40 protein-coding genes are annotated in these 42,256 nt (G+C 49.7%); 14 read left to right on the forward strand and 26 right to left on the reverse strand.

Annotated elements, in window-relative coordinates:
* The first annotated feature begins 177 nt into the window (after nt 1-177).
* Together L0156_06220 and L0156_06225 are read left to right on the forward strand one after the other, a co-directional pair.
* On the forward strand, nt 178-1,077 hold the full coding sequence (locus L0156_06220; protein MCI0602591.1) for a GntR family transcriptional regulator: 900 nt from the start codon (nt 178-180) through the stop codon (nt 1,075-1,077).
* 107 nt (nt 1,078-1,184) lie between these two features.
* Complete coding sequence (locus L0156_06225; GenBank protein ID MCI0602592.1) at nt 1,185-2,030, forward strand: alpha/beta hydrolase; 846 nt, start codon at nt 1,185-1,187, stop codon at nt 2,028-2,030.
* A gap of 136 nt (nt 2,031-2,166) precedes the next feature.
* Here L0156_06225 and L0156_06230 read toward each other — a convergent pair whose 3' ends face one another.
* Nucleotides 2,167-2,682 (reverse strand): isoprenylcysteine carboxylmethyltransferase family protein, encoded by a 516-nt coding sequence (locus L0156_06230; protein ID MCI0602593.1) that lies wholly within the window; start codon nt 2,680-2,682, stop codon nt 2,167-2,169.
* Nucleotides 2,683-2,819: 137 nt separating this feature from the next.
* Between L0156_06230 and L0156_06235 the strand changes: the two genes are divergently transcribed.
* The gene (locus L0156_06235) at nt 2,820-3,878 is read left to right on the forward strand and encodes an NAD(P)-dependent alcohol dehydrogenase (GenBank protein ID MCI0602594.1); all 1,059 of its coding nucleotides are present in this window, start codon (nt 2,820-2,822) and stop codon (nt 3,876-3,878) included.
* A 14-nt stretch (nt 3,879-3,892) separates the two neighbouring features.
* The gene (locus L0156_06240; protein ID MCI0602595.1) at nt 3,893-4,933 is read left to right on the forward strand and encodes an AraC family transcriptional regulator; all 1,041 of its coding nucleotides are present in this window, start codon (nt 3,893-3,895) and stop codon (nt 4,931-4,933) included.
* On the opposite strand, the gene L0156_06245 is transcribed toward L0156_06240, so the two are convergent.
* Nucleotides 4,898-5,641: a class I SAM-dependent methyltransferase gene (locus tag L0156_06245; protein ID MCI0602596.1), complete on the reverse strand. Its 744-nt coding sequence runs from the start codon at nt 5,639-5,641 to the stop codon at nt 4,898-4,900. The two genes, L0156_06240 and L0156_06245, sit on opposite strands and share 36 nt — an antisense overlap.
* Nucleotides 5,642-5,781: 140 nt before the next feature.
* Here L0156_06245 and L0156_06250 point away from each other — a divergent pair, with 140 nt between their 5' ends.
* Nucleotides 5,782-6,156: a DUF2255 family protein gene (locus tag L0156_06250; protein ID MCI0602597.1), complete on the forward strand. Its 375-nt coding sequence runs from the start codon at nt 5,782-5,784 to the stop codon at nt 6,154-6,156.
* 23 nt (nt 6,157-6,179) lie between these two features.
* Here the strand turns inward: L0156_06250 and L0156_06255 are convergent, their stop codons facing one another.
* From L0156_06255 to L0156_06280, 6 genes are all read right to left on the reverse strand, one after another.
* A complete protein-coding gene (locus L0156_06255) occupies nt 6,180-6,596 on the reverse strand; it encodes a VOC family protein (GenBank protein ID MCI0602598.1) in 417 nt (138 codons plus the stop codon).
* 48 nt (nt 6,597-6,644) lie between these two features.
* Nucleotides 6,645-10,697 (reverse strand): S8 family serine peptidase, encoded by a 4,053-nt coding sequence (locus L0156_06260; protein MCI0602599.1) that lies wholly within the window; start codon nt 10,695-10,697, stop codon nt 6,645-6,647.
* An 81-nt stretch (nt 10,698-10,778) separates the two neighbouring features.
* Complete coding sequence (locus L0156_06265; protein MCI0602600.1) at nt 10,779-12,566, reverse strand: beta-lactamase family protein; 1,788 nt, start codon at nt 12,564-12,566, stop codon at nt 10,779-10,781.
* Nucleotide 12,567: 1 nt separating this feature from the next.
* The gene (locus L0156_06270; protein ID MCI0602601.1) at nt 12,568-13,404 is read right to left on the reverse strand and encodes a hypothetical protein; all 837 of its coding nucleotides are present in this window, start codon (nt 13,402-13,404) and stop codon (nt 12,568-12,570) included.
* A 274-nt stretch (nt 13,405-13,678) separates the two neighbouring features.
* Nucleotides 13,679-13,864, reverse strand: a complete 186-nt coding sequence (locus L0156_06275) for a hypothetical protein (protein ID MCI0602602.1) — start codon at nt 13,862-13,864, stop codon at nt 13,679-13,681.
* A gap of 13 nt (nt 13,865-13,877) precedes the next feature.
* Nucleotides 13,878-14,444, reverse strand: coding sequence for a hypothetical protein (locus L0156_06280; GenBank protein MCI0602603.1), 567 nt, complete (start codon nt 14,442-14,444; stop codon nt 13,878-13,880).
* An 83-nt stretch (nt 14,445-14,527) separates the two neighbouring features.
* On the opposite strand from L0156_06280, the gene L0156_06285 reads away from it, so the two are divergent.
* Nucleotides 14,528-14,755, forward strand: a complete 228-nt coding sequence (locus tag L0156_06285) for a hypothetical protein (GenBank protein MCI0602604.1) — start codon at nt 14,528-14,530, stop codon at nt 14,753-14,755.
* A 62-nt stretch (nt 14,756-14,817) separates the two neighbouring features.
* On the opposite strand, the gene L0156_06290 is transcribed toward L0156_06285, so the two are convergent.
* Nucleotides 14,818-15,534 (reverse strand): SET domain-containing protein-lysine N-methyltransferase, encoded by a 717-nt coding sequence (locus L0156_06290; protein ID MCI0602605.1) that lies wholly within the window; start codon nt 15,532-15,534, stop codon nt 14,818-14,820.
* A 93-nt stretch (nt 15,535-15,627) separates the two neighbouring features.
* Here L0156_06290 and L0156_06295 point away from each other — a divergent pair, with 93 nt between their 5' ends.
* The gene (locus tag L0156_06295) at nt 15,628-16,395 is read left to right on the forward strand and encodes an enoyl-CoA hydratase/isomerase family protein (GenBank protein MCI0602606.1); all 768 of its coding nucleotides are present in this window, start codon (nt 15,628-15,630) and stop codon (nt 16,393-16,395) included.
* A gap of 45 nt (nt 16,396-16,440) precedes the next feature.
* Here L0156_06295 and L0156_06300 read toward each other — a convergent pair whose 3' ends face one another.
* Nucleotides 16,441-19,149: a hypothetical protein gene (locus L0156_06300; GenBank protein MCI0602607.1), complete on the reverse strand. Its 2,709-nt coding sequence runs from the start codon at nt 19,147-19,149 to the stop codon at nt 16,441-16,443.
* A gap of 204 nt (nt 19,150-19,353) precedes the next feature.
* Here L0156_06300 and L0156_06305 point away from each other — a divergent pair, with 204 nt between their 5' ends.
* Entirely contained in the window at nt 19,354-21,027 is a 1,674-nt protein-coding gene (locus tag L0156_06305) for an FAD-dependent oxidoreductase (protein MCI0602608.1), read from the forward strand.
* 3 nt (nt 21,028-21,030) lie between these two features.
* Nucleotides 21,031-22,437 carry an ATP-binding protein gene (locus L0156_06310; GenBank protein MCI0602609.1) on the forward strand — a complete coding sequence of 469 codons (1,407 nt, stop codon included), beginning with the start codon at nt 21,031-21,033 and terminating at the stop codon, nt 22,435-22,437.
* Nucleotides 22,438-22,525: 88 nt separating this feature from the next.
* Here the strand turns inward: L0156_06310 and L0156_06315 are convergent, their stop codons facing one another.
* Both L0156_06315 and L0156_06320 read right to left on the reverse strand, forming a co-directional pair.
* Nucleotides 22,526-23,065 (reverse strand): hypothetical protein, encoded by a 540-nt coding sequence (locus tag L0156_06315; protein ID MCI0602610.1) that lies wholly within the window; start codon nt 23,063-23,065, stop codon nt 22,526-22,528.
* A complete protein-coding gene (locus tag L0156_06320; protein ID MCI0602611.1) occupies nt 23,062-23,403 on the reverse strand; it encodes a hypothetical protein in 342 nt (113 codons plus the stop codon). The genes L0156_06315 and L0156_06320 overlap by 4 nt, the downstream gene beginning before the upstream one ends.
* Before the next feature lie 140 nt (nt 23,404-23,543).
* On the opposite strand from L0156_06320, the gene L0156_06325 reads away from it, so the two are divergent.
* The gene (locus L0156_06325) at nt 23,544-24,557 is read left to right on the forward strand and encodes a hypothetical protein (GenBank protein MCI0602612.1); all 1,014 of its coding nucleotides are present in this window, start codon (nt 23,544-23,546) and stop codon (nt 24,555-24,557) included.
* Nucleotides 24,558-24,776: 219 nt separating this feature from the next.
* Here L0156_06325 and L0156_06330 read toward each other — a convergent pair whose 3' ends face one another.
* The gene (locus tag L0156_06330) at nt 24,777-25,091 is read right to left on the reverse strand and encodes a sigma-54 factor interaction domain-containing protein (GenBank protein ID MCI0602613.1); all 315 of its coding nucleotides are present in this window, start codon (nt 25,089-25,091) and stop codon (nt 24,777-24,779) included.
* A gap of 251 nt (nt 25,092-25,342) precedes the next feature.
* On the opposite strand from L0156_06330, the gene L0156_06335 reads away from it, so the two are divergent.
* Complete coding sequence (locus tag L0156_06335) at nt 25,343-27,748, forward strand: serine/threonine protein kinase (GenBank protein ID MCI0602614.1); 2,406 nt, start codon at nt 25,343-25,345, stop codon at nt 27,746-27,748.
* A 23-nt stretch (nt 27,749-27,771) separates the two neighbouring features.
* Here L0156_06335 and L0156_06340 read toward each other — a convergent pair whose 3' ends face one another.
* The 10 genes from L0156_06340 to L0156_06385 form a co-directional block, all read right to left on the reverse strand.
* On the reverse strand, nt 27,772-28,464 hold the full coding sequence (locus L0156_06340; GenBank protein ID MCI0602615.1) for a response regulator transcription factor: 693 nt from the start codon (nt 28,462-28,464) through the stop codon (nt 27,772-27,774).
* A complete protein-coding gene (locus L0156_06345) occupies nt 28,454-30,085 on the reverse strand; it encodes a hypothetical protein (protein ID MCI0602616.1) in 1,632 nt (543 codons plus the stop codon). The genes L0156_06340 and L0156_06345 overlap by 11 nt, the downstream gene beginning before the upstream one ends.
* Nucleotides 30,086-30,201: 116 nt before the next feature.
* The gene (locus L0156_06350; GenBank protein ID MCI0602617.1) at nt 30,202-32,295 is read right to left on the reverse strand and encodes a histidine kinase; all 2,094 of its coding nucleotides are present in this window, start codon (nt 32,293-32,295) and stop codon (nt 30,202-30,204) included.
* A gap of 24 nt (nt 32,296-32,319) precedes the next feature.
* Complete coding sequence (locus tag L0156_06355) at nt 32,320-33,123, reverse strand: hypothetical protein (GenBank protein ID MCI0602618.1); 804 nt, start codon at nt 33,121-33,123, stop codon at nt 32,320-32,322.
* A gap of 50 nt (nt 33,124-33,173) precedes the next feature.
* Nucleotides 33,174-34,454: a hypothetical protein gene (locus L0156_06360; GenBank protein ID MCI0602619.1), complete on the reverse strand. Its 1,281-nt coding sequence runs from the start codon at nt 34,452-34,454 to the stop codon at nt 33,174-33,176.
* Between the two features lie 34 nt (nt 34,455-34,488).
* Entirely contained in the window at nt 34,489-34,710 is a 222-nt protein-coding gene (locus L0156_06365; protein ID MCI0602620.1) for a delta-60 repeat domain-containing protein, read from the reverse strand.
* 4 nt (nt 34,711-34,714) lie between these two features.
* A complete protein-coding gene (locus L0156_06370) occupies nt 34,715-35,140 on the reverse strand; it encodes a hypothetical protein (protein ID MCI0602621.1) in 426 nt (141 codons plus the stop codon).
* Nucleotides 35,141-35,299: 159 nt separating this feature from the next.
* A complete protein-coding gene (locus L0156_06375) occupies nt 35,300-35,689 on the reverse strand; it encodes a hypothetical protein (GenBank protein ID MCI0602622.1) in 390 nt (129 codons plus the stop codon).
* Between the two features lie 192 nt (nt 35,690-35,881).
* Nucleotides 35,882-36,301, reverse strand: a complete 420-nt coding sequence (locus L0156_06380) for a hypothetical protein (protein ID MCI0602623.1) — start codon at nt 36,299-36,301, stop codon at nt 35,882-35,884.
* Between the two features lie 19 nt (nt 36,302-36,320).
* The gene (locus tag L0156_06385; protein MCI0602624.1) at nt 36,321-36,983 is read right to left on the reverse strand and encodes a hypothetical protein; all 663 of its coding nucleotides are present in this window, start codon (nt 36,981-36,983) and stop codon (nt 36,321-36,323) included.
* 150 nt (nt 36,984-37,133) lie between these two features.
* On the opposite strand from L0156_06385, the gene L0156_06390 reads away from it, so the two are divergent.
* The 3 genes from L0156_06390 to L0156_06400 are packed head-to-tail and all read left to right on the forward strand — an operon-like array spanning nt 37,134 to nt 38,610.
* On the forward strand, nt 37,134-37,367 hold the full coding sequence (locus L0156_06390) for a ribbon-helix-helix domain-containing protein (GenBank protein MCI0602625.1): 234 nt from the start codon (nt 37,134-37,136) through the stop codon (nt 37,365-37,367).
* Entirely contained in the window at nt 37,352-37,675 is a 324-nt protein-coding gene (locus tag L0156_06395) for a type II toxin-antitoxin system PemK/MazF family toxin (protein ID MCI0602626.1), read from the forward strand. The genes L0156_06390 and L0156_06395 overlap by 16 nt, the downstream gene beginning before the upstream one ends.
* A 14-nt stretch (nt 37,676-37,689) precedes the next feature.
* Nucleotides 37,690-38,610 (forward strand): CPBP family intramembrane metalloprotease, encoded by a 921-nt coding sequence (locus L0156_06400; GenBank protein MCI0602627.1) that lies wholly within the window; start codon nt 37,690-37,692, stop codon nt 38,608-38,610.
* Between the two features lie 135 nt (nt 38,611-38,745).
* Here L0156_06400 and L0156_06405 read toward each other — a convergent pair whose 3' ends face one another.
* From L0156_06405 to L0156_06415, 3 genes are all read right to left on the reverse strand, one after another.
* The gene (locus L0156_06405; protein ID MCI0602628.1) at nt 38,746-39,606 is read right to left on the reverse strand and encodes an NmrA/HSCARG family protein; all 861 of its coding nucleotides are present in this window, start codon (nt 39,604-39,606) and stop codon (nt 38,746-38,748) included.
* Nucleotides 39,607-39,834: 228 nt separating this feature from the next.
* Nucleotides 39,835-41,610: a M2 family metallopeptidase gene (locus tag L0156_06410; GenBank protein ID MCI0602629.1), complete on the reverse strand. Its 1,776-nt coding sequence runs from the start codon at nt 41,608-41,610 to the stop codon at nt 39,835-39,837.
* Nucleotides 41,611-41,796: 186 nt separating this feature from the next.
* Nucleotides 41,797-42,256, reverse strand: a 460-nt coding sequence (locus tag L0156_06415) for a hypothetical protein (protein MCI0602630.1), incomplete at its 5' end; no start/stop codon positions are given.

The raw sequence follows: 42,256 nt of genomic DNA on the forward strand, positions 1-42,256 counted from the left end.
GCTTGTTGAAAAATCAGTTGGAGCGCGGACTTCCAGTCCGCAAAAACCTGATCGCTCGACGAGCATTTTGCGGGCAAGGATGCCCGCGCTCCAACTGGGACCGCCAGCACCTGGATTTTTCAACAAGCTCAGCCTGCGATCCACAAATTCCTATCTGATCGTGTTTTAATTGTTCAGATGAAGCTCTGGCTATCGAAGAGCAGTAAAGTTCCGCTCCACGAACAACTGACCACTCAGTTGGTGCTAGGAATTGTGAGCGCCGATCTTGCGCCTGGAGAACATCTGCCAAGCACCAATCAATTGGCGCGCCGATTTCAGATCCATCCGAATACGGTTCGCGCTGCGTACCGTCATCTGGTAAAGACGGGATGGCTCGAATGGCGAAGGGGAAGCGGATTCTATGTTTGTGATTTCAAGAAGGATGCGAAAGTAAGTCCGGGTCTTGAGCTGGATCATCTCATTTCAACTTTTTTCAGGCTGGCTCGTGACAAGGGGTATTCATTAGAAGAAATTCAGACCCGTATTGTGCGTTGGTTTTCCGTGCAACCACCGGATCACATCTTAGTGATTGAGCCGGAACCTGAACTGCGCGAAATTTTGACGATTGAAATCGGTAAGCAGAATATCAAACGCGTGGATGGAATCAGCTTAGAAGAATGTTCCAAGCCCGAAAAATTCCTGGGCGCATTTTGTGTGGCCTTGTACGACAGTGCCAAAGCCGTGAAGGCGGTATTGCCGGCTGGAATTTCCTGTTTATTTTTGCATTCGCGATCTATTTCAAAGAATCTGCAAAACCAGATCAAACCTGGACCGGATACACTCATTACCGTTGTATCCAGATGGCCAAGTTTTCTTACCTGGTCACATACCACATTGGTAGCCGTGGGAATTGATTCTGAATCAATTCTGCTTCGTGACGCGCGGAATAAAAGTTGGGAGCGGGGATTAACGCCACGTGATTTCATCATCACCGACAGTCTTCTGGCCGGCCGTTTCCCGAAAAATTTCAAGCCACATGTTTTTCCCATTATCTCGGATGAATCGCTGCAGGAACTCCGCACACAATTTCAGACTTGACTTTGCAATCTCCAAAGGATTCATTTCAATCGAGTTAGAAGAGCAAGAACGTTCAAGACGGTTCCGTAGCGCCATGCTAAGCTCCATGATGAAAACACAGCAAAGTCATGATTGTCGGCTTAATCATTCTGTTCGCGCTCTTGGCTCACGCTGCCTTTGCTGAGGATGCTCCTGTATTGTACGGCGACAATCCTGATGTGGGCCGTTATCTCCGCATGGGTGATGCGGAAATATACTACGAGGTTTACGGGCAGGGTGAGCCGCTGGTGCTGCTTCATGGTGGCCTTTTCGGATACATCGCAGAATTCAAACACATCATTCCAGATCTAAGTCGTGATCATCTGGTAATCGCAATCGCGACGCGTGGACATGGAAAATCACAACTTGGCACAGAGCCGCTTTCCTATGGACTCATTGCCAAAGATTTCGCCGCGGTCATTCGTGAGGTAGAAAAGCAACCGGTGAACGTGCTCGGCTTCAGTGATGGAGCAATCGCTGCTTATCATCTGGCGGCGACATATCCGGAGCTGGTCAAACGACTGATCGCAGTGGGCGGACCACTTGGATTGAATCAATTTACGGATGAAGGATTGACTGAACTCGATGGCTATGACACGCTGGAAGAGCTGGAAAAACTAGCCCCTGACTTTGTCACGAACCGCAACAAACTAATGCCGGACCAGTCCGTCTGGAACCGCTTTCTTGCAGAATTAGTGAAAATGTGGAAGCAGCGCGAATACATCTCAATAGAACAGGTGCGATCCATCCGATGTCCCGCGCTGATCGCCGGCGGTGATCGCGATCCATATGTGAATACAGAACACTTCGTTGAAATCTATCGTCTCCTGCCGCAAGGTCAATTAGCAATTGTTCCTGAGTCAGGACATACTGTCTTCCACTCGAAACCGGCTTTCATGATTCAACTCATCCGCGATTTCTTGGACCGGCAATAGTTCGACACCAAGAACGCCAACCGGCGGGTCCATCCAGTAGCCGGAGATTTTGAAACCCCACACATCCCGATAGTACTCCGCCGTGCGTACAACGTCCGGTACAGTGAATTGTGGAACAATACTTTGAAAACGAACGTCAGGCTGTGTCATCGCTTTTTTGGCTGAACGGGCGGAGAGTGAAGCCCCAACGCGGCACCTGGCCGCGATACGCACGATAGCTCTCTTCAAATCGCGATTCCAGTGTAGGCTCCTCATAAATGACCACGGCAATATGGAAGATGATAAACATGAGCAATGCATATTCCAGAAGGGCGATGCTCCAAAAAAGCAACGCTTCCCCCAGGAGAACTGTGAGAACCCCGTTATACATAGGGTTGCGCGTGAAGCGATACAGGCCGCGAACGACGAGGAGTTTCGGCGGATCGATCGGTGCGAGGGTTCCGCGGCCGACGGAAAAAAAATCCCACACGCAACGAAGCAGAACCGAAGCACCAAGCACAGTAAGGCAACCAGCCAGCACTGAGGCAGCTGAAAGGTCAGGCATGTGAAGTTGATTTGTGGCCCGGAGAATTCGCATCGGGATATACACTGTAACGGTGCCGGGTATGATGATAACAAAAAAGACTGAGCGCATCGCAAGAAATATTCTCATAATGTCGCAAACTCAGTAGACGTCTCTTAATAATGATAGCGCTTCTCTTGGCGCGTTTTGCGAGTACATTGGCGCAAATCGCTAGTGCTGAGCACAAATCGGAGTCCTAAGATTGGAAGATGAAGGAGGTTGAGATTATGTATACGATTCGAGCTTACGCAGCTCAAAACCAAAATACACCGCTTGTTCCCTTTTCAATTCCGCGCCGCGATCCCGGCGCAAAGGATGTGCAAATCGAAATTCTTTACTGTGGGGTTTGTCATTCTGATCTTCATCAGGTTCGAAACGAATGGCAAAGTTTTATAAGTACAACTTATCCCTGCGTTCCCGGCCATGAGATCGTCGGACGTGTGACAAAGGTTGGTGCTGACGTTCGAAAGTTTAAGCGGGGAGACCTTGCGGCAGTCGGTTGCATGGTGGATTCTTGTCGCGTATGTGGAAATTGCAGAGAAGGGCTTGAACAATACTGTGATAACGGTCCGGTGTTCACATACAACGGTGAAGATAAACATCTGGGTAAACCAACTTATGGCGGATATTCCGAAAGCATTGTTGTCGATGAAGCATTCGTTTTGCGTGTGCCGGACAAGTTAGACCTTGCCGCGGCCGCTCCTTTGCTTTGTGCGGGAATCACCACTTATTCTCCACTGCGTTACTGGAAGGTTCGTGAAGGCAAGAAAGTGGGCATAGTCGGACTCGGTGGACTTGGCCACATGGCGGTGAAATTCTCAGACGCACTCGGAGCGAACGTCGTTCTTTTCACCACCTCTCCCAACAAGAAAGCTGATGCGCTGCGGCTGGGGGCCGATGAAGTGGTTAATTCGAAAGAAACACGCGAGATGCAAAAACATGTGAACAGCTTCGACTTTATTCTGGATACGGTTTCTGCGCCGCATGATGTTAGCGCCTATCTGGAGCTTCTGAAGCGCGACGGAACAATGACGCTTGTCGGAGCGCCGGAAAAACCTCATTCAGTACCAGTCTTCAACCTGATTTTGAAACGCCGCCGGCTCGCTGGATCTGGTATTGGTGGAGTTCAGGAAACTCAGGAGATGCTGGATTTCTGTGCCGAACACGGAATCGTCTGTGATACCGAAATGATCCCGATCCAAAAAATCAATGAGGCTTATGATCGTCTTCAAAAAGGCGATGTGAAGTATCGTTTTGTCATCGACATGGCTTCCTTAAAAGCATAAACTTGAGCTCAATCATGGCGAAACAATTCAGAATCTCAACTCTTTTTCCTCAGCGACTGGAAGAGTTCGGGCTTACGCCGGCTGTAGTGTTGCGCCACGCGGGTTTGCCGATCGGTTTGTTCAGCCGGGAAAAAATTCTTCTAACGACTGATGAGCTTTTCGCGCTGTGGCGCGCGATTGGCGAGGTAAGCCGCGATCCTGCCATCGGACTCAAGCTGGGAAGCGAACAACGGATCGAACGATATGATCCGATTGGAATTGCCGCACTCTATACTCGCTCGTTTCGAGATGCCTTGCAGCGAATTGCTCGATACAAACAGCTGACCTGTCCGGAGGAAATATCGCTCGTGGAGAACGATCGTGAATCCGCCGTTCAGTTTAAGTGGCTGCGAGCAAAGGAAGCAGAGCCCACAGTACTTCTGGAATGCTGCTTTGCATGGATCGTCAGCATCGGCAGGCGAGGAACGGGACGCGCCCTCACGCCGGTTCGAGTTGAGTTTCAGCGACCACCCACAAACCGGGAAGTATTTCAGTCTTACTTTCAATGCCCTGTAAAGTTCAAAGCCGCCCGTAACGCCTTGATCTTCAAGCGGTCAGATATCGATCAGCCGTTTCTGACGCACAATGCCGAACTGCTCGCCATGCTGGCTCCACATTTCGATGCCGAGCTCAACTCACAACAGGCGAAACAATCCACGCGTGACAATGTGAAGGAGATCCTAAAACGATTGCTTGCCGGACAGAGACCCGGGATGGAGGAAGTCGCGCAACAATTGAACATGAGCCGGCGAAGTTTGCAGCGCCGGCTCACAGAAAACGGCGTCACCTTCCAAAAATTGCTGGAAGAGGCGCGTCGCGAACTGGCTCATCATTATTTGATTTACTCGTCTCTGGAGTTGGCGCAGACTGCCTATCTGCTGGGCTATGAGAATTCCAATTCATTTTTCCGCGCATTTCACAGCTGGGAAGGAACTTCTCCCGGCAAATGGCGGGCGATGCACATGAACCTTCCGGAGGCTTCAGGAGGATCCCAGAACGTAAATCACCCAGGGTGAAACTGTGGTTTCACTTACCCATGTATATGGCTCGGTCTCCTTCCCCAGGGGTCGATGGGAATTGATTACTTTCAAACCCGCTTGATCGTACACTTCACGGTATCCTTCATCGGTCCAAAAGATGTCTTCTACGGGTCGCCTGTCCTCAACGTCAAGCATTACGACGTGGACGCGATCGCCGCACCGCGCCTTTTTGTTTTCAGGAAAGTCTTTTGTTGAAAATGAAGTCCATTCATGAACATAGACTTCCGGGGAGGACACGAGGTTCACGATCCGTCCATCCGGTTTGAGCAGATCTTTTAGGGAACGAAATAGCTTGACCTTCTTTTCCAGGGAGGGAATATTGTCGAAGGGAAACGCAGATAAAATCAGGTCAAAGGTCCCAGCTTCTATAATGCCAACTTCACCGTCTGGGACAAGTCGATAATCTCCCTGAGGGTCCCGCTCGCGGGCCCGCGTCAGCATCGACTCCGAGATGTCAAGGCCGATCACATCGAAGCCCAGATGTTTCAAAAATCTAGTAGAACGACCCGCACCGCACCCGAAGTCGATTGCCTTTCTACCCTGCACGTGTTCCGCGATGATCTCAGGCAGATCCCGGAACGCCAGGTAGTATGTTGCCGGAAATTCAAGCGTCGCGTAGGCCGCTGAACGCTCCTGATCGTCGTAAACGTTGGAGAATTTCGCGTTCATCTGTGTCGCTATCATTTTAGTCAAGAAAACTCGACAAGTTCAAGAATGTGCCCGCACCAATCCGATCTTCTCCCCTATCCGGTCTCTCTCTAGTTTCTTTTTCCTTTTTTGTTTGCGGCCGAAGCCGCACTGCGGATATGGTATAAGAAATCATTGTGAATAAACGAATTTTTTCAAAGCCTGTTTTGGCGATGATTCACAACAGCAAAATCATGGGAGTTCGTTCGGGAACGCAGCACCGATTTACCGGAATCTGGGTCGTAGTCGTGAAGGAGAGAGTATTCGTTCGTTCCTGGGAAAATAAACCGACCGGCTGGCACCACGCGTTTCTAAAAGATTCAACTGGAGCGATTCAAGTTTCCGGTCGCGAGATTGCTGTTCGCGCGAAAAGGGTCCGAGGCAAACGATTGATGGAAGCGATCGAAGAGGCATACGCAGAAAAATACAATACGAAGGCATCGCTCAAATATGTTCGCGGTTTTCGTTTAGAACAGCGGCGGATGACTACTATGGAATTCGTGCCAGTTTAAACAGGTTGACTATCCCGATCAATTCATTTCGAACGGCCGCGGAAACGTTTCTTAACTGCGCGTTTCTTGATCTCCTGAGCAAAGTACCATTGATGACCTTCCGGGTCCTCCGCGCCGTATCGGCGATGACCATAGAATGTATCCTCAAGTTCATCAAGAATCTTTGCGCCTGCTTTTCTGGCGCGTTGAAAATGCTTCACTACATCGGGAACGTTGATGTAGAGGGTTTGCGTTGCTTGTCCAAGCCGCTTCGGATTCTGGTATTTTGAGCCGGGGTATCCCATCATAATCGAATCCTCCCCGAATTTCATCGCCGCGTGATTGACTTTGCCGTCTGCTCCTAACATCGGTCTGCCGAATTTTCGAAAACCAAAGGCCTTAGAGAGAAACTTTAAAGCGGTGCTGACATCTTGATAATACAGATACGGTGTAATGGCCATCGAAGTAGCCTCCTCGTTATCGATGCATGCTTTAATAGATATTGTACTTCAGTCGGCACGAACAGTCCGCGCCACGCTGATATTCAACGAAGTGCCCGGCAACAATGTATTGACCACTTGAAGCGTATACACACCGGACGCGCTCAACTGTGAATCGATCCCTGAGAAACTCAATCCAGAAATCAAAGCCTGCCCCGACGCAATCAAATTTCCCGCAGGATCCAGCAATTTTACGCCTAAAGGCATTGGTGAACCTTCTATCAGCACGGAAACTTCCTGATCCGCCGGCCCGATGTTAAAGGTGCGTGTGATCAAAGCGCCTTCGCTGCTGTTTGCGCTGCCGCTATCTGTTTCCGAACGGAACTGAACGGCTGAAGCATTTGCGCCTTCGCCATCACAACTGATTTGAAATCCATCCACATACACAGTTCCTGAAACGTGAACGATCCGAATTTCATGCGTGCCGTTTGCCAGATTCGAAAAACTTACGGAGTGACCGAAACTGATTTTCCCCGTTCCGGCATACGAAAGAGTCTGATTTTTCACTCCATCAATATAGATGTCCGCCGTTCCTCCGGAACTGGAGAGCGCATAGAAATACGTTATCCCTGTTCCTTCGAAGACCACTCGAGTGGCAGCACCTTTCTTGTTGCTGCCCACCCGAACGTGATAACCGCCATTCGAAGCAGCGGAGTCCGTCTTGAAATGCCATCCGCCTGTATACTCGACAGCCGCATGCGAATCATCAATTGCCGGTGGTGGGTCAATTTGTAGTGCAAGCTTTCCGAGATCGGATCGCGTCAATGCATCGATTGCCTGCACGCGCGCGACATAATCACCCGGCGCCGGATAGGAATGGCTAACGCTGTTTGTTGTTGTTTCGAAAAACGGTGTGCCATCGCCGAAGTCCCACCGGTATTTGGTAAATTCGGCTTGACGGCTTGAAGTTGCGTTCGCTGTAAATTGAACTGTCGTGCAAGTTGTAATGCCTGCCAGAGCAACAGAAACATCATCGTTGACGAAATCTAACAGCAGACCCAGAGCCTGCGGCGCTGTCAGGTCCCCAAGGTTCGAATTCAAACCTTCTAATCCGACATGAAGCAGCGCGGCGCTCCAGTTTACTTTAGGCGTTTCATTCTCCAACGTGAGATCGGGAGCAACACCCGTTGCAACACCTGATTCTTCGCGCAAAGCATCGATTCCATTTCTAGTTGTTGTTTGGTAGTTGCCCAAAACTCTTGCGTGCGGAGCGATGTTTTCAGCGTTATACAACTGGATGCATCCGTCATCTTTATCTGCTGCTTCCGCTTTGCGGCCCGCATCCGGAAAGATCTGATTGTTTGCGCCATCTCCACCGTTGTTTACACTCACATCACCCTCACGGCCAAAGAGTTCAAACTTGGTGATCAGCACATCGGCAGGAGTTGTGACTGCGTAGAAATCCGCATCGCTGGTAATGTTTGTACAGTTCGCAGGTTCCTTTTCAAAACCACGAATGAAGCCAGCCATCGATGTGAGGTTAAAGTCACTACCGGTATTTTGGTTATACAGGATCTGTGAGTTGAGGTCCTGACCAATCGCGATCAGTTTGCCGCCACCGGTCAAATAATCCTGCAGCGGAAAAGAGCCGCCCACGTGAGTAGTGGACCAGTTCGTGAAGTTGTCTCCCATATAAAGAATTGCGGTTCTATAGTTCTGCAATTGCACGAGCGTGACGCCCGGATTGCCATTGGCCGCTGTGGAAATTCCGCCATCAAAGAGGTCATAAGTAAGTCCGAGTGAGCTGAGCGCGCCTGTGTAGAAGGACCTGAAATCGCCGGCGCCACTTGCAGTCCGGTCCCAATCAATCAGCAGAACATCTTTGACCGCGCTTGCATCCTGAATCCTTACATAATAAGGAAGGCGATAACTCTTTCCATTTCCTGTAATTTCCACAAAACCTTCAAAGTCACCGGCAGGCGCTCCGGAAGTAGAAAGGTTGAGTGTGAACGAACCACCTGGACTGGAAAATGAAGAAGGCGCTGCCGTAACATTTACCGCAGAGTGGCCGATGACCGGAATGATGCTCACTGTATATTGCAAAAGAGGTTGTCCCTGCCCTCGCATATCTGTTGCAATGATGTTCGCGTTTCCGGATTGACCGGAGGAAAGCAGTCCAAAGCTGACACTGGATGGAGTGAAAGTGAGATCAGGATTTACAAGCCTCGCAGCATCGACGCGCCCTGCGCCCCGGTGCTTTGCAAGCGCAGGAATACTGAACGCGGTATCCAGGAACATCGCGGTATTCGCATCATTCATGATCGCGCTTTTCACCTGAGCGGGTGTCCATGTTGGATGAAGCGCTTTCACCAGAGCCGCAATACCGGTGATGTGAGGCGTTGACATTGACGTTCCGCTGAGCTGTTCGAAGAACGGAGGGGTTACTGTTCCTGCCGCATCTGTAATTGAAGAAAGAATGTTTGCGCCAGGTGCAGCAATATCCGGCTTGACAGTCATGATGGCAGAAGGACCGCGACTGCTGAAGCTGGAAACAGTGTCCGGCCACGCAGTCGTTAACCGCGCGACCGGACCTTTTATGGACGCATTAGGAGCTGCATTGGCGGCCGCCCACGTCACCATACCAAGTCCATCTGTTTTGCTGATCATCACTGATGGAATGACCGGAGGATTGAAGCCACCCATCACAGTGGGAGGATCGTCTGCGTTATTGTGAACAATCATCGCAACCGCGCCTGCCGCCATCACATTGTTCTTTTTCGCATCAAACGTGCATGTGCCGCGCGAAACCAGCGCGATTTTGCCGGTCATGCTTCCCGCCGGCAACGCGGCGCAAGCCTGACCCGCGCTGCCTGATGTGCCTCCCGGCGTCACGACATATTCCCCTGAAATTGTTGTGACGATCGGTGGAGCCGGAGCAGCTCCGGGAATGCCTACACGATCCTGCAATGAAGGAGGCGCGCCTGTTACGCTCACCGCATTCGAAAAAAGACGCGCATGAGTGCTGCTGGCAACGGTGATTATCCGCTCACTGTTTTTCCACGAACCGGTGATGTTGCTGTCGCCATTCGCGCCCGCATTTCCCGCAGAAGCACACACGATCACTCCAGCATCTGTTGCGCCTTCCAATGCAATTTTGACCGGATCATGAATAGAATCGGTGGTGAGCCATCGCGAATGTCCCAAACTGATATTCAAACTATCCGCCTCATCTTTGATCACATCTTCGATCGCGGCGATAAATTCAGCCGTGTCTCCATCGAGTCTGTAACTCATGATGTACGCGCCGGGCGCCATTCCTGAAAGATTCAGATTGAAAACTTCGGTGCCCGAATTGTATTGATAAATGCCTTCTACGCCAGCCATGATTCCCGCAACGTGCGTCGCGTGAAGAGAGCCTGGCCCAAATGGAGTGGCGGTTGTGTCGCCTGGCGGAGCATAAGTGCTAGCAACGATGACTTTGTTGCTGGCGAAGGTTGCCACCGGAAGAGGGGTTCTGACACCTCCGGCCACACGTTCGGCTCTTGGATAACCGGAGGGCGCCTGATATCCACTCGGATTGAAGAAAGGATGATTCGCGTTTGTGCCGCTGTCGATTAGAGCCACACGCTGACCAGCACCCGCGCCTAAAGGATCGGGTGGAAGCGCCGACCAGAGTCCGGAAATGCCAAGCAGGTTTCTGCTCTCATCTGTCTCAAATTCCAGCGGATAAGTTTCTGTAACCGCAACAACGCCTGGAAGTTTTCGGACCGCATTGATCTGGCTGCGAAATAATTTCAATGCAAAACCGTTGAAGCCGATCCGGTATCGCCAGTGAATTTCCAAACCTGGCGCAGCAATCACAATCTGCGGCTCCAGCGCCGCTTGCTTCTGAGCGAGATACGCCACATACGCCTGACACGCGGGAGCAAGAATATTCAGATGACCATCTGCAGTTCGGGCCTGCAACACTCCCTGCAATGTTGGAATCGTATCCTTGTACTGCGACAACGAAGGATCGGAAAGCTGAACGATCGCGCGAACCCGATCGTCCGCGGAAACAGCACACACAAAAAGTGTAATGAATAAGAAAGATGTTATGAGACGGTGAAATAAGGCCTTCATGGTTCCCTCCTGATTAAAGGATTTACCAGCAAGGGAAACGCGACAATGAGGGAAACACCCTAAAAGCGCGAGGAACTCACCTCATTCTTTCTGCAAACGGCGCGCGCGCGCAACGATCTGACCCTCTCGATCTCGCAAAGCAAGACCCATAGATCTTCCATCCTTCAGTTCAAATTCCAGATTCGTGCTCCCCTGAATGAACAAATGAAAATTCACGAACTTGTTAGTGGACTGCGGTCGGAAAGGAGGGACCATGGGTAAAGGAAAGTCCGGAAACCACATCAGCGATTCTGAAGGTCCCCAGACCCAGCGGTAATATTTTGTTCCATTCGCGAAGTTTAGAATGGAATAGGTTTCTGCATATAGACTTTTTTTGCTTTGAAAAATTGGCACTGTTCCTAGAACTTTATAGCGCTCCATCTTCCCAAAACGCTTCTGTGCCTCTTCCCATTCCGGTTTGAAGCGAGCCATTCCTTCTTTGCCCAGTAGTTCAGCCAAATGATCCAGTTTGCCCTGAAATAGTTCGCTCAAGATCTTTTCGCATTTCTTGGTGTTCTTTTCAAGAAGACTCAACAGATCTTTGCTTCCGGGCACAGGAAGCTCCAGCTTCGAATAAAATGATGCGTCCCAGTTGTCCGGAATCCCGGGAACAAAACGATTCACAGCGCGTTGGTCCTGTGGAGCTACCATTAACGAATCACCAACGACGGAAATCCTTACGGTGCCGTTATCATCAAACGAATATGTCCCTTCATAGTTCTTAAGATTAACTCGCTTATGGACGCTAATATCGGGAGGAAGTTTGTAGGGCTTACCTGATAAGATGAATTTAAAAATCGACGGACGAACAGCCGGCATCAAAGCCTCGCGCACCGGAAAATCCGCGATCGCAAGGTTCGTGAGGCCGATAACGACCAGCCCGCGATCAATATAACGACGATAAAATCCATTGAAGGAGTTTCCGTGTCCGCTATGCCAGATGATTCTGCCATCCTCTTTGTTGTCTTCCACCCACCAACCGTATCCATAATCAAAAAGGTCGGTTTTTACATGGGGTGAAAAGAATTTTTGCTTCGCTTCGTCTGACAGAATCTCCCCGGACTCCAGCGCTCTTTCCCACAAGAACAGATCGCATGGATTGCTTAGGACTCCGGAGTTCCCGAGCTCGGCGAAGCTCTCTCCATAAATCGTCAAGGTGCCGCCATATCCTTTTGCCAGGGGCGCGGATAATTTTTCGGGACGTGTTACGAAACTCGTGTATTTCATTCCCGCGGGATGGAAGAGCTCTTCAGTAACAAATTCTTCAAATTTTCTTCCTGACGCAATTTCAATGATTGCCGCGAGCAAAGCATAGCCATCGTTGGAGTAAATCATCTCTTCCTTTTCAAGCAGCGGTCTGGAAAGAATTGCGGCGGTGTATTCATTGCGTTTCAGCACTGGATGATTCGCATAATATTCGTAGTCGTCTTCGATCCGCCCGGTATGAGTCAACAAATTGTGAATTGTAATTCTGTCCCACACTTCCAGAGCATCGGGAAAGAAACGTCTCACCGCATCCTGTGTCTTCAGCTTTCCCGACATCTCTAGCTTTAGAACGGCCGCTGCGGTGAATTGCTTGGAGATGGATGCGATTTCAAAAAGTGTATCTGTCGTGACAACTTTTCCAAGTTCGCGATCGGCCAGACCGTAGCCTTTCTTCAATTGAACAATTCCACTCTTCGCAACGAGAACGCTCCCGGAAAATCCAAACGCTTGCAGTTTTGAGAGATATTCATCCAGATCGGCTCCAAGCCCCGGACGAACCGTGATGGAATCGGCCGCCTGTAATTGAACGGACAGCAAGAGCAACAAAACAAGAATGCGAAACATCTCAATCTTCGAATGAAATAGAGTCGGCGTACGGTAGTGCGCGAAAGCCCGGGGTGTTACGGAAAAAGAATGGCTCCATCTTTTCGAACAACTCTTGAATGCGCGCCTTTGTGCGCGCTTTCGGAGGAAGCGCCTGAATTGCTGTGAGTCCAATCTCACAACTCAATCCATTATGCTCGCGCGCCGCAAGAAAACTGTTCCTGCTCCAAATCGCGCTGCGTACCTTGTCAGACTCCTTTGAAAAAAGCGAGGAAAGAAATTCTTTACCGTCCGTAACGGTGTTCAAAATTTCGCCGGGCCAGCTCTGAATCAGGCCCGATCCATGAAGCTGAACAACCTTTAAGGAGCAATCGATTTCTGCATCTTCATAGATTTTGACTGCAACTTTCACGCCCCGCTTGTGCGCTCTTTTAATGTCGGGAGTAAGCATCTTCAAAGGACCGGGGAAAAGATCCAGGAGGGCGACGTTTTTGCACTTTTTTAACAGCACAAGCGATCTTTCAATGACCTCATCCCGCGATGGAATCTGGTATACGCGATCGTCCAGGGCGGCTCTGGGCAGCTCGCGTAAACTTTTCTGAACCTTTCTGACCTGTTCTGTGAAGGAGCGATTGATCTGCGAAAGAAATTCCTGGGGTCGGACGGCCCTGCACATACGAATCTTTCCATCATCGATGAGTATGCCCCCCCTGTTCGATAGTGATTCTATTGCGCGGTACGTTTGAGCTGCCGGACGACCGATCGCCTGCGCAATCCGGTATCCGGTGGCAGGAGATTCGCCAAGAAGAAACAGGTAGACCTCGGATTCAGCAGGGGTGAATCCAAGTTCGGTCAGCATAAGGGACTATATTATTATCAATTGATAATAATATCAAGCAATCATCTTAAAGTAAAATGATTCTGGTATGATCGATCTCGCACGCTCCGATTGAACCGGAGTCCGGAGCCGGCTGGAAATCGAAGAAAATGCCAACTAGTTTTGGAGTGGGAGTTGATTACTCGCTTGTTCGGGCTCAAGTAGCTCGGGCGTCTCGCCCGAGCCCGGCGGGGACGTCCGCGCTACTTTTAATCACAACGATTGGCTTCACGGAGGTCTTGCCGTTCGTGCTCCGTTAGCTTCCCAGCGTCAGGCCCCACACGGCGAAGTTTGTTTCAATGTCTGTGATGATCAAAGTGTTGGTACGCGGGTCAACGATTGTGCTTCCCCTTTTCGTGAGGAACGGTTTTATGATCCGCTCCATCTCCGTTGCTTTCGCATAGCTCAGCCGGATTAATTTTGTTACCAGCGGTGAATTCAACTTTCGTTCTTCTTCAATTTTTCTGCGAGCAATTTCTTCCTGTTCGATTTTGGAATAGGGAGCGATTCGTATGACATTCCCTTCGACTGTGTAGCCAAGCCCTTGATTCCTGGTGATCAAAATCGAGCGCTTGATCCCAGGGAACCTCGGTTAATTTCAAAGTAACTGTTCCTTTTACCGCGGGATCCAGAATCACATTCAGGCCGCTAATGTCCGCAATGAAACGGAACAGATCTTTGATGTCAATGTCTTTGAAATCAAAAGAGAATGGTTCGCCGGTCCATTGAGTGGTGTTGTTGTTCCGGTTGCTGATTTCTTTCTTTTGAAAAGTGGCGTCCGGCAAAAATGCTTTGGCAACCCGTTGTTCTTCTTCGTTCCTGATTCGAATCGTTGTTTGATTCCAATCGATTTGGTTCGCCCGGAACTTCATAGTCACGCCTTCAAAGTCTTTGATAATTGTTTCGTTTGGCGTTTGTTGAATGAGTTCGCCTGAAAAGCTCCTGCCGTCACTTCTTACGACAGTGTACGAAAATGCAACAGCGGGAACGATCAAAATGAGAAGGAAAATCCGGTGCAACATACGCACCTCCTTTGCACTAATTTTATCACTATCCGCAATAGGACCTTCACCATTCAAAACTTATATTTAATACGTGGTCGAAGATTGTGATTCCGATCCGGGTAGAATGTTATTCAGGTTACAAAAGCGAGGAGCGTCCGCTTCGGTTTACTCTGGGTGAACGGACCTTTGAAATCGTAGATATTGATGATCGCTGGTATTCGCCCGACGCCATCTACTTTCGCGTTAAGGCTGACGATGGAAATATCTATCTGCTTCGTCACGATGAAATCCAAGACTTTTGGAGCCTCGAAGCGTTTCGGTATCGATGATCGCCAGACAGGCCATACAATTTTTAAAATATGGGCCGGCGGGCCGTCGAGGCAAATCGAAGTTACGAAGGCAAGTGAAGTCTCGCCCTAAGCCTGGGTTTGAGGCTATTCAAGAAATAGGCACGCATTCGTTTGAACAGCCGATAGGAGCCCGTGTAATCGTAGACAATTTCGGTAGAGGCGGGAATATCTTTTATTGCCCTTACGATGATGTGAAGGATGTTATCAAACAGAACGCCCATGGATTCGCTATTCGGAGATTCGCTGTGGTTTGCGTAGCGAATCTCGTTTCCCTGGTTCAGCGCATCGATAACATGTTTTCTATAACTGAATGCTGAAGTTGGGTACCCAAAACAGTATTCATTGATGTTTCCGAAAATCAGATTTAATTTCCTGACCAGGCCGGTATATTCACCGATATACTCCCAGGCCGCGATGTCTTTTTCAGCAAAGAGTCCATACCCAATCGTTTCATCAATCCACCGGATGGAAACATCAGCGATATAGTGGCTCTCTATTTCTTTGGCATGTAGAGCCCCAAGCCAACGGCTATCTGTTCCAATGGAACCGGTCTCAAGGGCGTGAGAGCACTGCATTCTAATGCGCTCTGCCACTTTTTCATCCTGAAATTCGAGTTCCCAAAGATAGACAATTCCGGTGGCAGCCATGAATTGCTCTATGGTATAAACTTTGATCTCATTTTCTCCACGGCCTGCGAATTTTATGAAATGGGAGTCACTTTGTTTTTTTCGGGAAGTCTCGGGAGTGAATTGAGTCATCACATCGGCTCTCCATAACTGATACACGGGAACCGGCTTTTTCTCAAGTGGCCCGCTGTAACGGGATATGCGTTGCGTGATTTTTCTTTCTATATGATCATTTCAAATATGATCCACAGCGAAGATCGCGGCGCCGTAAGAGTTCTTCGGATGGAACATGGGAAGGTGCAAGCCTTCGATCTGGAATTGCTTTCCGATTTGATCGAAGCATTCCAGCAAGCGGAAACATCCTCCACAAAAGCCCTTGTCTTGACCGGAACGGGAAAAACCTTTTCGGCCGGAGTCGATCTATTCCGTGTATTGGAAGGAGGTCGTCTTTATCTGGAAACATTCTTGCCGAAATTGGATGAAATGCTGGAACGCGTTTTTCTATTCCCAAAGCCAGTCGTCTGCGCGATCAACGGACATGCCATTGCCGGCGGCTGTGTGCTTTCTTCCGCATGCGATTACAGAATGATGAGCAGCGAAGGGGGGCAGATTGGTGTTCCAGAATTGTTAGTTGGACTCCCTTTTCCATTGCTGCCCTTTGAGATTGTGCGCTTCAGCATGGCTCCGCAACATGTGCAACGCGTGATCTACACCGGAAAGACGTATTCACCGATAGAAGCACTTCAGGTTGGATTACTGGATGAAGTCACCGGATCGGAATCTCTGCTGCAGAATGCCTGCGAAGTTGCTGCACAATTCGGCGCCATTCCCTCTGTCTCCTTCCGCATTGTGAAAGAGCAACTGCGCAAACCGGTTCTGGATGGTGTGGCGCAATACTCAAATGACGCTCGGCTACTGGAGGGCTGGAGCAATCCCGAGATACACGGGGTTATCCGGCAATACTTGAATCGAACGATCAAAAACAAAACATAACAATTCGATTGTTAAGGGCAGGTCCGGAGACCCGCCCCAAGCAAATCATTTCTTCACTGTACGCGCGATGCTGATGCGGATGGCTCCGGAGCCGCCAAGAGTATCAATCGCTTGCACGGTGTACAGGCCAGCTATTGAAGGTGCAGCATCAAGACCGGAGAAAGTGGTTCCCTGAATGAGTGCGTCACCGGATCCGGCCAATGCGCCTGCGGGATTGAGAATTTTCACGCTAAGAGGTTTCACACTGCCTTCAACTACGACTGAAATTTCCTCAGTCATTGTATCGGCAAGAACTGTTGCGGTGGTCAATCCGCCGGGCAGTCCGCTCAATACGGCGGAAGTCGTCTGAGTTACAGAAGTCGTAAGGGGAGCGGATGCATCGGCGCTTGCCTGTTGGCTGCCTGGATCGATTTCGAAACCATCGATGTAAGCAACGCCGGTTTTGTATTTGATCAACAGCTCATGCTCACCATCACCGAGTCCATCGAACTTCACGGATGCGCCGAAGGTTGGCGTCTGTGTGGACCCGGCATAGGAAACAGTCTGGACAAGAGTTCCATCGATCAACACATCAGCGGTTCCGCCATTGCTGGATGTGGCGTAAAAATAAGTGATTTCATCTCCCTCAAACACAAGCCGCGCGGTCGGGTTTGTGTTCACGCCTTTGTTGGATCCAACACGGCGATGATAGATGCCGCTCGATGCGTTCGGATCATCATCGATGATGTGCCAGCCGTGACGATATTCGATGGCCGGATCATTGTCTTCAATGCGAATTGGTTGTGCGCGCAACACAGGTCCGGCGATTTGACGAATCACAATTCCATCAGCACGAGTTGCCGCAGCAGTTCCCTGTTCGCAATCCAAGCGACAGGTATCGACGCCCGCCGCCCAAAAGCCTTGCGCGAAATCGGGAGCATCTGCCGGCGGTACTTGAACGTCCAGGAAATCGAACATGCCCGCGCAACGTCCCGGCCCGCAATTACCCCGGTGAATCGGTTCGGCCGGATGATTTGCCGTTGTAAACACGAAAAGCGGATCTGCATCCAGCGCGTTTGTCGAAACAATTTGATACAGGTTCCACGGACGATTGGCATCCGCGCGATCCGCAACTGTTGTTCCGGGAAAATGAATTACGATTCTTCCTTCATCACCAGCATCAATGGTTGGGAAATTCACTTCCTGCACTCCTGGTGGTCCGATCATCAATGGATCGCTCCAGGTGCGGCCGTGATCCTTTGAAATCGCAAGATAAGGAAGCCGGTCATTTTCATCCCACCACGTCATATATAGATTGTCCGCAGCATCGATTGCTGTGGTGTTTTCATGCTCCGTTCCCGGCAAAGGAACGTCTTTGCTAACGAAAACACGTTGCCACGTCATTGCTCCATCTTCGGAGATGGAAATGCTAGGCCGGCCACAACGTCCCGCTGGAAGAAAAGCTCGTCCATTACTATCAGTGCGCAAGTGCGCGGTGAGGCCACCGCATAAACCGGGAACACCTTCGTGCGGTCCGGGTCCATCCAGATTGTCCGGTTCAACACCTGTATACGGGAAGCCTGCCTTGGTGAAAGTCAAACCGCCGTCAAAACTGCGCAAGCAGTTCGTAGTGATTACGGTGTTATAACAGACGTACACGACGTTCGGATATAACAGCATCAAAGGATCAACACCTCCAGCAGGCGGTCCGGTAAAAATTGTTTGATGATCCGTGACGGCCGGAGTGATGTCACAAACGATTGGATTGCGACTCCAGCTCGCGCCTTTGTCATCGGAGAAAAGCAACCACATACAATCCGCATCATATGTGTCCAGACTGAATACGCGACCAGTTTCAGTATCAACGTACACCATTGGATCGCCGTTCACTGGTGGTTCGCTCTTAAGAGGCGGCGGCAAGTCCGGTGAAACCCGCTCCCAACTCTTGCCACCATCACGGGAACGCATGACCAAAGTTCGCGGCAACACGAGTGCAACGCTATCAAATGAGGCCGCAGCATAGAACGCGGTGCCGTCCTTCGTTACTCCCAGTGTCGGCTCGGCCGCTTCGCGCCCAATATGATAAATCGCCGATTGCAAAGCCGGGCCGCTATACGGAACAGAAACATTTGGATTGCCATCGAAATCCGGCGTTACACCGCGCGGTACCCACGTGCCATGGTAAGCAGCCGGTGTGCTGGTCGGAACTGTAGCTTGAGGGGGCCTGAACGATGGATTGATGCGCGCCGGAAACGTTGACAGTGTGCCGTTCGGTGGATCCTGATCGGAGATGCGCTCGATCAAAAGTTCCCCATCGGCAAGTTTGATGTTTGCTGCTGGTATCGGGGCAGTTATGGCCGTTGGGTTCTCGGTGTTGGAAAGAAAAATCACGGCGATTGCTCCTGCAGCAGCTCCGTTGTTTGCAATTTGTGCGAAAAGCGCGGGCACGGGAGATGCTTCGGTGATTTTCACCAGCGCGATGCGTCCAGTCGCAGAGGCGGGCCAATCGGCCAGCGTTTTTCCATTGCGAACAAACACCGTGTACTGCGCCATAGAGCCCGGATGCGGATCCGGCGTTCCGTTCATGGGAAAGAGTCCGAGATTTTGCGGTTTGCCGGCTGCTGCGGTAAATCCGTTTGCCGGAATGACTGCGCCGGTTGCGTTACGATCGACAGTTGAAGGATCAAGCACATCAACCGACCATCGTTGCGCAAATGCCGGCGTTGCAACAATCGCGATGAACAATAAAAGTAAAAAACAATTCTTCGGTTTCATAAGCTCCTCTCCGGGGACTTCGATACATTCACTATGCTTCCCGCGCGGGGCAGGCATCAATGAGGGAAACACCCTAAAATTGAGTGTGAAAGTACCCCGAAGTAACGCGGACGTCCCGTCTGCGCATCTAAACGCAGGCGAGACGCCCGCGCTACTTTGTTTACATTTGCATGACTTACTAAGAAAACTTACAATTCACGTTCGATGGCGAAACCGACTCTGTTAACAGTGGATGATGATCCCGAGGTCTTGCGCTCGGTAGAAAGAGACTTGAAGCGGCACTACAGCGCGGACTTTCGCGTTCTGCGCGCCGAATCAGGCTCCGCGGCGTTGGAAATTTTGAAGCGGGTCAAAGAACGAAACGACACTGTGGCGCTCTTTCTTGTGGATCAAAGGATGCCACAAATGGACGGCGTCAGCTTTCTGGCGGAAGCCGTCAAAATTTTCCCGGATGCCAAACGCGCACTGCTCACCGCTTATGCGGACACGGATGCCGCCATTGCAGCGATCAACCGTGTTCACATTCATCAGTATCTTCTGAAACCGTGGGATCCGCCGGAAGAGAACTTTTATCCGATACTGGATGACTTGATCGAAGATTGGCACGCAAATTACAGACCGCCCTTTCAAGGGATTCGCGTTTTAGGGAATCGCTGGTCACCGCATTCCCACACCGTGAAATATTTTCTTGCCCGCTACAATTTGCCTTATCGCTGGCTCGACATTGAAACAAAAGATCGCGACACCGAAGTGCGAAGTCTAGTCGATGTGCTGGATGAGATAGAATTGCAGAAGCTTCCGCTTGTTCTTTTTCCTGATGGTTCGAAACTCTGTGCGCCATCTCCAGGTGAAATTGCAGACCGGATAGGATTACTGACACGTGCTGAGACCGATTTTTACGATCTGGTGATTATTGGTGGTGGACCTTCCGGTCTGGCTGCGGCTGTGTATGGAGCATCAGAAGGACTCCGCACGGTGATGATTGAACGGGAAGCTCCGGGTGGCCAGGCCGCGCTGAGCTCGCGCATAGAAAATTATCTCGGATTTCCCGCGGGACTAACGGGCGCAGATCTAACGCGCCGGGCCGTCATGCAGGCGCGCCGTTTTGGAGTCGAAATTCTTGCCCCAATGGAAGCCTCACGGGTGCGGGTCGAAGGTCCATACAAAATCGTTGAACTCGCTAACGGAACTGAAGTTCGATGTCATGTGATTTTGATAGCGACCGGTGTGCGATGGCGAAAATTGGATGTGCCCGGCATGGACCGCCTCAGCGGAGCGGGAATTTATTACGGCGCAGCGATGACCGAAGCAATTGAGTGCCGCGGCCAAACGGTCTATCTGGTGGGAGGAGCCAATTCAGCAGGTCAGGCTGCGGTCCACTTTGCGGGATTTGCCGAGCGCGTCGTGATGCTGGTTCGCGGAGATACATTGAAAAACAGCATGTCGCAATATTTGATCGATCGAATCCGAGAGACTCCGAATATTTCCGTCGAATACAATTCGCGCGTCGTTGAAGTCCATGGAACTGACCATCTGGAGGCAATCTCCATTCATTGCACAACAAGCGGACAAACGGAAACCGTTCCCGCCAACTATCTCTTCATATTTATAGGAGCGACACCTCACGCGCATTGTGTTGAGGGAATCGTTGAAAGCGACGAACGCGGATTCATTCTGTCCGGCCCCGATTTGCTACGCGATGGCCAGCGTCCGAAAGGATGGCAACTGGACCGCGATCCCGTTTTGCTCGAAACGAGCGTCCCGGGAATTTTTGTGGTGGGAGATGTCCGGCACGGTTCCGTAAAACGTGTCGCCTCCGGAGTCGGTGAAGGATCGATCGCAATACAATTGATCCATCAATATCTCAGCAAGGTTTAAAAGATGTCAGATACGAATCGAATTTTGGAAGAACTTCAAATGGTTCCTGCGATTGCAGATCTTCCTGAAGATCAACTGATCTGGCTCGCGAGAAATCTAAAAGAAGTAACTTTTGCTGCCGGTGAAATTGTCGCTCAGGAAGGTGGACCTGCTGACACGTTCAGTATTTTGCTGGGAGGAGAATTCCACTTTCGCCGGGAGTCTGACTCACAGGATACACGCGTTTACATTTCAAAACCCGGCGACATCGTGGGGAAACTTCCCTATTCCCGGCTGACGCAATGGCCCGGAACTTTTCGCGCCCTCACGCCAGGAAGACTGCTTTCGGGAAGCACGGATCTGTTTCCCGAAATGACGCGTGTTGCGCCCCAGCTAGTGCAGCGCCTGGTCAGCATCATGAGTGACCGCATTCGGTCAACAACAAAAGAGGACCAGCAAAGAGATCGAATGGCCGCTCTAGGAAAACTATCCGCCGGGCTGGCTCATGAGTTGAACAATCCTGCCGCCTCTGCAAAACGCGCGGCTCTCGCTCTCAGCGAAGCGCAAGATGCTTTGCGTGATGCAACCTCCCGTCTCGACAACCGCGAACTGACGCCCGAACAGCGAAAGGCGATTTCCCATTTCGAACGCCAGGCACTGCAGCACATACAAGCTCCCGTTCTTCTGGATTCGCTCACTCAAAGCGAGCAGGAAGAGGAAATCACGTCCTGGCTGAAGAAAAATGCCGTTAGAGAGCCCTGGAAACTGGCTCCGGTTCTGGCGGAAGCCACTCTTGATATTCCCTGGCTCGAAGCGCTCCATCAAAAAGTAGGACAGGAAGCGTTAACGGATGGGCTCTCACGAATTGTTTCGCAGGTGCTCGCAAAAAAACTGACGAAAGAAATTGAATCCAGCACCGGACGCATTTCGGAACTGGTGAAAGCAATTAAAGAATATTCCTACATGGACCAGGCGCCGATTCAAGAAATCGACGTGCATCATGGGATCGATAACACACTCGTTATGCTGCGATACAAGTTAAAGCATGGAATCGAAGTCGAGCGAATCTTTGATCCGAACCTTCCTCGTATTTGCGCCTACGGAAGTGAACTCAATCAGGTTTGGACGAATTTGATCGACAACGCGGCAGATGCAATGAAACAGGGAGGGAAGCTCACAATCCGAACCCTGCTAGATAGCGATTGTGTGCTGATCGATATCGCCGATACCGGCGCCGGAATCCCTGATGAGATTCAACACAAGATTTTCGAACCGTTTTTCACCACAAAAAAAATGGGAGAAGGAATGGGACTCGGCCTGGATAGCGTTTGGAGAATCGTTCAAAAACATCACGGCAGCATTCGGGTAGAATCCAGACCGGGCGATACGCGTTTCCAGATCCGCCTTCCGTTAAAACAACCCACGACTTAGTGTCCCTTCCCATAAATATGATGACATATGGCGCGGACGGCAAGTTCAACTCGTCCGCGCCTGAACATTTTTATCTGTTTTGAATTCCTTAAGGACAGCCCACTGTCTCTATCACTCCAATTCCTTCAACCATTTCTCCCGTTAACGTCCTGGCAGAAAAAAGTACTGAAGTATCTCCGCAAACAATTCCTATATCCCGAAACCGGAAAAATAACAAAAGATCCGTATCGCCGTCCGGCTCAATGTCTCCACCAAATCCATTGATCAAAGTTGTCGCATTGCCAAGTTGAACTGTTGTGGGATCAATGGAAAGAGCATCGAAATTGGTATCTGTCACAATCGCTATGCGAATCAGTCCTGAACGTAAATTGACGTTAATCTTTTTAGGATTGACCAGAATTCCGGCGGTTACGGGATTCGGATTTCCTCCCGTGGTTTCAATCTCGATGTTGTCATAAACACTTTCTCCCCCGATCAATGTAATTCTGCGAATCGCTCCTAGCGCCGGTGGATGCTCATTCGGATCTTGCGGATTTATCTTATCGCTTTCGGTAGTATCGAAGACTTCAGCCACCTGCCAGTTGATGTTCCCGGCGTTGAAGTCCAGGGTCCTGCGAAGAGGCGTCACGCCGTCAGAGGCAGGTTCGCTCCTAGAAATACAACTCTGCAGTGGCCGAAAGCGCTCAGGACGCCGACTCTTGCGTGTTGAATTTGCTGGCCCGCACCCAACGCAAAGGTAATATCGTTGAGGCCGTTGAATATTTCGATCGCATCGGGTGGATCCGGAGGGAAAAGTGGAGCGTTGATAAAAGCGAAGCTTCCTGAAATGGAATGCACGAATACAGAGCTGGCAAAACCAGGCTGACCTGGATTTGTATCAGAAGTAAAATCTTCCTGATAATATTCTGCGATAGCAGAACTCGTAATGAATAAGAACACCAAAAAAAATAGAATGTTTCTCAGCATTTGATGGTTCTCCTTTGCGAGGTCAGTTGCGCACTGCCTCAGCTGTTATTAGCGGGAAGCAGCAGGAGAAACTGTCAGGCGTGATTTCAGGTTTCAGTTCATTTTTCTTTCTTGTGCCGCAGTGAAGTAGAATCCTACGAATGCCTGATTTGGTAGCGCCAACAAGAATCTCGGCCTTTAAAGTATTCTTCGGGGTCGCCTTCTTCGTTCTCATCCTGTGCGGGTTCAGCGGCTGTGTCAGTAAGATCACTCACCTGGATCGGGATCGAGGCGCGCCGGGAGAAGAATTCACGATTTACGGCACGGGACTGAAAGATAATGAAGCGCTGCCTCCAATTCCTCCCGTCCTAAAACGGTGCAATGAGTTTTCATTAGTAGTTCTGGATTTACAAGAAGATCACATTCGAGTGCGCATTCCGCCTAACGTCCCCGCAGGCGTCTACCAGGTATATGCCTATGGAATCCCTACAGGAGCCTACCAGCGGGGAAAGACAAATTCGTTAAGCTTCTGGGTTACAGCTGCGCCGGTGTCGTATAACATCGCAGATAAATATGAAGTACAGGTGAAGAGTTTTCGCAGCCGCTACGGAAAGAACGCACAATGGGAGGCCTGGATGTTAGCGAATCGATCGCGGTACCAGAGCGTTCTTGATACAGCTTTAGCTGTGCCTTGTCCTATTACAATCGCAGTGAGATATGCAACTCTTCCGCCGGTCCAGTACATCCCCCCATGGACAAGTGAGACGATCCATATGATCGCGTTAAACCGGTTGACTGACCTTCATTTTCCAGGCTACCGATTTGATTTCAGGTTCGGCATCAAACGTTCTGGCGCATATGCGGAAACAATACTGGGCTTTCCGGGTAATTCCGATGCCGACCCAAACACACGAACGTTGCGGCTGCATTACGAAACAATCGTTGGACATGAATTCGGACACATTCTGAATGTTCTTCACCACTATGAGGGGGATTCTCTGGGTGGCTCGGGGTTTCACTTTCCTCCGGGCGAAACACTCTGCATCATGGACCGCAACGATAACCAATATTGTTCCGCGTGTCGCACGGCTCTAAACTTGCCGCCGGATGTCGATAACTACAGCGCCATCATCGATGCCATGAACATTTTTCCCAACTACCCTCCCGGCTGGTAGTGGCAAGTAGCGCGGGCGTCTCGCCGGCGTAAACTGCGCAGACGGGGACGTCCGCGCTACTTAATACCGGCAACCGGCTTTTTTCCTTTTCGAAATCTGCTGCAAAAGGCCTAAAAGTAGAAACGGAATATCCTCACTTCTTTCGCGAAGCGGAGGTATGACAATTTTCTACAGCTGAAATGCGATGATATAGATCTTCCCTCAGTCTTCCGCTGCGAATCAGGTCCTGGGATCTTCATTATTTGCTGTGATCAAGCGAAAATCCACCGGAATAGAACGATGTTCCCCCACCCGTGTGACCATTTTCTCTTCAATTGCGCGCAAGATTTTCGGCTGTAACGCGATCGGGAACGAACCCAGCTCATCCAGGAAAAGAGTTCCATGATGTGCCATTTCTATTTGGCCAGTTCTCACCACAACATCTGTAGCAACCTTTTGTCCGATTCCAAATAACTCTGCTTCAAAGAGTTCAGAAGGAATGGCAGCGCAATTAACAGCGACAAACGGACCTGGGGAACGATCACAGCAATGCAAGGAAATCGATGTCCAACAGTCGGCTTGCTGCAACGCATTGAAATGCCTATGGCAATTCAGTTGGCATAGTTTGGTTTTGAAGATGGCAAAGCGATAACAAAGTTGCCAACACTCCAATAGAAGGTCAGGATCGAGCTGGAACAGAAGTTGCTAAGGTAAACAAAGTAGCGCGCGCGTCCCGCCTGCGGAGCTTGGCGCAGACGAGACGTCCGGGCTACTTTTGAGAATCAGTGAACCTCCTGCAAGATGCAATGAGCGACACAAACTTTGAGCTACCAGTAACCAACTGGGATCGCTATCAAATCGAAAGCCTTCTCGGTGAAGGAGGGATGGCCAAGGTGTACAAAGCGTATGACCCGCAACTGAAACGCTATGTCGCATTAAAGTTCATCCGGAATGACGATCAAATCTACCGGGAGCGTCTACTCAAAGAAGCGCGCGCTCAAGCCCAAATCGATCACGATCATATTTGCAGGATCTACGAAGTGGGGCAGGTAGACAACAAGCAGTACATCGCCATGCAATACATCAAGGGCCAAACGCTCAATGAAATCCAAAGCGAGATGAGTCTCCAGCAGAAAGTGATCGTGATGCAGAAAGTTGCTTCAGCGGTTGATGCTGCACACAGGTTGGGAATCATACACCGTGATTTAAAACCGTCCAATATTATGATCGAACGCTGTGAAGACGGAACGTTTCGTCCTTATGTACTGGATTTTGGAATTGCGCGGGTACTCAACGATCCAGCACTCACATCTACAGATCAAATTGTCGGCACTCCTTCTTTCATGTCACCCGAACAACTGTTTGGCGGCAAGAATCTCGATCACAGGACCGATATTTACAGTCTGGGCGCTTTGTTCTACAGCCTGCTCACCGGAAAGGCTCCCTTTGATGGAAGCAGCGCGGAAATCCTGGTAAAGATTTTGAAGGATGATCCGCCCGCAATCCGGAAAATGAACAGGTCTATTCCGAAAGATATTGAAACGATTGTGATGAAGTGTCTGGAAAAGGATCCGCAAAGACGATATCAAACGGCGAAAGATCTGGCCGAGGATTTAGCAAGATATCTTTCGGGTGATCCCATTCTTGCTCGAAAGCCAAACTGGTCCTATCAGCTCCGAAAACAGATGAATCAGCACAAAGTTATTGCGGCACTACTGATCGGAATGCTCCTGTCTGGAGGGATTTTTTCTGCGCTCAATATTGTCATTCCAACGAAAACAACAGCGTCCATCCATGTCGAAAAGCCCAAAATTTTCCTTTCTGTCTTTTCGTTTGAAAACGAAACAGACAGGACAGAATTGAATTTTGCAACGCGCGGGTTGAGTGTGGAGTTATCCCGCATCCTGGCCCAGGAAAATTTTATCGTGGTTCCATTTTCCGATGTGCAGGACTCTTTAAGTAAAGGCCTGGCACCGGTAGAAGCTGCACGAAAGGCAGGCGCATCCTATTTTGTCAAAGGTGCGTTAAGAAATGGCGCGGCGGGAGTGGAGCTCAAATATTCGCTGGTCCAAGTCGGTTCTAAAAAGGAACTTTCCGATTCGTTTCCTTTATCGTCAGCAGATTTTCTTGGTGCTCTAAATCAAGTGAAAACACAGTTGTTATCCTGGCTGCAGCAAAAGCCGATGCAGTCTCCCGTCAGTATGAATGCGCAAGCTTTTGAACTCTATTTGAGAGGAGTTTCTAAAATCAGTGAAATGGAGGAAGGGGAAACAAATGCTTTTGGGCAAGCGAGTGCGCTTCTTCAGCAAGCTTTGCATACCAGCCCCTCTGTAAAGATTTATCATGGCCTTGCCTATTTGCATTACCAGGCGGTGAACCTGGGAATCGATTTTCATCCCGCGAATCTTGAGCTCTGCCGGTATTATCTGGACCGTGGTCTTGCCTTGCGATCGGACTATGGTCCCCTGATCGATATAAAAACTCGATATGAGTTTTACATGGGCAGACCGGCAATGACGCTGCGAATTGCGGCAGATCAGATCAAAGCAGATCGTTTCAATCTTGAACAGATAGGCATGATTGGAATGGCTTTGCGCCAGTCAGGTAATTTCGAGCTCAGCGAGCGTTTTTTTCAATATGCGTTGAAACTTTCTCCGGAAAACTATTACATGAAGTTGATTTACAATGCTTCTCTTTTTCAAGCCGGAAAACACCGCGAATCGCTGGATGGACTGGCAACTTTGTATTCCGACTATCCACAAAAATATTGGGGCAAATTCTATCTTGCCTGGTACGATCTGCTTCTTGGTAAAACGGATGAGGGAACAATGCTGATCTTGCAACTCCCGGATACGCTACCGACCCGAATTCTTCGATACCAGGCAGAGGCTGTTACAGGCAAAACAGTGCCTTTCCAACCTGACCATCGGATGCTGGAAGCGGCCAAAGTGGATTTGCATGTTTCCTTTCGTCTTGCTCAGTGTTACTCCCTCAGTGGCGATCTGGAGAAAGCTTCCATTTATCTGAAAAACACAGTGCAGAAGGGATGGATTGCCTGGAATTACTTTGATTGGGATCCGATGCTCGCTCATCTACGTACGAGCGAATCGTATCAAAAGATGCGTGCTGAGGGATTGCCTGTTCAGCAATCCACGATCGAACTCGAAAAAAAGCTTCTTCAACCCGTACTGGAAAAGCTTGGAATTCAGTAGATCCGCAAACAGCTTTCCCTATTTTACTTAACCAGACCGTGGCGAAGAGCTTTGGCAACAGCTTCCGATTTTGAATGCACTTGCAGTTTGTCGTAAATGCTTCTCATGTGAAACGTGACTGTATGAACCGTTACATTTAGTTTTTGCGCCGCGGTTTTGAACGAATCCCCTTCCACAAGAAGCTCAAGAATGCGAATTTCGTGTGGCGTCAAACGATACTCAGAATTCGATGGCGGCCGGAAGTCGCGAAATAATTTCACGACGCGCATCGCAATTTCCGGTGAAATAGGCGCGCCGCCATGAACAGCATCTTTCAAACTTTCCAGCAACTTCGCCGGTGCCGTTTTCTTCAACATGTATCCATGCGCGCCGGCACAAAGCGCATCAAAGATTCGCTGATCATCTTCAAAAACTGTCAGCACAAGCATAACGAGATCCGGATAAAGATCCTTCAGAATCCGAATTCCTTCGATTCCCGATTTTCCGGGAAGTCCGATGTCTATCAATAACAGGTCGGGAACATTTCTCCGGATGCCGGGCAATGCTTCTTCAATGGATCCGAATGTTCCGATACATCGAAAACCGGGACTTCCTCCGATTAAAGCGGCAAGGCCTTCGCGGATTTGCTTCAGGTCTTCGATAATAGCCACTCGGACCGGTTTCTCTTCAGTCATAGAATCAGTGTAAGACAGATCGCCGGCAAATTCACGGAGCATATCGTCCCCCTGAATCGAAATAAGTATCCTGATAAAACATATAGCCACCCCAAACGATCATCTCAAGACCTGTCCAAACAACGGTGTGTTTTCCCCTTCCTCCTGGAGCGGGGTAAGTCGCAGTTTCATTCCATGAGTTTGTTGCAGGGTTGTACATCCCTCCTGTGATCCATGAATTTCCGTCGTTGTCCCAACCTCCCCATACAATCATTCGCGGGCCAGTCGAAACAGCGGTGTGATGCGCCCGCGCTTCCGGAGCGTTCGCAGTACTGACTGAATACCATGCGTTTGTGAGGGGATTGTAACGTCCTCCGGTATTCATCTTGACGCCGTTAGCCTCGCCTCCCCAAACAATCATTTCCTTGCCGATCCATACAGCCGTGTGGTGATATCGGGCGGAAGGAGTAGTCAAGAAATCAATGAATGTATCGGTCCAGGAATCGGTGGAGGGATCGTAGCGACCTCCCGATCTTAGCAAACCGGAAGCTGAATATCCTCCCCACACAATCATCTCATCTCCTGTCCAAACCGCTGTATGAGTGTGACGGGCCTGCGGTGCACGGACTGTAGATATCGGAGTCCATGTATCCGTAGAATAACGATACCGGCCACCTGTATTGAGGAAGGTCCCGCTGCTTCCTCCCCAGATGAGCATTTCTTTTCCGGCCAGGACTGCTCTGTGATTTTCTCGCGCTGAGGGCGCTCCGGTTGTGGACATTGTGGTCCAGGTGTCCGTTACCGGATCAAACCATTTCCCTGTATTTAATGGATAATCCGGCTCTTTCGGATCGGTAAATGTCGAGCCTCCCCAAACGATCATTCGAGCGCCGGTCCAAACCGCAGTGTGTCCATAGCGCGCTGTTGGAGCGGTGTTGTATGGTGTCGCACGCCACGAGTCTGTTGCCGGATCGTACTTTGCTCCTGATTTCAACGGAGTATTGGGGCTGTAGCCGCCCCATATAATCATATGGGTTCCCGTCCATACCGCTGTGTGATTCATTCGCTTAGAAGGAATACCATCACTGGGCCACAAATATTCCCACGTACCGCTCGGCACAGGACTGTAAATCGCCGTGCCCGCCTTCATTTCCGGCAAACGGTAATTCTGATGCAAAAAATCTGCAGGCATCCGTATGTTGGATTTCATTCGCGTCCATTTTTTTTCAAAGTCGCTGATCTCGTTGGAAAAGCGATCTACAAGAATTGGACGGACAATGCACTCTGCTATTAAATAAGGATCGTTGTTCAAGGCAGCCCAAAGCTCACTCAGAAGTTCCGGATTTCTTGAATGTTTTGCCATGCGATACATCTCGGCCTGCATCTGTTTTGCTGTTATCGGTCGACGCCAGTAGGAATCTAACGCCGCGGATTTCATTAGATATTCCTTCGTTTTTCCGCGAATGGCCGAATCCTTCACAATGGAACGCAAAGCAGGTTTCGTTTCAATGTTTTCCGCCGGCCATAAAGTGTATTTCCAGTAGACCTCTTCGATGGCCCACTGCAATGCAACTCGATCTTCAAAGGAAAGGCTGTTGTGCACTTCACCCGCACTCATTTCTGTGCGTGGGATCCAGGCAACCACCGCCAGCAGAAGCAGAATGTTTTTTACCGTTCGATTCATTGATTAATCTCCTTGCTAAATGATCAAACAACAAGGACGGGAGTGTCACTCCAGAGAGATGCAGTAATTTGGGGTTATTTGCAGAAGAGAATCCCTTTCACTACACGAACGTGTAGCTAACGAAGAGGCACACGCAGTAAGATGGTGGTCCCTTCACTTGAGGAACTTGTGATATCCAGCTTTGCTCCGATTTCTTTCGCTCGCTGACGCATGCTGCGGATACCGTGACCACCGCGATCGTCCTGTGATTGGGAAAAATCCATACCCTTACCGTTGTCTCTTACTGTAAGGATGAGTTCATTGTGTTCTGACCGGAGCGAGATTGCGGTTTTCTTACATTCGGAATGACGCACAAGATTATTCAGACTCTCCCTATAAATCAGGTAAATATGTTTTCGCATTTCGGGATCAAGCTCACGCTGTTCCTGCAATCCGTCAGACTCAAACGTAAACGCAATGTTTCTTCCGGACAAAACATCGTTTGCGAATCTCCGCATCCGCAATACAAGGTCTAAGATCTTGTCCTTTTTTGGATCAACGGCCCAAACTATGTCACTCATCGAATCGATGAGCTCACGGGAAGAATCTGCGATCCGCGCGAGCGATTCATTCCTGGAAGTACCATCATCGAATGCCGTCCGTTGCTGCAGCACTTCACTCAAGATGGCAATCTGAGTAAGTCCTGCTCCGATGTCATCATGCAAATCTGTCGCGATGCGGGTGCGAATCTGTTCCATTTGAAGTGCACGGCGCAATCGATAGCGGTGGATTTGAAATCCAGTGTAAAAAAATGCGAGCGCGCAGAGTGTATAGAACCAGTAGGCTTGATAGAAGTGTGGCTGAAGATGCAAGGGAAGCTGCGCCCCTGTTTCATTCCAGATTCCGTCGGCGTTCGCCGCTTTCAAGCGAAACGTGTAGCTGCCGGGGTTAATGTTTGTGTAGTAGGCAACACGTTTATTGGCGGCATCGATCCATTTTCTGTCCAGTCCTTCCAGCATGTACTGGAAGCGAATCTTTTCGGGGTTCGTAAAGCTCAATGCAGTGAAATGAAATTCCAGTCTCCCATCACCGGGAGGAAGAGAGAACGATTTAAGATCGTTTGTTAACAGGATGGTTTTATCATCATCTACTACAAGTTGCTCCAGGTGTACTGGAGGAGCCTGACAGTTAAGAGGAAGGTGATTCGGATCAATGCGGACGAGACCTTTGGCCGTAGGAAACCACAACTTCCCATCATGCGACTTCCAGCCGGCCGGCTGTTGGCCACCATTACACTCGACATTCCTCATGCCGTCCGATTTTCCGTAAATGACAGAATGAATCGTAGCGGTCCTCGAATCTGCAAAGTCATTCAGCTCCTTCTTGCTTACACGAAATATTCCTTCGTTCGAGCTCATCCATAGATTTTGCCGATCGTCTTCGAGGATTCGATAAATCGAGTCTTGATGCAGGCCGTGCGCCGTTGTGTATTGCGTGAATTTGCCGTTGCCATAACGGATCAAACCGCCTTCATAAGTCCCAATCCAAAGCATTCCTTCGCGGTCGGCATGAAGCGAAATCACAACATTACTTGGAAGTCCGTGCTCAGTGGGGATTTTTCCGTTTTGAAACTGCACGATTCCTTTTCCGGCGATCGCAGCCCAGATGCTTCCATCAGCAGATTCTACGATTGCGGAAATGGGTTGGCGCTTTTTGGACGTGTAAACGCTCTGGAACTTGCCCTCATGATAACGGCTGATGCCGCTCAGCGTGCCAATCCACAAAGCATTGCTGCTATCTTCGAAAACTGCGAGAACGATGTCTCCGGAAAGTCCCTCTTTTGTTGTGAAGTTAGTAAAACGGCCATTTTGAAAACGGGAAAGTCCTGCGCTCGTGCCAACCCATAATGCTCCCTGATGATCTCCCCACAACGAGAGAACCTCACTGTTCGGCAATCCATCTTTTTTTGTGAAGGATGACAACTTTCCATTCTCATAGCGATCCAGTCCCTGCGTCGAACCGGTCCAGAGAATCCCGTTCCGGTCTTCGTATACACAAAAAATCGAATTTTGCGAGAAACCTTCCTCTGCAGAAAAAGAGGTGATAGCGCCGTCGCGAAAACGATTCAGACCACCGCCTTGCGTGCCGACCCATAAATTCCCTTCTGCGTCTTCCACTATGCTTGTAACCTGATCCTCCGAAAGCCCTTCCCTGGTATCGAACGTATCCATTTTTCCGTTGTGCAGCCGGACCAATCAGTTTTGAGTGCCAATCCAGAGATTATGATGGCGATCTTCTGCGATGGAACGGATCACATCAGAAGGTAAATCAGGAACAGCTCCGAATTTTCCATCACGATAATAGAAGAGGCCTTGACCTTCGGTTCCAAACCACAGGGTTTTCGCGCTATCTTGAAAGATCACATAGACAAAAGCGGTGGCTGGAAAATTTGCAGGTCGCTGAAATTCATCGTTGATCCATTGATACGATTCCACCCAGAGCCGTCCGGTATGATCTGAGACAATCGGAAACGTCCGTTTGGGTCTTGATCCGCTTTTAGCCTTTAAAGGCACAAAACGTTCGTTCTCGATTCGCCCTACATCGGCCTCGGTTCCTATCCATATTGTCCCGTGAATATCCTGAATTACCGAAACGACTATGGCGTTGAGTCCAATGATCGAACGGTAATCAACAAAGCGGCCATTTCTATAACGGAGCAGATCGCCGGCGCGCGTTACGATCCACAATCCTCCATCCCGGTCCTTGCAAAGATCGAAAATAGACGCGCTGTGAAAAGTTTTTTCATTTCGCGGATCGAATACTGTAAAACGAATACCATCAAATCGCGCCAGACCATTTTCAGTTCCGATCCATAAATATCCGTCGTTCGTTTGAGTTATATAGCGAGCCGATAACTGAGGCATTCCTTCCTCCCTCCCCCAGATATCATGAACATATTGCGTGATGGCCTTATCCGGATCGAGAGCCTGCAAATTAGAAGTTAGAAAAAGAGTGAGCGCGAGCAAGATCTTTGTAAACCCAATCTTACCGGCTTCCATTTCAACCAATTATACATTTGCCCTGTCCGCGCCGGATTGAAAAATCGTCGTTACTGGCCGCAGCCGTAGTATCTGGCAACAACGACTCGATTCAATCCATTGCCGTCGATGCCTGAACCGATGGCGATAAGGAGCCCATCCGGCTGAAGCAACAGCTGGGAAATGGATTCTTGCGCGGGACTTGTTGCAGTAATGACCCAACCGGCATTTCCAAAAGCGTTGTCCAGCGCCCCGGTCGTTGTGTGACACGTTAGGGCAGATGATGAATCACTGAAAGAGGGATCATCAGCACCGCCCGCTGAAAGAATTCTGCCATTGGTGGCGATTACAACAGAGTTGGATCCTTCCCAGAGACTCCCGCCATAGCTTTCGACTTTGGTGATGTTGACACTTCCATTGATGTTGTATCGGACAAAAGTAAATAATCCGTAAGTAGTGGATGGAGTAAATCTTTGAGAGAAACCGCTTAACACAATTTTGCCATCTGTTTGAAGGGCTATCGACGTAGCCATGTCATCACGTGCGAAAAAATCTGTTTCTACTTTTCCACCTGAACCAAAGAGGGGATCGAGCGAGCCGTCCTGCCTGTACCTGACACCGCCAAACGCTCCATTCGTGGAAGTCAACTTGACCAAGCCCCCTACAACAATTTTTCTGTCAGGTTGGATCGCGACGCAACTCGGATCGTCACTGAACCCGTAAAAATCCGTGATGCTGAAACCGTTTTGTCCGAAATTCAAGTCTCTTGTTCCATCTGTATTTAATCGAACGATCGCAAAATCAAGACCTACATGCGTGTAAACAGGACCTACAACGACAATTTTTTGATCCCCCTGGATTGCGACATCGTGCGCTTCTTCAAAGGTCCCTATCAGATCGATGATTACCAACCCTTCCGTGCCGAATGACGAATCCACTGCTCCGTCTGCCAGGAAACGGGCAACGAACATATCGGACTTTCCATTCTCTTCGAGTTGCCCCACCACCACGATCTTCACATCTGTTTGCGTGGCGGCCGCTATTGCAAGAGTGCTGTAGTACCCGAAATTCGTGATTGTCCAGCCGCCGGTTCCAAATGTCGTGTCGAGCTGCCCATCTTTATTAAAGCGCACTAATGCGATGCTGTATCCATTGAAAACGAAATAAGTGCTCCCAACTGCGACAATACTTCCATCCTTCTGCAGGATTCCGTCGTATGTGCCCATGTTGGAGCCGTCGGGCGTACTTTCGATCGCGATTCCAGCATTTCCAAATGTGGTATCAAGATCACCCGGCGCAGCGTAGGTGATTGAAGCTACTAAAAAGAAAATGATGTAAAGAGTAATTTTCATGCCAAACCTCTCAGTGAAATATGAGGAAACATTGTTATAAACCGCAGCCGAGATAACGCGCTATGGCAAAACGACTGGATCCGTCCGATCCTCTCGACAAGCCGACCGCGATGATTTTGCCGTCCTTCTGAATCAGGATCTCACTGATCTCTTCCCATTGTGCTCCCATGTCCGTTGTGACTCTACCCAAAGTTCCGAAAGAAGAATCGAGCGTGCCCGTACTGGTATGGCAAGACACGGCAAAGACGGCATCCATGAAACTATTGTCCGCAAATCCTCCTGAAATAATTCTTCCATTTGCTGCCACGCGAACGCTCTCGGAATATTCTGCATTGTAATTTGGGAAGTCGTTCACAAATGCGAAATCGGGTGTGCCGGAGGACGAGAAACGTGCCAATCCAAAAATTCAGGGGAATGCCAACTTTTCCCGAAACAACAATCTTTCCGTCCGTCTGTATGACAAGAGACTGGGTGAAATCCCGATAGGTGCTCCAGTCGTAGGTTATTTTGCCGTTGTAACCGAATGTCCAATCCAACCAGCCATTCGAGAATAAACGCGCGATAGCCCAGGTTGAGTTTGTACCAGCTTCATCTTTATAAGCTTCACCACTAATGACGATCTTGCCATCTTCCTGAATGGCAAGCGCACTGGGTTCATTGCCAAATCCAAAAAAGTCTATGGTCACCAATCCTTGTACTCCAAAGAACGAGTCTATGGAGCCATTGGAGTTCAGCCGTGTGACTCCAATAACACCCGAAAAGGCCAGGTGCAACTACAATCTTTCCATCGTCTTGAATTGCAACATCCATCGCCGCTCCGTCCGGTTGAAGGATTTTAATTCCATTCATACCAAATGTGCCGTCAACACTCCCGTTTGCATTAAACCTTGCGACGAAAGGTCCGTCACCGCTTTCACCGGCAACCACAACTTTGCCGTGTGACAGATGCGCAATAGCAGTCGACTCAATCCATAATGGCCAAAACTCTGGTCGACGCGCCCGGCGTTGCCGAATGTTCCGTCCAGCTTGCCATTGGCAGTAAAACGCGCGAGCGCAATATGTCTTGAGCCCAGAGCCTGATTGGATACCATTCCGGCTACCGTGATTTTACCCGTGAAAGAATCATAAACGGCATCGTATGCCTCGGCATCCGTACCTGTTGAGAAGCTTGCGAATGCTTTTCCATCATCGGAAAAAGATGGATCGAGATCACCAGGCGCAGCCTGGTACAGCATTGAAAGCGACAAGCGCTGCGAAAACGGTTGTGAAAAAAACTAACAAAAGGGTTCGATTCATTTCCTTTCCTCCGTAGCATGCACATCATCTACGGTTTGACGGTTGCTGTCGCTACGCGAACATGCAGGAGTTGAATCGAATTGAATGGAGGTAGAAGGAATCCACTACATGATTAGAGAGGTTGTTGCGATTTAGCTTTTGATCGGCGACCGGATAATATAGACAGAATGAAGATCGCTAAACGATCCGCTGTAGCTGCAGCCGGTTATGTTCTGTCGTACGTACTGTATTGATCTGATACGCCATAAGCGCGTGCTGTGATTGTAGATCCATGTACTCCTGATGCACTGCGTCCCTGTAGTCCATATCGCTTCGATACAAATCTTCAGTGAAGATTCGCAGTTTTCATATTCATTGGCTATCTTCGCTTTGGTTTTGTCCTCTTTTTCTCTTCTCTCTGCTTCCTTTGCCTGTTCTTTTTCCTTTCTTTTACGAAGTTCTTTCTCTTCCCTCGACTCATCGGCAAAAGCAAAACCCGAATAGTCTGTCAGACCGCAAACTGCAAACGTCAAAAACCCCAGAACCAGATAGTATCCCCAACGACGAATCATCGTTCCCTCCTTTACTCGCTTATTTGCTTTGATTTGACCGGGAAAGCTTCTTGTACATGGCCATGATCAATAGTGCCTCGTCCTCCCCTCCCGTGAACGGATGAAAGTTAAAGTTGCTATCCTGTCGCTTGATATGAAACATCGACTGCTGAAGACGGTTTTGTTTGAACTCTTTGAGATCAGCGGGAGATTCACGAAAACCATGCGTACCGTTATCGGGCGTAAACTCAACTTCATCACCGCGAAGTATCAGCCACCCACGGCAATAATCTGCCAGTTGATTGCCGCCAAATGTCGGATGGGAGTGTTGCACCAGAAACGCGGCTCCGCCTCCCAGTTTCAATGAATTCTCAAACCATTTCATGGCCTTCAGATGATCCAGATCCTTGTACAGATAAACTGTCCCAAGATACATGAGAGCTTCAGCGTGATTTGAAGAACGCTCCAATACTTCTTCCAGCTTGTTCGTTGCTTGATCGTATCGATGTTGTCTTATGAATTCCTTCGCAGCATTCAGTGCAGTGTTGTCCATGTCCGAAGAATGGGAAAGGATTCGTGTTTCAGATGTTTGATTCTGATCTTCGGATTCGATAGGCCGGATAAGGCTGGGCATTAGTGGAAACAGCACAATCAGAAATGCCCAGACATAGAAGCGTCCAGGGTGATCGAGGTTCCCCACCACGATTGGCCCCCTAAGGTGAATGTCACAGATTCTAATAATGATTCGTTCTACGGTACAACCGTCCTAGAACCGCATGTTGTTTTCAATCCCTGGCTTGATGTATGAGAAGATGTGGATTAGAATAGCTATACTTTACACATCGAGAAAGCAATGAAAACGGTTCAAATGACCCTTGACGAGGACTTGATAGCAAAGGTAGATAAAGCTGCAAAGAAACAAGGAACATCGCGCTCTGCGTTCACTCGCAAAGCGCTGCTGGCTGCACTTCAGCGAATACAAACCGAAGAGTTAGAGAGAAGACACCGCGAAGGGTACAGGCGGAAACCAGTCAAGGAGGGAGAGTTTGATATTTGGGAGTCCGAGCAAGTATGGGTAGAACCCTGAAGCGTGGTGAAGTGCGCTGGTATAAGTTCCCTCGACCTGACAAAAACCGTCCGGTGGTAATTCTAACCCGCGATTCGGTGATGGATTTTCTTGGTGAAGTGACTGTTGCACCTGTTACATCGGTAATCCGGGATATTCCTTCCGAAGTTCTTCTCACAAATGCGGATGGAATGTCCAGTGACTGTGTCGTAAATCTGGATCATATTCAAACCATTTCCAAAGAACGTATCGGACCGTTGATCACTACCTTGACTCAGAGAAAGATGGCAGAACTTCGTTCTGCATTGCTATTCGCCCTTGGATTCTGATTATTCGGATTGGAATGAAAATTTCAAAACGATCCGCTGTAGCTGCAGCCGGTTATGTTCTGTTGTACGCGCTTTCGATTGCGATTCTTGCATCGTCGCCTGGATTTAATGCTGGAGAATCTCTTGCGGTCTTTCTGATCTTCGGAGTTGGCTTTTCGATCGCGGCCTGGCTCTCAACAATTGGTGTTGAGCCGGCCCGCGTCGAAGTGCAAAGGCCGGGAAGTGAATTTATCGCTGTTTTCTTCTATCTGCTAATATTTGCGATTCTCATACTGGGATGGGGTTTATCCGCTGTAAAAGATTCGATCCCGCGCGAACCAGCTCAAAGCGTCGCAATTCTACTCGTAAAACTAATAACAATGGTTGCTGTTCCCGCGTTCATTCTTAAGGCTTTTGGCTATTCGCTACTCGATTTGTTCAGGGTAGAGCGGCTGGGAAAAGCAGGATGGCGCGCCTCGCTACTCATGACAGTGCTCCTTTTCTTACTGCAGGCTTTTCTTGGAAGAGGGTTGCAGTCACTGAGCGCCCTTGACGCTCCGGGTTCACTGATTCTGCTCTTTGCTCCCATTGCGCTACTCTGGATGTGTCTTGAAGCGGGACTTGCTGAAGAGTTTTTGTTCCGCGTTTTCCTACAGACTCGCTCATCAGCATGGTTGAGATCTGAAACCGCGGGAATTGTTGTGATGGCTCTAATTTTCGGCCTGGCTCACGCACCCGGGTACGTCCTCAGAGGACAGCATTTTGATAGAAGGCATGGAAAAGGCGCCAGATATTCTCACGGCTGCTGCGTATTCCATTGCAGTGGTCTCGCCAATCGGGCTGATGTTCGGTGTTCTTTGGATGCGCACACGGAATTTGTGGCTGCTTGTTTTTCTTCACGGATGGACCGATCTGCTCCCCAATCTCGCGGAATTTATCAAGAACTGGACCGGTAAATAGGCTTTATAAGGAAGAGGGACTGGATGTGTCGATTCGCCGGGCGATTTGGCCATGCTGGGTGTGCCAACACCGCCACTGTAAGGGCTATTACCTCTAAAGAAGTTCGGAAGCTGTCGCTATGATGAATATAGCTACTTCCAGTTTTTCTTCAGCCAGTCTTCAAATGTCATCAATCCTGGATGGATCTTGCGAAGAGCAGGGATGTCTGCCTTGTAACCTTCGGCATCAAACCATTCCAGCATGTCAGCCCATTCCTTGTTCGTGCTTCGAACCTGTTCAATCGGGACCTGCACATGTTCCACCGGTTTCGGCTGGTATTTGGAAAATTGTGCCGCAATTTCTTTCATCGTGAGCTCATCACCGGCCAATTCATATGATTTGCCTTTGAACTCGGCAGGGTTCGCGAACGCTTTCGCAACAAACGTGCCGACATCGTCCACCGCAATCATTTGCAATTTGGTAGAAGGCTTCAAACCCATGAGGAGTTTGCCTTCGCGAATATGATCGCCAAAACCCCATGCTGTTCCGTGGAAGTTATCTATAAAAAAAACAGGTCTGTAAACTGTTGCGGGCAAATCCAACTTCTGAATATGTTGTTCGATTTGCCATTTACTTTCGAAGTGAGGTAATCCAGAATTCCGTTCGGCGCCACCTACAGATGTGTACACAAAATGCTTGACAGGCAATTTTGCTGCGGCATTGACCACGTTTTTTCCCTGACGGATCTCCGCATCAAAACCGCTGGTCCAGAAATTCTGCACGCTGAAAACTCCATAAACTCCGGACATGATTCGCTCTAACGCAGCCCGATCTTCCATGTCGGCATCCACGATTTCAGCGCCCTGTTGCTTCAGAGCTTTTGCTTCTGCCCGATCCGGGTTTCTGCTAACTCCTCGAACACGCCATCCTTCCGCGAGCAAATGACGCGCTACGGCGCCTCCCTGATTTCCCGTTGCACCAAACACAAGTACGATTTCGTCTCTCTTAACCATCGGTTTACCTCTTCCTATTCACTCATCAAGGTAAGTTTCGGACCGATTGTGAACTCTTGCAAGAATGGCGGGAGAAGCTTGGCTTCGCTAGACTCCAAAAGGCCGGGTCAACAAAGTTGAACGCAGGCTTTGTTGCCAATTGCCTAATCCCGTTGGGCTGCTGCTCATGGATGGCCGATCCTGCGCATGGTCAGCGAGCAAAATCGTATAACTCTGCCGGCAGCTAACCTACCAGCCGCATTTCCGGCCTTCGTTCTCTTTTTCTAACCAACTTTTGAGTGGCGCGTAATACTCCAGTAGAGCTGTACCATCCATTTGACGTTCACCCGTAGCTGCCTCAAGCGCATCAGCCCACGGGCGACTGATTCCCATCTCCAGCATTTTCTTGAGCCGCTCCCCGGCGGCTTTGTTGCCGTAGATCGTGCAGCGATTCAAGACGCCTTTGTATCCGGCCGTTTCACAAAGGGCGCGGTGAAACTGGTACTGAAGAATGCGCGCGAGAAAATAGCGTGTGTACGGAACATTAGCGGGAACATGATATTTTGCGCCAGGATCGAAATCAGACTCCGTTCGCGCTACCGGCGCGCTGACTCCCTGATATTTTTCGCGCAGCTCCCACCATGATTTATTGTAGTCTTCCGGTTTAACGCTACCGGAGAAAACCTTCCATCGCCACTGATCGATCAGCAATCCAAAAGGCAGAAACGCAACACCTCCGAGCGCATCTTTTAATAGAAGTCCAATGTCTTTTGAAGAGGGAGGCTCCGTTTGAATAAATCCGATTTGCTTCAGATAGGTTGGGGGCACGGACAACGCGATCGTATCTCCAATCGCTTCGTGAAATCCGTCATTCGCGCCCTGACGATAAATAAAGGGGAGTTGATTGTATGCGCGCTGGTAAAAGTTATGCCCAAGCTCATGGTGAATCGTACGGAAATCTACCCCGTTGGGCTCAATGCACATCTTAATGCGCAGATCTTCGACTTGATCAATGTCCCACGCACTCGCATGACAGACCACTTCCCGGTCGCGGGGCTTTGTAAACAACGATCTTTCCCAGAATGTTTTGGGGAGCGGATCAAGTCCTAGTGATACAAAGAATCCTTCGCCAATCCGGGTCATCTCCTTCGCATCAAGGTTTTTCGACTGAATAATTTTGGTCAGATCATAACCAGGGTCAGCATCGGCCGGAGCAACAAGCTCATAGATGTTGCTCCAATCCTGCGCCCAGATATTACCGAGAAGGTGCGCCGGTATCGGACCATCCTGCGGCACAATCTTCGTTCCATATTTTTCCCCAAGTTTGGCACGGACATAACAATGCAATGATTCGTAAAGCGGACGAACCTGAGTCCACAATCGCTCCAGTTCCGCAGCGAAATCATCGGGAGGCATATCGTACTTCGACCGCCAGAAAGAGCCGACCTCTTGATAACCCAGTTCCTTTGCGCCTTGATTTTGTAGTTCCACAAAACGTTTGTAATCAACGCGCATTGGTGGCGCAATCGAGTGCCAACCCTTCCAGACGTCCAGAAGTTGCCCAGGATCGCGGACTTCCGCGAAGGTTTTTGTGATTTCGTTGACGTCCAGACAATCGTCGCCCGATTTCCCTGAAGGGCAATACTTCCCTTCTCCATACATGCCTTTGAGCTTTGCCGCTATCTGCGCCAATTCGCGAGCCAGTTTGGGATCCGAGGGCGCAAGTGAGGTCAGCACTTGTTTCAGTAGATCGAGTCGCCGCCGCAATTCAGGCTCAAGTTGAAGCTTGTCAAAACGCGTTGCTTCTTTGGCAAGTTCGACTCCTGCAAGCGAAAGGCGCTCCTCTGCAGCCGCTGAAATGAATTGCGTATCGTACGTGATAAAGTTCGCCTGAACCCAGGCAGCACGGTCCGAAGCAATCGTTTCCTCCAGTAACTGCGCTTCCGCCTTTTCGATAAACCGTATTGCCTCTTCAGTACTCTGCGCCGCAACAGGATTCAGAAACGAACTCAGGATCGCAATCATCAAAAGCAAACCAGGTCGAATCATCTTTGTCCTCCATGAAGAAGAATTCTCGTTCGGTCGACTCTAGTTTATAGAACTTCTCTTTTCAGAACCTCAGATTTTGTTCACGTTTTCAAGCATAAGAAATACCCACCTCCAGCATCAGAGTTTTCAACGCTTGATCGATTCTCCAATAGCAGCGGTTGATCATGAGGTATTGTCGAACGTGTTGTCGGGCCGGGACTGTCGGGTGAGGGACAGCAGCGGTCCGAAGAAATTGGACCTGAGCTTGGTCAGAAGCGCACGTGTGTTTAAGCCGACGCAGGTCAGCCGATAGCGATGCTGGCCCGGCACTTTTTCAATCAGCCCTTTGGCTCGAAGCTTCCCAAGATCATAGCGAACCTGGGAAAGGGTGTGCTCCTTCTGCAGGAGATGCGTTTGCACCGCCTGTTCCCGCAGGGACTGGGTTGTGAAGCCTGCCGGCACATTGCAGAAGTGCGGCAGGGATTGCACAACAGCCATAAGGCGTCGGTTCTCTATCTTAATCCCAGGGATCCGTCGCATTCCCACAACGGTAGTTTCGGATAGAGATTCCAGGGCGCCGTCTTCGACCAAGCTCAGGAAAATAGGATTCAGCCAATCTAGATAGCGCTGATTGATGTCGGAC

Source organism: bacterium (genome assembly GCA_022616075.1).
Taxonomy (GTDB): domain Bacteria; phylum Acidobacteriota; class HRBIN11; order JAKEFK01; family JAKEFK01; genus JAKEFK01.

Excerpts from the sequence above, each read along its gene's own strand:
- L0156_06350 (MCI0602617.1), bottom strand. The coding sequence starts at position 32,295 with ATGGATACGTTCGATACCAGGGAAGGGCTTTCGGAGGATCAGGTTACA.
- L0156_06220 (MCI0602591.1), top strand. The coding sequence starts at position 178 with ATGAAGCTCTGGCTATCGAAGAGCAGTAAAGTTCCGCTCCACGAACAA.
- L0156_06280 (MCI0602603.1), bottom strand. The coding sequence starts at position 14,444 with ATGTTGCACCGGATTTTCCTTCTCATTTTGATCGTTCCCGCTGTTGCA.
- L0156_06325 (MCI0602612.1), top strand. The coding sequence starts at position 23,544 with ATGCCTGATTTGGTAGCGCCAACAAGAATCTCGGCCTTTAAAGTATTC.
- L0156_06355 (MCI0602618.1), bottom strand. The coding sequence starts at position 33,123 with ATGGAAGCCGGTAAGATTGGGTTTACAAAGATCTTGCTCGCGCTCACT.
- L0156_06265 (MCI0602600.1), bottom strand. The coding sequence starts at position 12,566 with ATGTTTCGCATTCTTGTTTTGTTGCTCTTGCTGTCCGTTCAATTACAG.
- L0156_06380 (MCI0602623.1), bottom strand. The coding sequence starts at position 36,301 with ATGATTCGTCGTTGGGGATACTATCTGGTTCTGGGGTTTTTGACGTTT.
- L0156_06300 (MCI0602607.1), bottom strand. The coding sequence starts at position 19,149 with ATGAAACCGAAGAATTGTTTTTTACTTTTATTGTTCATCGCGATTGTT.
- L0156_06345 (MCI0602616.1), bottom strand. The coding sequence starts at position 30,085 with ATGAATCGAACGGTAAAAAACATTCTGCTTCTGCTGGCGGTGGTTGCC.
- L0156_06255 (MCI0602598.1), bottom strand. The coding sequence starts at position 6,596 with ATGGCCATTACACCGTATCTGTATTATCAAGATGTCAGCACCGCTTTA.
- L0156_06360 (MCI0602619.1), bottom strand. The coding sequence starts at position 34,454 with ATGAAAATTACTCTTTACATCATTTTCTTTTTAGTAGCTTCAATCACC.
- L0156_06290 (MCI0602605.1), bottom strand. The coding sequence starts at position 15,534 with ATGACTCAATTCACTCCCGAGACTTCCCGAAAAAAACAAAGTGACTCC.
- L0156_06410 (MCI0602629.1), bottom strand. The coding sequence starts at position 41,610 with ATGATTGCGATCCTGAGTTCGTTTCTGAATCCTGTTGCGGCGCAGAGT.
- L0156_06390 (MCI0602625.1), top strand. The coding sequence starts at position 37,134 with ATGAAAACGGTTCAAATGACCCTTGACGAGGACTTGATAGCAAAGGTA.
- L0156_06240 (MCI0602595.1), top strand. The coding sequence starts at position 3,893 with ATGGCGAAACAATTCAGAATCTCAACTCTTTTTCCTCAGCGACTGGAA.
- L0156_06225 (MCI0602592.1), top strand. The coding sequence starts at position 1,185 with ATGATTGTCGGCTTAATCATTCTGTTCGCGCTCTTGGCTCACGCTGCC.
- L0156_06305 (MCI0602608.1), top strand. The coding sequence starts at position 19,354 with ATGGCGAAACCGACTCTGTTAACAGTGGATGATGATCCCGAGGTCTTG.
- L0156_06295 (MCI0602606.1), top strand. The coding sequence starts at position 15,628 with ATGATCATTTCAAATATGATCCACAGCGAAGATCGCGGCGCCGTAAGA.
- L0156_06260 (MCI0602599.1), bottom strand. The coding sequence starts at position 10,697 with ATGAAGGCCTTATTTCACCGTCTCATAACATCTTTCTTATTCATTACA.
- L0156_06365 (MCI0602620.1), bottom strand. The coding sequence starts at position 34,710 with ATGGATGCCGTCTTTGCCGTGTCTTGCCATACCAGTACGGGCACGCTC.
- L0156_06235 (MCI0602594.1), top strand. The coding sequence starts at position 2,820 with ATGTATACGATTCGAGCTTACGCAGCTCAAAACCAAAATACACCGCTT.
- L0156_06320 (MCI0602611.1), bottom strand. The coding sequence starts at position 23,403 with ATGCTGAGAAACATTCTATTTTTTTTGGTGTTCTTATTCATTACGAGT.
- L0156_06375 (MCI0602622.1), bottom strand. The coding sequence starts at position 35,689 with ATGCTGTACCAGGCTGCGCCTGGTGATCTCGATCCATCTTTTTCCGAT.
- L0156_06230 (MCI0602593.1), bottom strand. The coding sequence starts at position 2,682 with ATGAGAATATTTCTTGCGATGCGCTCAGTCTTTTTTGTTATCATCATA.
- L0156_06340 (MCI0602615.1), bottom strand. The coding sequence starts at position 28,464 with ATGCTCCGTGAATTTGCCGGCGATCTGTCTTACACTGATTCTATGACT.
- L0156_06245 (MCI0602596.1), bottom strand. The coding sequence starts at position 5,641 with ATGATAGCGACACAGATGAACGCGAAATTCTCCAACGTTTACGACGAT.
- L0156_06310 (MCI0602609.1), top strand. The coding sequence starts at position 21,031 with ATGTCAGATACGAATCGAATTTTGGAAGAACTTCAAATGGTTCCTGCG.
- L0156_06270 (MCI0602601.1), bottom strand. The coding sequence starts at position 13,404 with ATGCTGACCGAACTTGGATTCACCCCTGCTGAATCCGAGGTCTACCTG.
- L0156_06400 (MCI0602627.1), top strand. The coding sequence starts at position 37,690 with ATGAAAATTTCAAAACGATCCGCTGTAGCTGCAGCCGGTTATGTTCTG.
- L0156_06405 (MCI0602628.1), bottom strand. The coding sequence starts at position 39,606 with ATGGTTAAGAGAGACGAAATCGTACTTGTGTTTGGTGCAACGGGAAAT.
- L0156_06335 (MCI0602614.1), top strand. The coding sequence starts at position 25,343 with ATGAGCGACACAAACTTTGAGCTACCAGTAACCAACTGGGATCGCTAT.
- L0156_06395 (MCI0602626.1), top strand. The coding sequence starts at position 37,352 with ATGGGTAGAACCCTGAAGCGTGGTGAAGTGCGCTGGTATAAGTTCCCT.